Genomic DNA, 55,211 nt, shown 5'->3' with positions numbered 1-55,211 from the left:
GCGCGCGTCGACCGAGAGCACGATGCACTGGGCGCCGAAGCGCTGCGACATCTCGAACAGCACTTCGGGGCGGGCGATGGCGGCGGTGTTCACCGACACCTTGTCCGCGCCGGCGCGCAGCAGCCGGTCGACGTCGTCGACCGTGCGCACGCCGCCGCCGACGGTGAGCGGGATGAAGATCTGTTCGGCGGTGCGGGTCACCACATCGAGCATGGTGCCGCGGTCGCCGGTGGAGGCGGTGACGTCGAGGAAGGTCAGCTCGTCGGCGCCCTGGGCGTCGTAGGTCGCGGCCAGTTCCACCGGGTCGCCCGCGTCGCGCAGGTTCTGGAAGTTGACGCCCTTGACCACCCGACCGGCATCGACGTCAAGGCACGGGATCACGCGGACCGCCAGGGTGCTCGGTCGTTCGTCGGTGCGCGGTGTCATGGGGTTCGCCCTCGTTCTTCTTCTTCTTCGCTGACGGTGCAATTGACTTCCTCCCCGCCCTGAAGGACTGGGATTCTCCACCTCACGGCAGCGGGTTCCTGTTTCATCGACAGTTGCCTCCCCGCGTTAGCCGCGGGACGGTCTCACACCATCTCCGCAGGCGAGCACGGCCAGCCCGGCCGCACGTATGTTCTTGGCAGCGTTGATATCCCGATCGTGGACTGTGCCACACAGGCACGTCCACTCCCGGATAACCAACGCCATCTTGTCCACGATCCGCCCGCACGTCGAACACGACTTGCTGGACGGATAGAACCGGTCGATCGCCACAACCGTGCGCCCGTACCAGTCCGCCTTGTACTCCAGCATCGACCGGAACTCCGACCAGCTGGCATCGGAGATCGCCCGTGCCAACTTCCGATTTCGGACCATGTTCCGCACACTCAAATCCTCGATGGCGATCACTTGGTTTTCGCGCACCAAACGAGTAGAGAGTTTGTGCAGATGGTCGCGGCGACGATCCGCGATCCGAGCATGAATACGAGCCACCTTCAACCGAGTCTTCGCGCGATTCGCGGAGCCCTTCAGCTTCTTCGCCAGCACCCGCTGAGCTTTCGCCAGACGGGCGCGGTCGGCCTTCTCGTGCCGAGGGTTGGAGATCTTCTCCCCAGTCGAGAGCGCGTACAGGGTAGTGATGCCCGCATCGAGCCCGACTGTCGTATCGGTCGGCGGATGCTCGGCGATCGCGTCCTCGACCAGGATCGAAATGTGGTAGCGACCCGCCGCGTCCTTCGAGACGGTTACCTGCGACGGCACCGCACCTTCGGGCAGTGGGCGCGACCAACGGACGTCGAGCGGTTCGGTCTGCTTCGCGAGCTTGATCCGACCGTCCCGGTAGGTGAAACAGTTCGAGAAGTAGGTGGCCGAATCCTTCGACTTGCCACGCTTCTTGAACTTCGGGTATGCCGTCTGCTTGCGCCAGAACTTGTCGAACGCGCCTTGCAGATTCTGCAACGCGACCTGCAACGGCCCCTTCGAGGGATCGGTGAGCCAGTCGGTTTCGGGATCGCGCTTCCAGGCGGTGAGCATCTTGCTCGTGTCGACGTAATTGACGCGCCGCTGCTCCTGGATCCACGCGCGTGAGCGTTCCGCGAGCGCTCGGTTGTAGACGTAGCGGACGCAACCGAAGGTCCGGGCGAGCTGCTGAGCTTGCTCGTCTGTCGGATAGAAGCGGTACTTGAACGCCCGCTTCACCACCTTCGATGCCATGAGTGAGATGATCGCACATTAGTTTTTCACTCATTGATCCGCTATCCCCGCCGTAAACGACGGGGTCTGCGCACTACGTTCCTCGATCATTTCCAGCAGCTCTGCGTGCACGCCCGGCGCGGCGGCCAGCACCGAGCCGGAGGTGATCGTCCACGGCGCGCCCGCGAGGTCGGTGACCACGCCACCCGCGGCGCGCACCAGCGCGACCCCGGCCGCGTTGTCCCACGGATGATGCCCGAAGACCACTGCGCCGCCGAGCACCCCGGACGCGGTGAACGCCAGGTCGATGCCGGTGGCGCCGTGCATACGCACCCGCGAGGACAACCGGCTCAAGGCACCGAGCAGGTCGAATCGGAACTGACCGGGGATGCGGCCTGCCGAGTCCAGGTTGAAGGCGCCGAACCCGATCATGGAGTTGGCTAGTTTGCCCGGTTCCAGCGGCGGCGACGCCACCCCGTCGAGGTAGAGCGGCCCACCGCTCACCGCGGCGTAGCGGCGGCCGAGCATGGGCAGCCAGGTCAGGCCGATCACCGGTTCGCCTTCGTGCACCAGCGCCAGCAGGGTGCCCGACATGGGGTGGCCGGAGGAGTAGTTGAAGGTGCCGTCGATCGGATCGAGCACCCAGGCCGTGCCCGAGGTGAGCGCGGGCCCACCGAATTCCTCACCGTGCACCGCGATGCCGGTGCGCTGCTGGAGCTCGGCGGAGATGGTGCGTTCCAGCTCGAGATCGAGTTCGGTGGCGAAGTCGTTGCGGCCCTTGGTCACCGCGCTCGGCGCGCCGAGACCTTCGACGAAACGCGGGACCACGCCGTCGAGGGTCTGGGTGGCGACGGTCAGCAGGTCGGTCAGTTCGGCGGTGCTCGGCGTGGCGGTCATCGGCGGTGTCAGCGCACCGCGGCCAGGGCTTCGGGCAGTGTGAACCGGCCCGCGTACAACGCCTTGCCGATGATCGCGCCCTCCACACCGTCTTCGGCCAGGCCCGCGATGGCGACGAGGTCGTCGAGCACCGAGATACCGCCGGAGGCGACCACGGGTGCGTCGGCGGCGTTGGCGACCTCGCTCAGCAGCTCGAGGTTGGGTCCGGTCAGCGTGCCGTCCTTGGAGACGTCGGTGACGACATAGCGCGCGCAACCGTCGCGCTCGAGGCGTTCGAGCACCTCCCACAGGTCACCGCCGTCGGTCACCCAGCCCCGGCCGCGCAGCCGCCACTGCCCGTCGATCTGCTTCACGTCGAGCCCGACCGCGATCCGGTCGCCGTACTCACCGAGCACCCGGGCACACCACTGCGGGTTCTCGATCGCCGCGGTGCCGATGTTCACCCGCGCGCACCCGGTCGCCAGCGCCGCCTTCAGCGAATCGTCGTCACGGATACCACCGGACAGTTCGACCTTGACGTCGAGCTCGCCGACGACCTGGGCGATCAGTTCGCGATTGCTCCCCTTGCCGAAGGCCGCGTCCAGATCGACCAGATGCACCCACTCGGCCCCCGCTCGCTGCCACGCCAGCGCGGCGTCCCGAGGCGACCCGTAGCTGGTTTCGCTACCGGCCTCCCCTTGCACAAGGCGCACGGCCTCACCATTGGCGACATCGACAGCGGGCAACAGCACAAGACTCACGCATTCAGACTAGTAGGTCTGTGTCGCCGTTCCCGCAACGGTCCGCGGCGGTGAGGCCCGTGTCACGCGAACCTTGCGTGGTCAGCCTGCCACGGCCTCGAACATGCCGGGCTCGTAGGCACCGCCCTGCTGGCGCAGGATGACACCGAGCCGGTTGGCCGCGTTGATCTGGGCCACCACGGCGACCAGGGCGGCGAGCTGCTCGTCGTCGTAGTGCTCGCGCACCTGGGCCCAGGTCTCGTCGGACACACCATGAGCGGCATCGGCGACGCGGGTACCTTCCTCGGCCACTGCGAGCGCCGCGCGTTCCGCGTCGGTGAACACGGTCGACTCACGCCATGCGGCAACAAGATTGATCCGTGTCGCGGACTCTCCGGCGTGGGCGAGGTCCTTGCTGTGCGCGTCGGTGCAGTAGCCGCAGCCGTTGATCTGGCTGACGCGCAACATCACCAGGTCCTGGGTGGCTTTGGGCAGGGTCGACTGCACCAGCGCCAGGCTGGCATTGCCGAACCGCTTGGCGAACTTGGCGCCGACCTCGGTGTCGAAGAGGTTGAATCGGGATTCCATGACGTGTTCCTCACTGGTAGTGCTGAATCGAACGACCATGAGACGACGGCGACCGGACCTCCGTAACACCTCGTCGACGTGAGCCGTGCCACTGCGCATCGGTGTTACGCAACGGCGCCGGCCGGCGTCTGGTGTGCGACACATCCGAGCGGAAACAGGAGCTACCCATGGCGGCGCAGACCACGCCCGACGGCAGTGCACAAGCAACCGAGGTGTTCGTCGCCCATCGCAATCTGCTGTTCACCGTCGCCTACGAGATGCTCGGCTCGGCCGCCGACGCCGAAGACGTCCTGCAGGAAACATGGCTGCGCTGGGTACGCGTCGACCTCGACACGGTGCTGGATCGGCGCGCCTACCTGGTGAGGATCACGACCCGCCAATCGCTCGACCGGCTGCGCACGCTCGGCCGTCGCAGGGAATCCTACGTCGGTCCCTGGCTACCCGAACCGCTACTGACCACGCCCGACGTGGCCGAGGACATCGAATTGGCCGAGAGCGTCTCGATGGCGATGCTGCTGGTCCTGGAAACGCTCACCCCGATCGAGCGAGCGGTGTTCGTACTCCGCGAAGTGTTCGACCTGGACTACGACGAAATCGCCGACGCCGTCGACAAAACCCCAGCCGCCGTCCGCCAGCTGGCCTACCGTGCCCGTGCCCACGTCGCTGCCCGCCGCCCGCGCGAGATCGTGTCCGCGAACGAGTCCCGTGATGCGCTCGCGGCGTTCCAGCGGGCGATCGAGACCGGCGATCTGCGCAACCTGCTCGACCTGCTCGCGCCGGATGTCGTCTTCCTCGGCGACGGCGGCGGAATCAAACAGGCCGCACTCGCGCCCATCGTGGGAGCCGACCTGGTCGCCGCCTTGCTCACTGCCAGTGTGCCGAGGATCGGCGCCGAGATGACCGTCGAACCAGCCCAGCTCAACGGCCACCCGGCGCTGATCCTTCGGCTCGACGGTGCGATCGACACGGTCTTCGCGGTCCGCATCGATGACGGGCTCATCACCGGCCTCTACTCCGTACGCAATCCCGACAAGCTGTCACGGACGGAGACAGAGACCATACTGCGGCGCTGAATCCTATTGACCGGGAACAGATTACGGACCATGTCGGTGGTTATGGATACAGTTCGAGCCGACGCGCGGGTCCGCGTCGTCTGAACCGATCAAAGGAAGATTTTGTGTCTCGTATAGGCGTACTGAGTGGGTTGCTTGGTTCGATCGCGCTGGCGGCGGTGATCGTCGCACCGAACGCGGTGGCGGGTCCGCCGGATGCGGCCAGACTCGCCGGCTGCGATTTCGGCCGTGAAATCTCGACCTACGACCATGCGCACGACCTCGACGGCTACTTCGAGCGCGTCCTCGACCGCAGCACCGGCGCGTTCCACGCCGAGTTCGCCCAGTCCAGGGACGCGCTGGCAGGAGCCATGCGCCAAGCAGAGGTTCGCTCCACCGCCGAAAACGTCACCTGCGGTGTTGTCAGCGGTGATTTCCTCAACGCCGAGATCTTGGTGACGATGACACAGCTCCGTTCCAACCTGAACAACCCCGAAACCGAGCGCCTCAACATGGCCATCAATGTGAAACTGACCAACGTCTGGGGCCGTTGGCTCGCCCACGAACTCGATTCCCCGCTGCTGAAGTAATCAGCCGTGGCGGCGGCGGAGTTCGGGGAGTCCGCCGCCGGTGAGGTCGTCGAGCGCGACGGTGCGGCCGACCATGGCCAGGGCGATGGCCTCGCCGGGGCCGCGGACTTCCGGGCCGTCGCCCGAGGACCAGTCGACATCGGTGGCGACGAAACGCAGGCCCTTGGTGAATCTGCCGGGGAGGGCGAACGGGTCGGGGTAGCCGAGGACCGCGATGAGGCGGTCGGCGGGGATGGTTCGCGGGCGGGCGAGCGGGCGGCGGATGTCCTGGTGGTGGACCACGAGGTCGGAGAGCATGAGCCGGGGCGAGTACTTCGACAGGCGACCCGACTCCTTGTCGAGCTTGTCCACCAGCTGCGCGGTCGTCAGCTCCGAGAACGACTGTGCGAGTGCGTTATTGGTGCGGCTCACCGAGCCACGACTCTTCACCACGACCGCCGCGTAGCTCAGCGGACTCAACGTGTCCTGCAGCAGATGCCCGACGACATCACGAACCCGCCACCCCGCGCACAGCGACGGCGTCTCCCACTCCTGCTCGCTCAACCCCCGCAGCAGTTCGACCAGTTCGGCCCGTTCGTCGAGCAACATCCCCCGATAACTCATACCGCCACCCTAGTCGCACCGACCGCCGTCCGAAATCATTCCGCGGTCGGATTCTCGTGGGCGAGCAACGATTAGAAATCCGCGATCCACCCAGCCCGGCTGACCTGCTCCGACCCTTCGAAGTCGACCGAACGAGCGTGCCGCCCCGCTGCGACAATGGACGCCGCGCCGCTGCCCACCCCATCGCAGGGCAGCGCCTCCACGAACAGGATCGGCACACCTTGGCCAAGCAGAATCGTCGGCGTCGCACCGGTCGCAAGCCGGCGGCCGCTCCCGGACTTCCGGTCGATGCCGCACTGTCGGGTGACCCGTCGCAGGTCGCCGATGCGATCGCGACCGTCGCCTTCCTCGCCGCGCAGGGCGACAAGAACGCGATCGGGCGGTTCGTCGAACAGGTCGCGGGAGCGGAGTCGGGCGCGGGGGTTCAGCTCGCCGCTGCGCGAATCATCGCCCGTGCCTTCGACTTCGGCTGGTTGCCCAGCGACATCCACGAGGCCGCACGCAGGCGGGTGGACGAATTCGCGATCGGGTATCTGACGGATCTCATCGCCGACCACCGCGTCGGCTTCGCACCCGAGTCCGTCGACGAGATCTGGCAGCGGCAGCTGGACGAACTGAGCGCCACGGTGTGGTGGACATCGGATCGCCCGCACCTCGAGCAGTGGGCCGACCGGGCACTACTCACCGACGCGGAGGCCCTCACCGCGGCCCTCACCGCGCTCGCCCTGCTCATCCAACTCCCGAAACTCGAGCAGATCGTCCCCCTCCCCGGCACCCGCGGACAGACCGTCACCCACCGCCACGTCGACGAGAGAACCCTCGGCCGAGTCCGCGGCCTGCTCGCCAAGGCCGAGTCGACGTCCTTCGCCGAGGAAGCCGAAACCCTGTCCGCCAAGGCGCAGGAACTCATGACCAAGTACGCGATCGACCGCGCCCTGATCGATGCCGAGCGCACCGACCCCGATCTGCCCGCCGCCCGCCGAATCTGGCTCGAAACCCCTTACACCGACGCCAAAGCCCTGCTCATCGACATGGTCACCCGCGCCAACCGCTCTCGCGCGATCTTCGTCGCTGACTGGGGTTTCGTCACGATCGTCGGCGACGACCCCGACCTCGACGCCGTAGAAATCCTGTCCACCTCCCTGCTGGTCCAAGCCACCCGCACCATGATCGACAACGCCACCACCGAGGAATCCCGCTCCCGCCACTACCGCAAGGCCTTCCTTACCGCCTACACCTCGAGGATCGGCGAGCGCCTCGCCGCGGCCGCCGAAGCGACGATCGCCGACTCCCCCGACGCCACCCACCTGCTCCCGGTCCTCGCCGGCCACCGACAACGAGTGGACAAAGCCTTCGACACCTACTTCCCCACCGTCCAGACCCGAGGCATCACCATCCGCTCCGCCGAAGGCTGGACCGCGGGCACCGAAGCCGCCGACCGAGCCGACGTCGACAACCCCTGACCCGAATCGCCCGTTGCCAGGCCGACAACAACCCTCGTACGCTCGGCAGATGCGGCCGATCATGTCCGAACGGGAGCTGGACGTCGGCTGGGACTTGGCGCGCTCGGCCGGACCGGCGATGGCGGGCGTCGCGATGGAGGGGTTTCGCGATCGCGCCTCGACGGGGTGCGATATGCGAATCTTCGCTCGCCCGGCGGTCACCGTCGTGATCCAGTTCGGGGACAGTCCGCTGACGGTGGAGGACCCCGGCGGGCAGTCGGCAGTCGATGGTCTGGTCGCCGGTCTGTACCCGGGGATTCGCCGGGTTCATGCCCCGCGCGTCGAATGTGTGGAAGTGCGGATCTCACCGATCGCCGCGTACCGGCTGCTCGGTGTCGCACCGACCGACCTTGCCGCCACCCTGATCGGACCCGCCGACATCTGGGGTTCGGCGGCACCGCTGCTGCGCGAGCAGCTGGCCGAAACCGCGACGTGGGCAGAGAGATTCGCGGTGACGGCGAAACTCCTCGCCGACCGCGAGTCGACCAGGACGGCGGATCCCGAGGTCGCCGCCTGCTGGCACCGCATCGTCGCGGACAAGGGCGACGTGCGGGTGCGGGAACTTGCCGAGCTCACCGGCTGGAGCCGCAGACGCCTGTGGTCGAGGTTCACCGCGCAGGTCGGCGTGACGCCCAAGCGGGCCGCGATGGTGGTGCGGTTCCGACACGCGTTCGACCTGCTGACGACAGGTCGATCCCCGGCGAATGTCGCTGTGGCATGCGGCTATTCGGACCAGTCACACCTGCACCGCGAGGTATCGGCCTTCGCCGGAATCACACCGGGTGCGCTCTCGGCGCCCTGACCACCGGAACATTCGTTCAAGACGCCGCGCACCACCGCACCCGACAGTGGAGGCATGAGCAATTCCCCAAGCCTGGAACACCGGATCCGCGCGGCCGAACAGCGCGTCGCCGACACCTACGGACTCACGATCTCCGAGCACCTGTTCACGCTGCGCGATCCCTCGGTACAGGTCCGCGTCCTGACCGCCGGATCGGGTGAACCGGTCGTCCACATCAACGGCATCTCGGCACCCGCCATGGGCATGGCACCCCTGATCGCCCAGCTACCCGGCTTCCAGCACATCCTCATCGACCTGCCCGGCCACAGCCTCGCACCCCCGTTCGCCTGGCAGGGACGCACCGTCCGCGAGTTGGCGACAAGCGTGGTCACCGGAACTCTGGACGCGCTCGCCGTGGATCAGGCCGCGTTCGTCGGCAGCTCGCTGGGCGGCTTGTTCACCCTGTGGTCAGCGCTCGACGCGCCGGAGCGGCTGACGCGAGCCGCGATAGTCGCCACACCTGCCACCGCATTGCCCGGAATGCGCGGCATCGCGGAGATGGCGTCGCTGACCTCCCCGCTCCGCGGGCGAATCGACGAAGCGCTGATGCAAATGCGCTCCCCGCGGTTCGTCGCCCGCTTCGCTCTCACCGAGGCACTCGGGGCAGCTGCGACCCGCGCCATGTCCGACGACATGCTCGATCTGCACCGACTACCACTGCGCCTGCCGGGACAGGCCGCGTCCTACCGCGCTCTGCTGCGTCGCCTGATGCAGGGACACACCGCACGCCCGGAGAACGTCCTGACCGACGACGAACTGGCCCGGCTCGAGACGCCACTGCTGTTCGTCTTGGCCGAGCACGACGTTTTCAGCTCGCCTGACCAGGCACGACCCTCGGTGACGAAGATCCCCGGCGCACGCCTGGTCGTCGTCCCCGGCGGTCACGGCCCCTGGTTCGACGACGCGGCCCGCTGCGCGAGTCCGGTCCGCGAGTTCCTGTCATCCGAGCCGATCCGCGCTGGAACCGAACGGAACCGCGACCACGCCTGACCGCCGCGCCGGACTACAGCGAACCGATCCAGTTGCGCAGCAACTGCGCACCCGCGTCGCCGGACTTCTCCGGGTGGAACTGGGTGGCCGACAGCGGCCCGTTCTCGACGGCAGCCAGGAACGGAACACCGTGCTCGGCCCAGGTGAGCTTCGGGGGTGCGATGTGCTCGTTCTCGGGCAGCTCCCACTGCTGGGCCGCGTAGGAGTGGACGAAGTAGAAGCGGGTGTCGGCGTCCATACCGGCGAACAGGGTGCTGTCGGCGGGTGCCTTCACCGTGTTCCAGCCCATGTGGGGCAGGACGGGAGCGTCCAGGCCCGCGACCGTGCCGGGCCATTCGCCGCAGCCTTCGGTCTCGATGCCGAACTCGACCCCGCGGTCGAACATGATCTGCATGCCGACGCAGATGCCGAGCACGGGGCGACCACCTGCGAGGCGCTGCCCGATGATGCGTTCACCGCGCACCTCGCGCAGGCCCGCCATGCATGCCGCGAACGCGCCGACACCGGGGACGACGAGTCCGTCGGCGGCCAGCGCGGCCTCGGGATCGGCGGTGACCTCCACCTGCGCACCGGCCCGCACCAGCGCGCGCTCGGCGGAGTGCAGGTTGCCGGAACCGTAGTCGAGCAGCACAACGGATCTCACAGCACACCCTTCGTGGACGGCACGCCGCTGACCCGCGGGTCGATCTCGACGGCGGCACGCAAAGCCCGTGCGACAGCCTTGAATTCGGCCTCGGTGATGTGATGCTGGTCGCGGCCGTAGAGCACCCGCACGTGCAGGGCGATGCGGGCGTTCTGCGCGATCGACTCGAAGACGTGCTTGTTGAGCACGGTCGAGTACGAAGCGCCGGGACCCGCGCTGGGAATGATGGTGTGCACCAGGTGTTCCGGCTCGCCGGTGAACACGCAGTACGGCCGGCCGGACACGTCGACGGCGGCGTGCGCGAGGGTTTCGTCCATCGGGATGAACGCGTCGCCGAAGCGGCGGATGCCCTTCTTGTCGCCCAGCGCCTGCCCGAGTGCCTGGCCCAGCACGATCGCGGTGTCCTCGACCGTGTGGTGCGCTTCGATCTCGATATCGCCCTCGGCCCGCACGACCAGGTCGAAACCGGCGTGCGCGCCGAGCGCGGTCAGCATGTGGTCGTAGAACGGCACCCCGGTGGAGATCTCGGTCTGCCCGGTGCCGTCGAGGTTCAGTTCCACCAGAATCGAGGACTCTTTGGTGACGCGTTCCACCCGCGCTGTTCTGCTCATGATGTGTTCCTCCACAGGTGGATTCAGTGAGTAAGGTCGGTGCCCGCGATGTCGCGGCTCACGCGCAGGAATTCGTCGTTCTCGGCGGCGAGGCCGATGGTGGCGCGCAGGTAGCCGGGGATGCCGACATCGCGGATCAACACGCCTGCATCGAGGTAGTGCTGCCACGCGGCGCCCGCATCGGGGAACCGGCCGAACAGCACGAAGTTGGCGTCGCTGGGGATCACGTCGAAGCCGAGCGACACCAGCGCGGCGGCGACCCGATCACGCTGGGCCGCCAGTTCCGCGACGCTGCCGAGGGTTTCGTCGGCATGGCGCAGCGCGGCGCGCGCGGCGGCCTGGGTGACGACCGACAGGTGATACGGCAACCGCACCAACAGAATCGCGTCGATCACCGCGGGCGAGGCGGCCAGGTAGCCAAGGCGCCCACCCGCGAAGGCGAACGCCTTGCTCATGGTGCGGGTGACCACGAGCTTGGTCGGGAACCGGTCGATCAAGGTGATCGCACTCGGGGCCGCCGAGAACTCGCCGTAGGCCTCGTCCACGACGACGATGCCGGGCGCGGCATCGAGAATCCGCTCGAGCTCGTCGATCGCAATGCTGTGCCCGGTCGGGTTGTTCGGACTCGTCACGAACACGACATCGGGGCGGCGTTCGGCGATCTGCGCCACCGCGTAGTCGATGTCGAGCGAGAAGTCACCGCTGCGCTTGGCCTCGACCCACTCGGTATCGATGCCCTCCGAGATGATCGGGTGCATCGAGTACGACGGCACGAAACCCAGTGCGCTGCGGCCGGGCCCGCCGAACGCCTGCAACAGCTGCTGCAGAATCTCGTTGGAGCCGTTGGCCGCCCACACATTCGCGGTGTCCACCGCGACGCCGGTCTGGCGGGTGAGGTACTCGGCCAGGTCGTGACGCAGTGCGACGGCATCGCGATCCGGGTACCGGTGCAGGTCCGCGGCGGCGGCCCGCACCGATTCGGCGACGTCGTCGATCAGCGCCTTGCTCGGCGGGTGCGGGTTCTCGTTGGTGTTGAGCTGCACCGGCACCGTCAATTGCGGTGCGCCATAGGGAGATTTGCCCCGCAGGTTGTCGCGCAGGGGAAGCTGGTCCAGCGTCGCCGAGGCGCCGGGCACGGTGGGAGTACTCATGACAGCGCCTCGAAACGCGCCTGCACGGCCTGACCGTGCGCGGGCAGATCCTCCGCATTCGCCAGGGCGACAACGTGTCCGGCGACATCCTTCAACGCAGCCTCGGTGTACTCCACGATGTGGATGCCACGCAGGAACGTCTGCACGCTCAGCCCCGAGGAGTGCCGTGCGCAACCGGCGGTCGGCAGCACGTGATTGGAGCCCGCGCAGTAGTCGCCCAGGCTGACGGGCGCCCACGGCCCGACGAAGATCGCGCCCGCACTGCGCACGCGCGCGGCAACCGCGGCGGCGTCGACGGTCTGGATCTCGAGGTGCTCGGCGGCATAGGCGTCGACGACACGCAGACCCTGCGCGATGTCGTCGACGAGCACGATCCCGGATTGCTTGCCGCTCAACGCTTCCCGCACGCGATCGTTGTGCTTGACCACGGCGAGCTGAGCGTTCACCGCGGCGTCGACCGCGTCGGCCAGCGCGGGAGAATCGGTGACCAGCACACTCGCCGCGAGCACATCGTGCTCGGCCTGGCTGATCAGATCGGCGGCCACATGCACCGGATCGGCAGTGGCGTCGGCCAGCACCGCGATCTCGGTAGGACCGGCCTCGGCATCGATGCCGACCAGCCCACGGCACAGCCGCTTGGCCGCGGTGACGTAGATATTGCCCGGCCCGGTGATCAGGTCGACCGGCTCGAGCGCGCCGCCGTCGGTATCGGTGCCGCCATAGGACAGCAACGCCACCGCCTGCGCGCCACCGACAGCCCACACCTCGTCGACACCGAGCAACGCGGCGGCCGCCATGATCGTCGGGTGCGGCAGCCCGCCGAACTGCGCCTGCGGCGGCGAGGCCACCACCAGCGACTCGACGCCCGCTGCCTGCGCCGGGACCACATTCATCACGACGGAGGACGGATAGACGGCATTGCCACCGGGCACGTACAGCCCGACGCGCTCCACCGGCAGCCATTTCTCGGTCACGGTGCCACCGGGCACGACCTCGGTCACCGTGTCGGTGCGCCGCTGATCGGCGTGCACCTTCCTGGTCCGCTCGATCGCCACCTCGAGCGCGGCGCGCACAGCCGGGTCCAGCTCGGCGAGCGCTTTGGTCAGCTCGGCAACGGGCACCCGCACCACGGCGGGGCGCACACCGTCGAACTTCTCGCTGTAATCCAGCGCCGCCTCGGCACCCCGGTCACGAATGTCCTCGACGACCGGCCGCACATGATGCAGCACCGAGTCCACGTCGACCCCTCCGCGCGGCAGCGCGGTGCGCAGCTCGGCAGCGGAAGGAGTACGACCGCGCAGATCGACGCGGGCGAGCTCGATGCGGGAAGTCATATCGGGGTACGGTCCTGTTCTGTGCTGGGGCTCAGGTCAGCTACCAGCCTAATGGTCGCCCGCCATCACTTTTCCAGCACATCCCACCGACGCGACGGACCCGACCCGCGGATCCGTCGCATTCACCAGCTAGCGGGTGTCACCGTCGATGCGCAGACTGCCGCCCGAGCTCACCACGCGCATGACCATGGCCTTGGTCGAGCCGTTGATGGTGATGCTGGCCAGGCGCATATTCGTGGAACCGTCGGCATTGTTGCCGCTCACCGCGGTGATGCTGGCGAAGGTGTCGACGGTGCGGGCGTTCCAGTATTCGCGGAACGCGGACTCACTGCCGTAGACCTGCTGTGCGGCGGGGGTGAGCAGCGACCACGAGCCGGCCGGGTCGCTGAAGAAGTTCTCCACCAGCAGACCGGCCGATCCGATATCGACGGTGCCGACATTGCTGGCCTGCCCGAGCGGGGGGACCGCCGCGCTCGGCTTGGGGGCCGCCGAGGCCTGCACCGAGGTCTGCGGACCGGCCTGAACCTTCGGCGAGTCCGAGTCGGAGGTGCTCAGCGCGCTGACGGCGACGGCGATCGCCGCGATCACCGCGCCGACACCGGACCCGATCAGCACCGCGCGTCCCTTGCCTGCCTGCTTGCGCGGGGCGGGCATGGGCTGGGCCTGGGTGCGTGGGTGCGCCGCGGTGTCCTGACGGACCTGCTGCGGACGCGGGTTCGAGCGGATCTGGCGGGTGGTGGCCGTGGACGCGCCCGCGTGCGAGGCCCGGCGACCGGACTGCCGGATCACCTGGGTGGTCGCCGCGGAGTTGCGGCGATTGAAAGCCTCACTGGCAGGCACGAATCCGGCGGGGACCGCGTTCTCGTCCTCGGCGAAGGCCGCCAGCGCGTCGCGGGCCTCGGTCATCGTCGGACGGTCGAGGGGGTCCGGGCTGAGCAGGTCGAGCAGGAAGTCGGTGGCCGGGCCCGCGTTGTGGGGCTCGCGCACCTGCCCGTTGGCGGCGGCGTAGAGCACCGCAAGGGGGTTGGCGTTGGCGCCGTAGGGCGGTTCGCCTTCCAGCGCGTGGAAAAGCGTTGCGCCGAGGGCGAATACGTCGGCGGCGGGGGTCGGATCGGAGCCGCGCGCCACCTCGGGTGCCAGGTAGGCGGCGGTACCGCAGATCAGCCCGGTCTCGGTGAGCGTCACGTCGCCTGCCGCGCGGGAGATGCCGAAGTCGGTGATCTTCACCTCACCGTGGTCGCCGAGCAGGATATTGCCCGGTTTCACGTCGCGGTGCACCAGGCCGGCCTGGTGGGCGGCGATCAGGGAGGAGGCCACCTTCTCACCGATGCGGGCGACCTCGAGCAGCGGCAGCGGGCCCTTCTGGCCCAGCTCTCCCGCGAGGCTGACCGACTTGAGGTACTCCATCACCAGGCACGGATCACCGTTGTGCTCGGTGATGTCGAATACCACAATGGCATTGGGATGCTGGAAGCGTGCCGCGTTGCGGGCTTCCCGAATCGCGCGCTGGCGCAACACATCCCGCTCGCCCTCGGGCAAGCTGGGTTTGATGTGGATCTGCTTCACTGCCACGGAGCGTTGGAGGCGTTCGTCGACAGCACGCCATACAACGCCTGTGCCGCCGCTACCAATACGCTCGACCAGGCGGTAATGCTCCGCGATCTTCTGACCGGTATCGATGGCGCCTACTCCGAACCTTCTCGAAATTGTGACATCCCGCGTATTGACCATGGATATGGTCCGCCGCCGAGTGTAGCTGGCTGGGTGATGACCGCGTGCGGCAGCGGGGGGATTGCTCGCCTGCGGGGGGAAAGACGACTCATGGTGTCACACGTAGCATCCGTCCCGCTGCCTCGACCGCCGGTCCGGAGCTTCCGGCGTCCGCGACGAACACCGCGAACGCCAGGTCGTCCTTGATACCGACGAACCAGCCGTGGGCGTGGGTGTCGTCGAGGTACTCGGCGGTGCCGGTCTTGCCGAGCAGGCCGGGGATATCGCGCAGCGCGGTGGCTGTGCCCGCACTCACCGTCTCCCCCATCATGGTCTCTAGCTGCGACGTCACCGTCGCGGGCACCGGCGCCGAGGGCCGATCCGGGGTGCCGGGACGGCCCCGGATGACGCTCGGAGCGGGCGCGGAACCGTGCGCGAGGGAGGCCGCGACGAGCGCCATCCCGAACGGCGAGGCGGTCACCGTGCCCTGTCCGATGCTCGATTCGACCCGTTGCGCGGGATTTTCGGCGCGTGGAACTTTCCCTGTGACAGTCGTCAAGCCGGGTGTCACATAGTCCACTCCGAGACCTAGCTGCTGGGCGGCCGCGGTCAATCCATCGGCGGGCAATTTCACTCCCAACTCGGCCATCGTGGTGTTGCAAGAACGTGCGAACGCGGTGTGCAGGGGCACCATACCCAGGTCGAAGCCGTTGTCGTTGGGAATCGTGCGGCCCTCGATGGTGGCGCGGCCGGGGCAGGGCAGCACGGTGTCGGGAGTGACGCCGCCCGCTTGCAGCGCCGCCGAGACCGTGACGGTCTTGAACGTGGAGCCAGGCGGGTAGAGCCCGGTCAGCGCGATCGGGCCCTGGGCGTCGGCGGGCGCGTTCTGCGCGACGGCCAGCACCTCGCCGGTCGAGGGGCGCAGTGCGACGATGGCGGACGGCGTAGCGATCGGGGTGAGTGCGTCCTCCGCGGCGTGCTGTAGGTCGATGTCGATGGTGCTGGCGATGTCGGCGGTGGGCATCGCGTCGGGTCCGGCGATGCGCTGGGTGCCTTCGGCGGTCTTGGCGCGGATCGCCCAGCCCGCGGCGGCGTCGGCCTGCTCCTGCCAGATCTCGGCAAGTCCCCCGATGGTGGGTCCGGCGAGGGTCTTGTCGACGGTGAGCAGCCGGGTCTGTGGCGCGAGCGTCACCCCGCGCACGCCGGTCAGCGCCTGCTGCACGGGCGCGATGTCGGCATCGCGCAGCGCGAGGGCGGTGATCGGTTTGCCCTGTGCCGCAGCCAGATCCGTCCGCAGGGTGTCCTCGGTGATGCCCTGCGGCGCCAGCAGCGCGGCAACGGCGGGCAGGTCGGCATCGGGGGCGACGTTCACCAGCGTGACCACCTGCTGGGTCATGAGGTCACCACCGGAGGCGTCGAGCACTCGGGCCGGTTTCGCCGGCACCGGGCTGTAGCTGAGCGCGCCGAGGTCGAGGCCGGGCGCGACCGTGGTCGGCTGCCAGGCGATCTTCCACTCGTCGGCGCCGGTGGTGGTCCCGGCACTCGAGTAGGTCCACGCGTTGCGGCCGTCGGGGCCGAATTTCCAGGTGGATTCCAGCGTGAAGGACTTGTCGTCGGTGGACGACACCCGGACCGTGTCGTTCTTGCCGAGGTTGTCGAACAGCGCGGTCAGGACCGGGCGGGCCTGCTCGGGTGCGTCGGTGAGTGCGGCGGCGGCGGACGCGTCTCCGCTGGTCAGCGCGGCGGCGAAGGATTCGGCGACGGTCTGCGGTTGGTCTGGTCCGGACGAGCAGGCGAGCGGTAGCGCAGCGAGCGCGACGAGCAGGACCGATGCCTTCCGTGGTGTGCGCACGGGTCCGAGACTAGCTCGATCCGTGGTGCCGGTGGGGTTGTCATTTCTGCTGTGACGAGCCCGTCCGCTACCACCACCCCGTGACTGCCCCGATCTGGCGGCCGAGTTCGGGAGCGAGCGAGCGGGCGTAACTGGCGGTCAGGTGATGCTCGTCGCGATAGATGAGCACATTGCCCTCGACCACCCGGCAGCGCTGCGGTCGGCAGACGGCGTCGGACAGGTCGAGCGGATGCACATTCGGGTAGCCGGCGGCCGGTTCCTGGGCGGGATCGCGCGGGTCGAGGACGTCGGCGCGATCGAGTCCGCAGCTGTCGGGGTCGCCGCGGTGGGCGAGGCAATCGGTGGCGCGGTAGAGGACACCGTCGCGGCGCAGCCGTGGCGTGTCACGCAGCGCGAGCACATTGAACCCCCGGTCCTGCATCGCCGTCCACACCTCGAGGTATTCGGCGGGCACCTCGTCGCCCTGACCGTTCATGCGGTAGCGGGTGGACAGGGTCAGCACCCAGTTCGGTGGTTCGGCGGAGAGCCGGTCGAGCACCTCGACGGACCATTCGTGGCATTCGGGGAACGGCCACTCCGCGTAGGACGGCTGATCGGCGAGAACGACCGGACACCCTTCCTTGAGATAGGAGACCACCCGGAACCCGTGTTCGACGGCGAGCGGTTCCAGCGCGGGCAGCCAGTGCTCGGAGTGCGAGCCGCCGACCAGCGCGATCGAGCGGGTGGCGGTGGGGTCGCCGTAGGTACAGACGCGCACTTCCCGGTTGGGCGTGATGCAGCCGTCGGTGGTCGGCGGTGGGGTGTCGGCCTGTCCTTCGAAGATCGTGGGACGCATGGGTTCCGGTGAGTATTCGGCACCGGAGAACAGGGCAGCGGCGCCCGGATAGCGGTGGGTGTCCAGCGCCTGCGGCGGTGCGGCCGGGTTCGCCATCAGCACTACCTGCCACCCCAGCGAGGCGATCAGGACCGCGACCGCCGTGGCGGTGACCAGGGCGCCGGTCACCTTGCGGTCTTCCGCTCGCTGCCCGCGCGGCGGCATCCGCAGGGGTGTCTCGATCAGGCGGGTGGTCGCGTAGGCAAGGACCAGCGAGGCGCCGATCACCACCAGCCCGTCGACGACCCCGGCATTCGCGCGCCCGGTCTCGCCCAGATAGAAGATCAGGATCGGCCAGTGCCACAGGTACAGCGGGTAGGCCAGCGCGCCCAGTTCGGTGCAGAACCGTCCGGCCAGCAGCCGGTTCGGCCACGCCGGTGTTGCCACCGCGAACCCCGAGGCGATCACCAGGCAGGCGGCCCCCACCGGCCAGAGCGCCGCGACACCAGGGAACTGATTCGCGCCGTCGAACAGCGGCCCGCACAAGGCCACCATGGCCAGCCCGATCGCGGCCGCGAGCCCACGCAGCCGGTTCGGCATCCGCAACCAGGGTGCCGCGACGGCCAGAATCGCACCCGCCAGCAACTCCCAGCCGCGCGCGAGACTGTCGTAGTAGGTCCACGCCTGGTGCTGCGCGGTGCCCGATGCCGCGTACCAGAACGACAGCGCCGCCAGCCCGGCCAGCACGATCACCAGGGTGCTGCGCTCAGCCGTTCCGCGCCTGCGCAACCAGGCCCACCCCGCCAGGAGCGCGAGGATCACCAGGTAGAACTGCCCCTGCACCGACATCGACCACAGATGCTGCAACGGGCTCACCGACGGATCGGGTGAGAGATAGTCGAGCTCGGCGGTGGCCAGATACCAGTTCTGGCCGTAGAACATCGAGGCCAATGTCTGCGCGGCGGCTTCGCCCAGCTGGGTGTACGGCCGCAACACCACCGTGGCCAGCAGAACCGCCGCCAACACCACGACCAGCGACGGCATCAACCTGCGCACGGTCCGTCGCGCCGTCTCCCTCGCCGACACCCCGCCGCTGCGCTCCACCCCGCGCACCACCGCGCCGGTGAAGAAGAACCCCGACAACACCAGGAAAACGTCGACACCGCCGGACACCCGGCCCGCCCACACGTGGAACGCCACCACCAGCGCGATCGCTACCCCACGCAGCCCGTCCAGATCCCGGCGCCGTTCGACGGTGCCACGGACCGCCGCACCCGGCGATGCGGTCCGGACATTCGGCACCAACGACCCCACAGAATCGGCCCCCACAAAGGAATTGTTTCCCGGCAAGTAACCATCAATTTGCCGTAGCGACATCCAGGAAGCAAACCGCCGTGCCGTGCGGGGCGGGTGCTAGCCCGTTCGCCAGGGGGTGGTCGCGAGGGTGGCGGCGTCGGTTTCGGTGAGGTCGATATCGAACACTTCGGCCAGCACCTTGGTCAGCTCGGTGGGATCGATGTCACGCGAAGTGGCGGTGCCGTCGGGATATTCCGAGGTCAGCGTGAGGTCGTCGAGCACATGGTGGACCTCGGGCAGGAATCGCTGGAGGAACGGGCGGGTGGTGAACGGCGAGCGTGGCGAGGTCGACACGTAGTGGTTGCCGACCGCGTAGTCGATGCGGAACTGCGGGTTCTCGGTGAAGGTGTAGCGGTCGATCCACCCGTCGCGCCCGAACTGGAACAGCACCCAGAGGTCACCGGCGCGGTGCTCCAGCCGGTAGCGCCAGTCGCCGAGCGCGAATTCGCCGCTGCTGTCGGCCAATTCGAACGGCTCGAGTGGTCCGAAACCGAAACCGACATCGCAGATCCAGACGCGATCGTCGTCGGGGGTGGTCACACGCAGCAGGGCGTGGGTCGCGGGCCGCAGCGCGCCGGTGTCGGCCACACCGTAGGTGACCCGGCCGCTGAGTCCGGTGACACCGAACCCGAACCGTTCGAGCGCGGCGGCGAAAACCCCGACGTTCTCGTAGCAGTAACCACCGCGAGGGTGACCGATCATCTTGTCCTGCAAGGAATTCAGGTCCAGCGGGATACCCCGTCCGAGGATGATCTCGAGATTCTCGAAGGGGATCGTGGTGGTGTGGGCGCGCACCAGCGCGCGCAGGGTCTCGACCGACGCGGTGCGCGGCCCGTCATAGCCGATCCGCGCCAGATAGGCGTCCAGATCGAGCTCGCCACCCTGCCAGCCGTGATCGTCGGGCACTACGTCGGTCATCGCATCCTCGTTCCGGTCGGTGTTCCTCGCACAACCGCTGTTCGGCAAACGTTGTTCCCGCGCGTCTCAGGCCGCGCACTTCGCGCCCGCGGGCGCCGGCGGCGCCGTGACCAGGCCGTGCTCGACATCGACGACATAGTCGCTGACCTGCGGTGCGAGCGGCTCGGTCCCCGCGAGCAACCGCAACACCACACATCCGCCCTCGAACAGCGCGGGCCCGACCGAGTGGTCGCCGGGGACGATCGCGCCGGTGAGGTCGCGCCCGCTGACCACGGTGTAGAAGGAGAACGGTTTGCCCGCCGCGGTCAGCGCCGCGCGCAATTCCACGCTGGTGGCGAAGGGCACGATGGCATCGGCGGTGCCGTGGATCAGGAAGGCCCGGCGCATGCTCATCCGGTCGGCGAGCAGCGCGGGCGAACGTTCGATGTAGGCGAGCGGGCAGATCATCGGCGTGCAGCCGCCCGCGTCACGTTCGATCTGCCGCGGCAGTGCCGGATTCACCGACCCACTGGCCGCCCACATGGTGAAATCGTCGGCGGGACCGTAGTTGTCGACCCAGTAGTCGAACAGTCCGGGCGGCCCATGTGCCACCGCGAGCCCGCTGGTGATGCCGCCCTGGCTCCATCCCCACAGCACGGTGGACGCGATACCGGGATGCTCGCCGCGATACCACTGCGTCGCCGCCACCAGGTCGTGCCAGCCCGCCCACAGATTCCAGTCGCCGGTGCGCCACGGCCCGTCGGCGTCGCGCAGGTCCATGAGCAGAATCGGCGACCCGCCCGTCACCGCGAGGGAGGTCATATACGGCGCGAAATCGGCCGACGACCCACCGTGCCCGTGCACCGCGACCACCAACTTCGTCGCCGAGATATCGCCCGGGACACAGCGGTACGGCTCGTACACGCGCCCGGTCGCCCGCTCGCCGTCCACCGTGATCGAGACCTGCCGCAGGTCGGCACCCGGAGTGCACGGGGGTTGCGCACGCGAGGCGGGTCCAGCTTCGGCCGGTACTGCGAACAGCAACGCGCACATCGCAACAACGACCCCGACCCGCTTCATGTCGCGATTGTCCCCTCGCCCATGGGCGGGGTCCAGCACATCCTCGCGCGTTCCATCGACCAGATGACACGGTCCTCGCAACCCCTACCGATCGCAGGGCTTGCGAGGACCGTCGGAACCCACGTGTCGGCGCGGGTCCGTTCGAGGCGTCAGCGCAGCGCGACCTCCGACCCGCGATGCAACTGCACCGGCGCCGTCTTGCTCGCGGTATCGGCATTGATTCCCTTGGCCGCCGGATTCGCCTGTTCCAGCTGCGGTTTGCGATCCAGCAGCGTCTTGGTGAGCACACAAGCCAGATTCGCGTCGAGGTCGTCGCGCACGACGAGCAGGTTGGGCACCACGATGGTCGGCGTGTCGGCGGACAGGCCGTAGGTGGCAGCCGGGATCGAACCCGTCTCGTAGACGGGGTTGATCTCCTTCAGTTTCGGCAGCACCCCGGTGATGTCGAGGAAGCGGATCTTGTCCTTGGCAGTGGTGAACAAGTCGGTGATGCCCGGCGTCGGCAGGCCACCGGACCAGAACATGGCGTCGATGGACCCGTCCTTGAGTCCGTCGACGGTCTTGGTCAGGTCGAGGCGCTGAGCGGCGACGTCGCTGTCGGGGTTGAGGCCCGAGGCTTGCAGCACGCGCTGGGCGATCACCTCGGTGCCCGATTTGGGCGAGCCGGTGGAGACGCGTTTGCCGCGCAGGTCGGCGAGGGAGTTGATGCCCGCGTCGGTGCGCACGATGACCTGGGTGTAGTTGTCGTAGAGCCGGGCCAGTGCGCGAATCGGCTGCGCGCTGGTGAAGCTGCCCTTGCCCGCGACCGCGTCGGCCGCGGAGTCGGCGAGCGAGAAGCCGACCTGATAGGTGCCGCCGACCACCTGCTGGATGTTCTGCACCGAGGCGCCGGTCTCGGCCGCGGTCGCCTTCACAGTGCCACCGGTGGCGGCGGAGATCTGCTCGGCATAGGCGTTGCCCAGCGCGAAGTACACGCCGGTCGCGTTGCCGGTGGCGATGCCGATCCTGTTGTCCTGCTTCACTTCACAGGTCACCTCACCACCCGCGTCGGCCGTCGGGGTGTCCTGCCTGCCACCGCAGCCGGTGAGTAACGCGGCGGCCGCGACCACGGCGACAATTGTTCTGACCATGAGGTCCCCTTCCGTCGACGGCCGGGCCGCCTGCTGATTCCCGCGGATCACGGTGTGTCCGTGGATGTTCTGTACGCCCGTTCGGCCAGGCCCGCCACCGCGGCGACGACCAGCAGTCCGAGCCCGATCCCGGTGGCGACCGGATTCGGGTACAGCAGTGTCAGACCCGCCGCGGCGGCGATCACGCGCGCGACCGGGCCGATCGCGCCGATTCCGAACAACCATCCGCCCGTCGCCGCCGCCAGCGCCGCGACACCGACGCACGCGGCCGCGCTGACCCACAGCACGTCGAGCACCGCACCGCGGCCGAGCAGGTGCTGCCCGGAATCGGTGAGCACGAACATCAGTGGCACCAGGAAGGCGGGCAGCGCGTACCGCAGGGCGTGCCACATCGTCGGCATGGCCTTCGCACCGGTCACCGCGGCCGCACCGACGGCGGCCAGCGCGGTCGGTGGCGTCACCTCCGAGAGCACCGAGAAGTAGAAGACGAACATGGCGGCGGCTGGCGCGGCGACGTCCAGGTCGAGCAGCGCGGGCCCGATGATCACCCAGCCGATGACGAACGACGCCGTCACCGGCACCGCCAGGCCGAGCAGCGACAATGCGATCGCTGCCAGCACCGCAGTGGTCGCCAACACGACGGCGGGATCGTCGGACAGTGCCGATCCGGCCTTGACCAGCAGCGCGGCCAATTGCGCACCGAGGCCGGTCTTGGTGGTCATCGCGGTGATCACGCCCGCGGCGGCACACACCGCCACCACCGGTAGCGCCGAACGCATTCCGTAGGACAGCGAGCGCAATGCCTCGATCACGAACTGCCCCAAGGACTTCGGTGTCCAGACTCGCTCTTCGGAAGTGCTACCCCGCAGCATCCGGTCCGGGATCGCCAGCAGCAGCGCCAGCACCGTCGCGTAGACGACCGCACGGGTGGCGCTCATCCCGACGAGCAGCAGCACCACGATCACGATCAGCGACGAGAAGTGATACCCGAAGCGCCCCAGCAGTTTCCACCACGGCGTCGGCAACGGGCCGTCCGCCAGATCGGCGGGCGCGCGCCCCTCCGCGTGGATGCGGCGCGCGTCGATCTCGACCGACAGCAGGATGCCGAGGTAGTACAGCAATGTCGGGATCAGCACCCACCCGAGCACCGTCACATACGACACGTCGAGATATTCGGCGACGATGAACGCCGCGACACCCAGCGTCGGCGGCGACAGAATCGCACCGACACCCGCGGCGGCGAGCATCCCGCCCGCCTGTTCGGGCCGGTAGCCGGCCTTGCGCAGAATCGGCCAGGTCACCGCGCCGGTACTCACCGCGGTCGCGGTCCCCGACCCCGAGACCGTCCCGAGCAGAAACCCCGACGCCACTGCCGTCCGCCCCGCCGCGCTCTTCGAGCGACGGAACAGCGACACCGACAGATCGACGAAGAACCTTGCCGCACCGGAGAATTCGAGCACCGCACCGTAGAGCGTGAACAACACGATGTAACTGGCGGCCACATCGAGCGGTGTTCCGTAGAAGCCGCTGCCGGAGTTGTACAGCGCGTCGACGATCTGATCGACATCGAGCCCCGCGTGCGCGATCGACCAATCCTGCGGCAGCAGACCGCCGTAGTACCCGTACCCGAGGAACACCAGACACACCACCGGCAAGATCACCCCGGTGGTCCGCCGGCACGCCTCCAGCACGAGCACCAGCAGCAACCCACCCATGACGACATCGAGCGGCGCCAGCATCCCCTGCCGGTCGAGGAACGCGTCGTATCCCCCACCCGCGTCACCGATTCCGATCGGCAGCACCGGATACAGACACACCACCAACGTGATCGCGGCCAGCACCCAGTCGAGCACCGAGGGCCCATCGGCCCGATCGAGTGGACCCCACCACGACCGGTAGCTCAGGTACACCAGCGGTAGCGCGACAGCCAGAAAAATGACCAGGTAGTACTGGCTGCCCTGCGCCAGCGGCCGAAACACCTGCCACACCGACAACAGCGCGAGCCCGAGCGCGACCACACCGACCAGCCGACCGGGGAATCCGGCGAGCACCCGCGCGGGCCGCTCCTCATCGTCGACCCCCAGCTCAGCCGCAGTGACAACCGGTGGCGCTGCGCTCATGAGCGGACGATAGCAACGGGATTCACGCCCGGTGACGGAATCGGCAACCGCACAGTCTGTACAAAATGGACACTATGCGCCGACGGCAGCGACCACTCGGGCGTGGATAATGTCGTGGTGGCGGTGATGCGGCGAATCTCGGTGGTGGGGACTTCGGGCTCCGGCAAGAGCACGCTGGCCCGGCAGATCTCGCACCGGCTCGACATTCCGTACATCGAGTTGGACGCGATCCATCATCAGCCGGACTGGACACCGATGCCTGCGCCCGATTTCCAGGCCGCCGTCGCCGAGCGGATCGCCCGGGATGCCTGGGTCGTCGACGGTAACTACCGAGGCAAACTCGGTGATCTGGTGTGGCAGCGTGCCGATACGGTGGTCTGGTTCGATCTGCCCCGGTCGCTGGTCATGCGCCAGATCGTCCGTCGAACGGTGGGCCGCGCGCTGACCGGGCGCGAGCTGTGGAACGGCAATCGGGAACGCTGGCGCGAGATGATCTCGCTCGACCCGGCGCGGTCGGTGATCGTCTGGGCATGGACGACCCATGCGAAGAACCGGGCGCATTATCTTGCGGCACAATCCGACCCGGCTTTCACGAATCTCACCTTCGTCCGGCTGAGCTCACGTCGCGAGGCCGCCGCCTTCCTCGACGGTCTCGGTCGCGCGACTTCCCCACCGCCGAAGTAACTCGCCCTCGCGGCCCGGTCCGACGCCATCAGTCGCGGGGTTGTCGGTGCCCCCGCATACCATCCGCTCATGCTCTCGATCGATATCGCGCAGCGTCGCGCACGCCTGGCGACCAGGCATCGCCTCGCGCCGTCGGCCCGCTCGAACGACCCCGTCGACATCGCGCGTTCGATGGTGGTGCTGCACGCCACCGATCCGGCGACGGTGTTCCTTTCGGTCGGCGCCCGTGGCATCGATCTCACCCCGGCCGATGTCGAGAAGGCGCTCTACGACGACCGCGCCCTGATCCGCATGCTGGCCATGCGCCGCACGATGTTCGTCGCGCCGACCGAGCTGCTACCGGTTCTCCAGGCGTCCACCTGCGATGCGCTGGCCCACAAGCAACGCCGCACCTACGGCCGCTATATCGAACAGGCAGGCGCGGTCGACGGTGACATCTCGGCTTGGCTCGCCGATGTGGAAGCCGAGACCCACGCGGCGCTGCTGACCCGCGGCGCGGCAACGGGCGTCCAGCTGAGCAAAGATGTGCCGCGCCTGCGCACCCAGATCGACACCGCCCCCGGCAAGTCCTATTCCAAACCGACCAGCATCACCACCTGGGTGCTGGTGGTGCTCGGCGCCGAGGGCCGGATAGTGCGCGGCCGCCCGAACGGCAGCTGGACCAGCAGCCAGTACACCTGGGCCCCTGTGGAAACCTGGCTACCCGAAGGGTTTTCACCGATGCCTGCCGCGCAGGCGCGTGTCGAACTGGTGCGTCAGTGGTTGCGCACCTTCGGCCCGGCGCCGATCACCGACCTGAAATGGTGGACCGGCTGGACACTGGGCGAAGTCCGAAAAGCCTTGGCCGAACTCGACACAGTCGAAGTAGACCTCGACGGCACCCCCGGCGTTGTCCTCACCGACGACCTCGCCCCCGTCCCCACCCCTGAACCCTGGGCAGCCCTCCTCCCAGCCCTCGACCCCACCCCCATGGGCTGGCAATCCCGAGACTGGTTCCTCGGCCCCCACGCCTCCGCCCTCTTCGACACCAACGGCAATATCGGCCCCACCATCTGGGCCGACGGCCGCATAGTGGGCGGCTGGGCCCAACGCCCCGACGGCGAAGTAGTAACCCGCCTGCTGGAAGACGTCGGCACCGACACCGAAAAACTCATCTACGCCGAAACAGCCCGCACCACAACCTGGTTCGGCGAAGTCCGGGCCATCCCCCGCTTCCGCACCCCCTTGCAACGCGAACTCACCAGCTGAGGCACACACCCGACGACATCGCCGCAGCCGATCACATGCAGCAGTTGGGATCCAGCACCGTGCACAGCGCGGACAGCGCGTCGCGCCGGGCGCGGTGGATCGTGTTCATCCCGCGCCGCTCGGACTCGACCAGCCCTGCCTTGCGCAACTGGCCGAGATGGTGAGAGACCGTGGACTCGCTCAGACCGACCGCGGCGGCGAGATCACCGCCGTTCTCCTCGCCGAGTGGACTGGTCAGCAGCAGTGACAGCAATCTGACCCTGGCCGGGTCGGCGATCGCCTTGAGCCGCAACGCCACCTCCAGTGCGGCGGCGTCATCGACGGGCCCCGCCGCGACGGGGGCGCAGCAGACGGGGGCGGACATGTCGATCATGGGTAGCGCCTTGGGCATGAGATCGACCCTACCCGCGGTATTGACATATGTCGAAAAGGTGAGCAGACTCGGCATCACAAGTTCTTCGATATATGTCACACAAGTGGAGGTTCGATCATGTCTCGTATCCAGCTGGCCCTCAACGTCGACGACCTCGACACCGCCGTGCGGTTCTACTCCACCCTGTTCGACACCGAACCGGCCAAGCGCAAGCCCGGCTACGCCAACTTCGCGATCGCCGAGCCCCCGCTCAAGCTCGTACTGATCGAGAACGCGGGCCAGGGCGGGTCCATCAACCACCTCGGGGTCGAGGTCGAATCCTCCGAGCAGGTACACGGCGAGATCGCCCGGCTCTCCGCAGCAGGCCTGTTCACCGAGGAACAGATCGCGACCACGTGTTGCTTCGCCACCCAGGACAAGGTGTGGGTGACCGGACCGGGTGCCGAACGCTGGGAGGTCTATACCGTGCTGGCCGACAGTGAAACTTTCGGTACCGCGCCAGATCTCGGCCTCACCGATAAAGAAGCGGTCGACGTGTGCTGCGGCACCACCGCCGAAGCCGAAGGTGCCTGCTGCGGCACCGAGGCCAAGGAGAAGGCCGTCGCCTCCGGCGCGAGCTGCTGCGGCTGACCCACCCCGCGAGTGAGCGGGTTCACCCGATGTTCGCTTGCCTTCTTGATTCGATATCGATCAATATCGACAGATGTCGAATCAGGATCTGCCGCTGAGTGTGGCCTCACCCTCGTGTGAGGCCACACCCCGCACCCGCGCACCGATGACCGGCGAGACGGCCACCGAGCTGGCCGTGCTGTTCAAGGCGCTCGCCGACCCGGTCCGGTTGCGGCTGCTCTCGGCGATCGCGTCGCGCGCCGGCGGTGAGGCCTGCGTCTGCGACCTGTCGACCGGTATCGATGTCACCCAGCCGACCATCTCCCACCACCTGAAGGTGCTGCGCGAAGCCGGTTTGCTGACCAGCGAACGCCGCGCGTCCTGGGTGTACTACCGGGTGGTCCCGCACGCGCTGCGACGGCTCTCCGATGTGCTCGCGACCGAGGCAGGCGCGGTGACCGTATGAGCACCACGACCGGTCATCCCGCGGTCGTGGGCAAACTGTCGACGCTCGACCGTTTCCTGCCGGTCTGGATCGGCGTCGCGATGGCCGCCGGCCTGCTGCTCGGGCGCACGATTCCCGGCCTCGGCGATGCCTTGTCCGCCGTGGAGATCGACGGCATCTCGCTGCCGATCGCGATCGGGCTGCTGATCATGATGTACCCGGTACTGGCCAAGGTCCGCTACGACCGCCTCGACTCCGTCACCGGCGACCGCAAGCTCCTGATCAGCTCCCTGGTGCTGAACTGGGTGCTCGGACCCGCGCTGATGTTCGCCCTGGCCTGGCTGTTCCTGCCCGATCTGCCCGAATACCGGACCGGCCTGATCATCGTCGGTCTGGCCCGCTGCATCGCCATGGTGATCATCTGGAACGACCTGGCCTGCGGCGACCGCGAAGCCGCCGCGGTACTGGTCGCGCTGAACTCGGTGTTCCAGGTCTTCATGTTCGCCGTGCTCGGCTGGTTCTACCTCTCGGTCCTGCCCGGCTGGCTCGGCCTCGAACAAACCACCATCGACGTCTCACCGTGGCAGATCGCGAAATCGGTCCTGATCTTCCTCGGCATTCCCCTGCTGGCGGGGTTCTTGACCCGTCGCCTCGGCGAACGCGCCAAGGGCCGCGAATGGTTCGAATCGAAGTTCCTGCCGGCGATCGGTCCGTGGGCGCTCTACGGGCTGCTGTTCACCATCGTGATCCTGTTCGCCCTGCAAGGCGACCAGATCACCTCCCACCCACTCGACGTGGTCCGCATCGCGATCCCGCTGCTGGCCTACTTCGCGATCATGTGGGGCGGCGGCTACGCCATGGGAGCGGCCATCGGCCTCGGCTACGAACGCACCACCACCCTCGCCTTCACCGCCGCGGGCAACAACTTCGAACTCGCCATCGCCGTAGCGATCGCCACCTACGGCGCCACCTCCGGCCAGGCCCTCGCCGGTGTCGTCGGCCCCCTCATCGAGGTCCCCGTTCTCGTCGGGCTGGTCTACGTCTCCCTGGCACTGCGCCAACGGTTCCAGACCGCCCCCGCTTCGTCCGCCATCTGAAAGGCATTGCTCCACATGACCACCAAGCCCAGCGTGTTGTTCGTCTGCGTCCACAACGCCGGACGCTCACAAATGGCCGCCGGATTCCTCGCCCACCTCGCAGGCGACGCCATCGAGGTCCGCTCCGCGGGCAGCGCGCCCGCCGAGACGATCAACCCGTCCGCGGTCGCGGCGATGGCCGAACTCGGCATCGATATCTCCGACCAGACCCCGAAGATCCTCACCTACGACGCCGTGGAAACCTCCGACGTCGTCATCACCATGGGCTGCGGCGACACCTGCCCCTTCTTCCCCGGCGTCAGCTACCGCGACTGGGTCCTGGAGGATCCCGCGGGCAAGGGCCTGGAGTCGGTGCGCCCGATCCGCGACGAGATCAAGTCCCGCATCGAATCGCTGGTCGCCGAATTACTGCCTGCCCGAGCCTGAATCCGTGTACCGAGCCTCGCCTCCGGGACCTGCCGGATGCGAGGGCTCGTGCTCAGCTCGGTGGCCGGAGGGCGGCGAATTCGTCGGTGACGCGCAGGCCGGAGTCGGTGAAGCGGTAGAGAGCCGCGGGGCGCCCGCCCGCTCGGCCGGAGGGGGCCGTGGCGCCGGTGGGGGTGATCACTTTGCGGCGGGTCAGGACTCGCTGGAGGTTGGTGGTGTCGACGTCGTAGCCGAGTGCGGCGCAATAGATTTCGCGCAGCGTCGACATGGTGAACATGTCGGGCGCAAGAGCGTAGGCGATGTTGGTGTAGGAGAGCTTGGCGGCCAGGCGGGTGCGGGCGTGGTCGACGACGGTGCGGTGGTCGAAGGACATGTCGGGCAGATTCGAGACCGGGTGCCAGGTGGTGTCGGACGGAAGTTCGGGTTCGGTGGTGAGGGGTACCAGGCCGAGATAGGCCGAGGCGATGCGGCGGGGCGCGGGGACTCGGTCGGGGTTGCTGAACACCGACAGTTGCTCGAGATGGGCCAGTTCCCGCACGTCGACTTTCTCCGCGAGCTGGCGCCGGGCTGAGGTGTCGAGGTCCTCGTCGTCGCGTAGCCGCCCGCCCGGTAGCGACCAGGTGCCTTTCTGCGGATCGAGTGCGCGTTCCCACAGCAGAACCGCCAATTCCGGGTGCTTGGCGCCTCTACCTGCGGAAATGCTCAAGGGGAAGCGGCGAACCTGGAACACCGCGGTGAGCGATTCGTGGATGGTGTTACTATGGGGCACGTTTTCGATTGTAAGTCGAAAACCTGGTTTGGTGCGAATCGCGGCGATGGAGCCGCTCGCACGATGAAGGGAGCCACCATGGCGACGACGACTGCACAGCGGACGCTGATGGATTCGGTCTTCGACGGACCCACGGGCTACGCGGGTGTCGAGGCGACGCCGGAATGGGCGCAGGAGGTGCGCCGCCTGGCGCGCGAACGCAATGCGACCATCCTCGCGCACAACTACCAGCTGCCCGAGATCCAGGACGTTGCCGACCACGTCGGCGACTCGCTGGCGCTCTCGCGCATCGCGGCCGAGGCCGAAGAGGACACCATCGTGTTCTGCGGCGTGCACTTCATGGCCGAGACCGCCAAGATCCTCAGCCCGGCCAAGACCGTGCTCATCCCGGACCAGCGGGCGGGCTGCTCGCTGGCCGATTCGATCTCCGCCGAGGAACTGCGCGCCTGGAAGGCCGAGCACCCCGACGCGATGGTGGTGTCGTATGTGAACACCACCGCCGAGGTGAAGGCGCTCACCGACATCTGCTGCACCTCCTCCAACGCCGTCGACGTGGTCGATTCGATCGATCCCGACCGTGAGGTGCTGTTCCTGCCCGACCAGTTCCTCGGCGCGCACGTCAAGCGCGAGACCGGGCGCGAGAACATGCACATCTGGGCGGGCGAGTGCCACGTGCACGCAGGCATCAACGGCGACGAGCTCACCGAGCAGGCCCGCACCCACCCCGATGCCGAGCTGTTCGTGCACCCGGAGTGCGGTTGCGCCACCTCGGCGCTGTATCTGGCCGGTGAGGGCGCGTTCCCGGCCGAGCGGGTGCACATCCTGTCGACCGGCGGGATGATCGACGCCGCGAAGGCGTCGCACTCCAGCCAGGTACTGGTGGCGACCGAGGTCGGCATGCTGCACCAGCTGCGCAAGGCGGCGCCCGGCATCGACTTCCAGGCCGTCAACGATCGCGCGTCCTGCAAGTACATGAAGATGATCACCCCGGCCGCGCTGCTGCGCTGCCTGGTCGAGGGCGCCGACGAGGTGCATGTCGACCTGGCGATGGCCGAGGCCGGTCGCGCCTCGGTGCAGCGGATGATCGCCATCGGCAACTCCGGCGGTGGCGAATGACCGCCGTCGCGAGGCCGAGCCGGTAACGACCATGACGGTTCCGGTTTCCTGGGAGGCCGAGGTCGACCTGGTCGTCATCGGCGGTGGCGTCGCCGGTCTCACCGCCGCGCGCACGGCTTCGTTGTGTGGGCTGCGGGTGCTCATCCTCAGCAAAGGCGGGCCGACCGATACCTCGACCCAGTACGCGCAAGGCGGCATCGCGGTCGTCGCACCGCTCGGTGATTCGGTGGACTCGCACGTGCGGGACACGGTCGAGGCCGGTGCCGGGCTGTGCGAGGTCGACGCGGTGCGATCGATCGTCGAGGGCGGACAGGACGCGGTCGCCGCGCTGACCGACCTCGGTGCGGTATTCGACCTCGGTCGTGACGGGCAGATCTCGCGGACCCGCGAGGGCGGGCACAGCACGCGTCGGATCATCCACGCCGGTGGCGACGCTACCGGCGCCGAGGTGCAGCGCGCGCTCAACGCGGCGGGGCTGCCGGTGCTGTTCGGTGCCGCCGCGCTACGTGTGGTGACCGGCGCCGATGGTGTGCGGGGCGTTATCGCGGTGTCGGACAACGGGTTCGGTGTCGTGCACACGCCCGCAGTGCTCCTGGCCACCGGCGGGCTCGGGCAGCTCTACGCGCTGAGCACCAATCCGCCAGGGGCGACCGGCGACGGTGTGGCGCTGGCATTGTGGGCCGGGGCGGCGGTGGCCGATCTCGAGTTCGTGCAGTTCCATCCGACCGTGCTCTACACCCCGGGCGGGGTGGGCAGGCGGCCGTTGATCAGCGAAGCGGTTCGCGGAGAAGGCGCGATACTCGTTGATTCCCAGGGGAACTCGGTGACCACCGGCGTGCATCCGCGCGGCGACCTGGCCCCGAGGGACGTGGTGTCGCGGGCGATCGCGGAGCGCATGCGGGCGCTGGGCACCGACCATGTCTTCCTCGATGCGCGTGCCGTCGATGGGTTCGCCCAGCGGTTCCCGACGATCACGGCCTCGTGCCTGGCCGCGGGAATCGACCCTGCGGCGCAACTGATTCCGGTCGCGCCCGCCGCGCATTACCAGTGCGGCGGCGTTCTCACCGATACGCACGGGCGAACCGGTGTCGCGGGGCTCTACGCCGCGGGCGAAGTCGCCAGGACCGGGCTGCACGGCGCGAATCGGTTGGCCTCCAACAGTTTGCTCGAAGGGCTCGTGGTGGGTGAGCGGGCCGGTGCGGCGGCGGTCGAGCGCGCCGGGGTGCGCGCTCGGGTCGATGAGATCTCCTCGTGGACACTCGAATTCGCCGATCGTTCGGTCGTGCAGCAGGCGATGACCGAGCACGCTTCCGTCGTGCGTGACGGCGCCGGACTCGCCGAGGCACTGGAGCGAATCGATGCGGCGACGTCGATGGTGCCGATGCTCGACGCTGTCGAGGATTCGGTGACCGCCGCACCGCACCTCCGGCGCATCGAGGACGCGGCGCTCACCTTGACGGCGCGGGCGCTGCTGCTCACGGCGGCGGCACGTGCGGAGAGTCGCGGCTGCCACACACGCTCGGAGTATCCCGGGACCGTCGACCAGCAGCGGCACAGCACCGCGGTCCGCCTCGACGCGCACGGCGGACTCGAGCTGACCACCGCGGCGGTCGATTTCGAGCCCATCCCGGTAGGGATGCGGTAACGATCGCCACCCGTCACCGGGTGGGTCGGTCTGTTGTTCAAGCAATTCCGGCGGAGCGAAAAACGCCCGCCCGATCGACGCGGCGCACAGTCGCCCGAGAACAGGAGTGCAGTGATGGCTCTGGACGCCACCCTGGACCGCGATGAGCTGCTCACGCTGATCCGTACCGCTCTCGACGAGGACCTGCGCTACGGGCCCGACGTCACCACGGTCGCCACCGTTGCCGAAGACGCCGTGAGCAAGGCCTCGGTGGTGTCGCGCCAGCACGGCACTGTCGCGGGTATCGACGTCGGGCTGCTCGTGCTCGACGAGGTCATCGGCGCGGGCGCCTACGAGATCACCGCGCGTGTCCCCGACGGCACCCGGGTGGAGCCGGGCACGTCGGTGCTGAGCATCGTCGCGCCCACCCGCGGCCTGCTCACCGCCGAACGGACCATGCTCAACCTGGTCTGCCACCTGTCCGGTATCGCCTCCGCGACCGCCGCCTGGGTCGACGCCGTCGCGGGCACCGAGTGCAAGATCCGCGACAGCCGCAAGACGTTGCCCGGCCTGCGCGCCCTGCAGAAGTACGCGGTCCGCGTCGGCGGTGGCGTCAACCATCGGATGGGTCTCGGCGATGCCGCGTTGATCAAGGACAACCACGTGGTGGCCGCGGGTTCGGTCGTCGACGCCCTGCGCGCGGTCCGCGCATTGGCACCGGATATCGCCTGCGAGGTCGAGGTCGACAGCCTCGAACAACTCGACGCCGTTCTCGCCGAGAACGTCGAACTGGTGCTGCTCGACAACTTCCCGCTCTGGCAGACGCAGGCCGCCGTCCAGCGACGCGATGCGGCGGCTCCCGACACGAAACTCGAGTCCTCCGGTGGCCTTTCGCTCGAACAGGCCGCGGACTATGCGAGCACCGGCGTCGACTACCTCGCCATCGGCGCCCTCACCCACTCGGTGCGTGTGCTCGATCTCGGCCTGGACATGTGAGGTCGCCGACCGCCTTGTCGCCCAAAGGCCGTGACGCGGTGCAACTCAGACCGGCTTGACCCCGACGAGGTCATCGAGCCCACGGAAGTCATGAGGAACCGCGACCGGTCGACCGCGCACGCTACGAATGTGTCGGTGGTCGGTGTCACACTGCTCGGCATGGACAACAACGTGGCGAAGGCGAAAGAACCCATCACCTACGACGACCCGGACGCACCGTGGAACCGGGAGTACTCGCCCGACGAGATGGCCGGCTGGAACGATGGGGTGGTTCGGGAATTCCGCGAGAACGGCGGGCAGGTCGGCGGCGACTACGCCGGTGCCACGCTGTTGTTGTTGACGACGACGGGCGCCAAAAGCGGTAAACCGCATGTGGTTCCGCTGGGGGCGCTGTATCGGGGCGACGTGATGTATGTGAGCTCGTTCATCGAGGATCGGTATCCGGCCTGGTATTACAATGCCAAGGCTGATCCGCGGGTGACGATCGAGTTGGGTGGGGAGAAATTCGCGGCGACGGCCGATGTGCTGACCGGCGCGCGGTACGACGAGTTCGCGGCATGGGCGCTGGCGGAGAATTCCCTGCTGGCCGAATATCAGGCCAAGGTCGACAAGCCGTTGCCGCTGGTGGTGCTGACCAGAACGGAACCGGAATAGTCCGGCCCCGTCAGTAATCGTGGCGGCGATCGCGATGCTTCGACGAGCGCCGATAGATGCGCCCGCTGGGTACCGCGGTGGCCGCGGACGAGCTGCGCAGGGCATGGCGGCGGCGCCAGGCGACCAGATCGGGTCGCTCGGCGGGCTGCTCAGCGGCCTGCTCGGCTGCGGCTTTCATGGTCAAGGTCCTCCCCCGAAATGACGATGCTGCCAGGATAAGGAGCGGGTACGACCACATTCCACTGGTTTTCCGGTGAACCGATGCGCGGCGGCCGCTATTCCTTGGCCCCCGCCGTGTCGGCGGGGGCGGACCTGCCCGATTCCCGCTGCGGCGCAGCCTTCTTGTCCATCGGCGCACCGATCAAGACATCCGCCCACCGCGTCGTCGGGTCGATGTCGAGCAGCAGCGCCTTCACCAGCAATGTCAGCGGAATAGCCAGCAGCGCACCGAGCGCACCGAGCACCCACGCCCAGACCACCAGCGACAGGAAGGTGATGGTGACTCCGAGGCCGACGGCATCACCGACGAACTTGGGCTGAATGATCGACTGGATCACGAAGTTGATCACCGAATAGATCACGATCACCCAGAGCATCAGCACCGGCCCGCCGTCGAGCAGGGCCAGCAGCGCGGGTGGGATGACGCCGATGACGAACCCGACGTTCGGGATGTAGTTGGTGATGAACGACAGCAGCGCCCACAGGATCGGCAGCGGCACCCCCATCAACCACAGTGCCCCACCGTCGATCACGGCCACGATGGCGCCGAACACCGTGGACACGATGAGGTATTTGCGTGTCCCGGTGACGAAACTGTCCAGTGCCTGCGCGATCGCAGGCCGCTCACGGGCCACCATCGCCAGCCGGCGATCCATCGTTATCCCGTCGACGGCCATGAACAGCAGCAGTGCCAGCACGAAGAACAGATTCGAGAAGACCCCGAGGACGCCGCCGAGCACCTGCTCGATCCAACCGGCGGCCTTGCCCACATCGATCCCGCTGAGCGCCTTGTGGATCTGATCGGAGCTCACCCCGAGATCCGACAGCCAGCCGCGCACATGATCGAGCAATTCGTTGAGTTTGTCGGCGTAGTCGGGCAGCAGCGAGGCCAGCTGCACCGCAGACAGCGCCAGCGCGCCACCGATTCCGAACAGAATCGCGACCACCGCCACCAGCGCCGCGGCCATGCCCAGCCAAGCGGGCCAGCCTTTGCGCCGCGCCCAACTCTGGATCGGTTGTACCGCGATGGTCAGCATGAGGGCGAGGAACACCGGTCCGACGATGCCGGAGAAAGCCTTCAGACCCGCGATGGTGACCACCGCCGCCCCGAGCGATAGCAGCACGATCAGGCCGCGCGGAATCGACCATTCGGCGGGCGGGGCCGGGGTTGCGGCGTCAGTGCTCGGCTCGGACATGCGCCGAACGATAGCCACGCGAAGGTGCCCCCCACCTCCCCCGTTCCGGGTGAGATCCGGGCTCAGGCCGTCTTCATCTGCGGCTTCGGCGGGGGCGCCGCGGTGCGGCACGTGACCTGCCCCAAGGCCCAGAACCCCAGCTCGACCACCCAGAACACCAGCAGCGCCACAGTCACCACCACCACGGGGACCGCGAGGAACACCAGGGAGGGCACCGCGATCAGCAACCAGCCGAGCACATCGACCGCACGCGCCCCGCGTAATCGGCTGCCGAAGCGAACCGCCGTCCACATCATCCAGCGTCGAGGCACCGATACCCCGGCCTCGTGCAGGCTGCGCCGGAATATCCCGTCGGCATCGGCGGGCCCGACTTCGCCTGTGCGGCAGAGATAGTCGTGCAGGATCGCGGCCCTGGTGTAGGCGCCGTAGCGCGGGATCAGCCACACCAGGGCGCGCGGTACCGAGGCGAAGTCGGTGCGGAATCCGGCAGGCACCGTGAAGGTTTCGACCGCGCCCTGATAGGTGAGCGGTTCGGTGAGCCGCCAGAATTTCGCGTCGAGTTCCTCGACGACCGGACCACCACCGATGAATGCCACGACCGTTCCTCTCGCACCACTACCTGCTGTTATGCAGAAATGGTATCGCGCAGAGGTGGCTCAGCCGCGTGGTTGCGAACTCGGATCGAAATCGCCGCTCGGCCGATACTGTTCGGCACCGTAAGGCAGGCGGTAGCCGTCGAACTCGTCACCGAAATCGGCTGGGCGCAAGTCTCCGAGCAGTCCGGCAGCACCGGAATCGAGATCGACGGCCGGGTGCAGCGCGGCGAGAAACAACAGCACGAGCGCAGCGAGGAACGGCTGGATCAACAGCGCGAGATCGGTCCCGACTTCCGCGGGCAGTGCGACGATCTGGCCGATCACCGGATCCTCGGGACGCGGATGACGCACGCCCGCAACCCATTCCCCGATCCACATCATCAACGCCGCGCCGAGCCCCGAGGCGAACAGCATGCCGACGACGAGGGCGGGCCCGCGCGTGGTCCGAACCCGCCAGGCCCCGACCGCGGTCACTACCGCGACCGCCGCACCGATGCACAGGAACATCCCGACCGCGTCGAACAGGTGCAGACTCTCACCGGTGAGCACGGCGGCGCGGCCGGGCTGGGTCACCCGCAACCGCTCGGTCGGCGCGAGCAGACCCCACACCACCCCGGCCACCGCACTCGCCACCAGCACCACCGCGATGACGACGCCGACGCCGATCACCTCGCGACGCAACACCTCCGGGCGTTCCCCGCGGCCGAGCACTAGCGGCGTTCCAGCTGGGCCGATTCGATGACACCGTGCCGCGAGCACTTGGCCCACCAGCCATCCGGGCTGATCTGCACGATCATCCGGCGACCGCACTGCTCGCAGAATCGCGGCGGTTCGAGACCGAGCGCGGCCGACGCCGGCATCGCGTCGGCGAGCCCGGCCACGATCCGCTTACCCGTGAACGGGTTGTAGCGCTCGCTGTCGACTCCGGGCACGATCGGCTCACGCTGCACCGGGTTGTCGCGCTCGTCCAATGCTGTTACCGCCTCCGTGAAGTGCGACTCGACGGCCGCGACCTGGGTCGATACTCGATCGTACACAGCGTTTCAGAGGGTTTCGTTGAGCGCCTTGATCGGCATGCTCAGCTCACCGAGCAGATCGAGATCGGACTCGGCGGGACGTCCGAGGGTGGTGAGGTAGTTGCCGACGATGACGGCATTGATCCCGCCGAGCATGCCCTGCTTGGCACCGAGGTCGCCGAGCGTGATCTCGCGACCACCGGCGAAACGCAGGATGGTGCGCGGCATCGCGAGCCGGAATGTGGCGATGGCCCGCAGCGCGTCGGCGGCGGGGAGCACCTCCAGGTCACCGAACGGGGTGCCGGGTCGCGGGTTGAGGAAGTTCAGCGGGACCTCGTCGGGGTTGAGCGACGCCAGCTGCGCGGCGAACTCGGCGCGCTGCTCGATGCTCTCGCCCATGCCGAGGATGCCACCGCAGCACACCTCCATGCCCGCTTCGCGCACCATCCGCAGGGTGTCCCAGCGCTCCTCGTAGGAGTGGGTGGTGACGACCTTGGGGAAGTGCGACTTGGCGGTCTCAAGATTGTGGTTGTAGCGGTGCACGCCCATCGCGGCGAGCTGGTCGACCTGTTCCTGGTTGAGCATGCCCAGCGAGCAGGCGACCTGGATGTCCACCTCGTTGCGGATGGCCTCCACCCCGGCGGCGACCTGGGCCATCAGTCGCTCGTCGGGACCGCGCACCGCGGCGACGATGCAGAACTCGGTGGCGCCGGTCTTCGCGGTCTGCTTGGCCGCCTCGACCAGGCTGGGAATGTCGAGCCAGGCCGCGCGCACGGGCGACTGGAACAGGCCCGACTGCGAGCAGAAGTGGCAGTCCTCGGGGCAACCGCCGGTCTTGAGGCTGATGATGCCCTCGACCTCGACCTCGGGGCCGCACCACTTCATCCGTACTTCGTGGGCGAGCTCGAGCAGTGCTTCCAGGCGGTCGTCACCCAGGCGCAGCACCTCGACGGACTGCTGCTCGGTGAGGCCCTCGCCGCGCTCGAGCACCTGCTCACGGGCGATGGCCAGAATATCGGTCTGGACGGGTGCCTGTGTCACGACGTGATGTCCCTTCGACGGGGGTGTGCGCACGAGCCGTGGGTGTGATCCACCCGGCGTGGCCGTGCAACTTGAACGGTGTTCAGGATAGGGTAGCGGCTACGAGTGAGTCACGACACTCGGGTAGCAAAATCGGACGGAAGGACGCGCGTGCAACTGCGGAAGACGGATGTGGTCGATGCCGCCGTCGCGATTCTCGATCAGTACGGGCTCGCCGACCTGACGATGCGCCGGCTCGCGGGCTCGCTCCAGGTGCAGCCGGGGGCGCTGTACTGGCACGTCAAGGACAAGCAGACCCTGCTCGGTGCGGTGGCCGACCGGATCCTCGCCCCGATGGACGAGCCGATCACCGCCACCGAATGGCCCGCGCAGCTCACCGAACTGGCGCATCGACTGCGCGACTGCCTGCTCGCCTATCGCGACGGCGCCGAGCTGGTTTCGGCCACCTACGCCTCCCGCCTGACCACGAGCAAGGCGCGTGAACGCCTGGCAGGCATCGTCATTCGGGCCGGAATGACCAGGGAGGAAGCCGATCTCACGGCCTACACCCTGCTCTACTACGTGCTCGGCCAGACCGTCGACGAGCAGTCGCGCATGCAGATGGACTCCGTCGGCGCGCTGCCCGAGGACAACACACCTTTGCTCGACACTCCCGACCCCACCGCGCGATTCGACTTCGGCTTGCAACTGTTCATCGCGGGCGTGCGCACCATTCTCGGTACCCGCGTGCGCTGATCAGGGCGGATCATTGCGATTGGCTTCCTGATAGCGGCGAACGAACGGCAGTACGTGCGACTCGATGATCGCGTTGTATTCGCGTGGTCGCTGAATGGGATTCGCGTGCTCGATCTCACCGGGCCGCACCACCAGTAGCGTGCCGTCGACGCCACCGGAGTGCTCGATCAGCAGCTCGTGCGAATAGTCCACGTCCACCACAGCATCGCGGGCAGCGTCGCGTGGCCGGATGAAGACGATCGCGGGGTTTCGCTTGTTCGGGTCAGGCCGTCCGAGTGCGCGCAGATCCGCGGTGCCACCACCGGCGACGATCGCCAGGAACTGCGCCTCGATCAACCCGTTGCTGGCGGCATCGCGGGAGAAGATCTTGTCGCGCAACACCTCTGCGGCCACCTTCCGGAACTCTCCGAAGTCGATATCGGGAAACAGACCCCGGCGCTGCTCGAACCGTTCACGCCGAGCCGACATCTCGACCGCGAACCGCAGCAGCCTGCTCTCCCGTGCACCGGGCAGCCAGCCCAGCCACCGCACCAGATCGGCCCCGCGACTGCGACTTTCGGGCCGCACCGCGTTCAGATCCAACGGCGTGCAGTCCAGCACAACCGCGACCAATCGCCGATCACTGCCATGATGAATATGCCGCGCCACCTCGAGCGCGATCACCCCACCCATGCTGTGACCGACCAGCACGATATTGCGCACATTGCCGTACCTGGCGGCTCGCACGATCATCTCGGCGATGACCTTGGTATCGATACCCGCGTTGTCGTAGCGCACGGCCCACACCACCCCGAGGCGACTCAGCGCGGGCAGTGCGGCGGCGGTCGGTACCGCGTTGACTCCCCCGAGCCCGACCATATCGACCACCGCGGTATCCCAATTCCGGGTGTCAGTGGGCAGATGAGCGGGCAGTAGTTCCGGCGCTGTCTGCGCCAGGCGCTCACGCTCGGGGACGACATCGTGGACCCAGTACTGGCCGAACACGATCATCGCGACCGCCAGCACCCCGATGATTCGCAGCACCACCAGCCTTGGCCTGCGCCAGCGACGCCAACCGTGTCCGAGCCGGGTTTCGCGCAACCGTTCCCGCCGCCGCGCATCGTCGAAATCCGCGACGGTAGACGGATGCCGATCAAATGACGACATCACTCCACTGTAGGGGCGCCCGCGCAGTGCCCTGGTCTACACGAACTGAGAAGCGGCGACAGGACGGGTCGCCGGTTACTTCTCGAACGACCCGTACCGCTGCGCGTAACTGGTCGGTGGTTCGCCGAAGATCTTGCGGAAGTCGCGGCTGAGGTGCGCCTGGTCCGCGTAACCGAGGTCGGCGGCGAGTGCCGCCCAGTCGATGTCGACGCCGTCGGCGAGCCGCTCGGTGATCTCGTGCAGGCGGTAGCGGCGGATCACCCACTTCGGCCCGATGCCGACGTACTCGGCGAACAACCGCTGCACTCGACGGACACTCATCCCGCAGCGCGTCGCGAGCGCGTCGACGGTGGTGATACCCGGGTCGTCGGCGATCATGACGACCATCTGCCCTGCGCGCTCGGCCTCCGGGTCTGCCACGGGCAGGTGCACGCGAAGATAGCCCTCGACCGATACGACATCCACCGGATCAGGCAATTCCGGGCCGAAAACTGTTGCCGCATCGACCATCCGATCCCGCAGCCGTGCCACCGGACCGTCCAGGAACGGACGGAACATCCCGGGCCGGAAGGCGACACCGAACACCGAACCCGAGCCGGTGAGCTCGCGGTAGACGTGCGAGGACGAAGGACCGTGCACTTCGGCGTGACCGTCGCGGAAAGTCAGGTGCACGTTCGGCAGCGGCACGACCAACTGCCGATACGGCCGCTCGTAATCCCAGGTGACGACCCAATACCGATCGACGTATCGCGCCAGGTCAGCCGATGGTGCGATGAACCTGTGGCGTTGCGACACCTGCCAGGCACCGCCCAGTTCGCGCGGGTCGCGTTCCACCCGGCGAGTCTATGTCGCGTTTGTTCAAGACAGTGCCGCGTCGCGGTGGTTACCTCGGTACATGTCCGAAACCGAACGCGTAGCTCACGCCGCGACACCGCTGTCGAAGCTCATCCGCACGGTCGACCCCGCTCGACTGTCCGATCCGACTCCCTGCGCCGAGTTCGATATCCGAGCCCTGCTCAACCACCTGCTCTTCTGGGGTCCGTCGCTGGTCGGCGCCGCGCACAAGGAAGCGATCGCACCCCCGGCGACCGCCGAATCCGATGTCGACCTCACCGCGGGCGATTGGGCCGCCGCCCTCGACGCGCACCTCGACGCGCTCACCACCGCCTGGCGTGACCCCGCCGCGTGGCAGGGACTCACCCACATGGGCGGACCGACGGAACTCCCCGCACCGCTGGTCGGCGGGATGGTGGTCGGCGAACTGATCGTCCACGGCTGGGACCTCGCCCGCGCCCTCGGCACCACGCCACACTGGGACGACGACCTGCTGCGCGAGACCTACGACGAGACGGCCGCCACCGCCGAACAGGGACGCCAGATGGGCATCTACGGCCCCGAAGTGCCCGTCGCGGCCACCGCTCCGCTCCTTGACCGCATCCTCGGCCTCACCGGACGCGACCCCGCCTGGTCGTAGGCCCGGTCAGTTGCTGTCCACCGACTCCCGGGGCTCGCGAAGATCCGCGGCCTGCGGTTCGGGCACCGTGACCGGTGCCACCGGGAGCCCGGGGAACCAGCGATACATCGCGGCCGCGCCGCCAAGGCCCGCCACCGCGAGCGCGCCCGCCGCCGCACCGAGCACCGTCACCGCGCTGATCGCGCCGACCGCGATCGGGCCCGCGAACATCCCGATGTCGTGGGTGAGCCGCCACGCGCCGAGGAATTCCGCGCGCTGACCGGGCGGGGCCACATCGGCGCCGACGGTCATGATCACACCGTTGCTCAACCCGTTGGCGAAGCCGAGCAGCACGGCGACCGCGGTCAGCCCGACCACCGACCCCGCGAACGGCAACGCGGCGTACCCCGCGGCGAAGGCGATCATCGCGGGAACGCCGATCGCCCTGCGGCCGTACCGATCCAGCCAGATTCCGGCCGGATACGACATCAGCACATCGACGGCGCCCGCGATACCGAACACGATGCTGGTGGTCGCCGCGTCGGCACCGATGTGCACCGCCCACAACGGCAGCAGCGATTGCCGTGCCGCCCGTGCCGCTCCCATGAGCAGGGCGCCGAGTCCGAGCGTGCTGAGCAGTTTGCGATGTTCGACCACCACCGCGCGAATGGTGTTGTCGCTGACCACCGTCGGCGATCCATCGGTCTCCGGCATGGCGAACACCAGCGCACCCGCGACGAGCATGGCGACGAGCTGGATCCACAGCCCGCCGACCGGGCCGAGCCAGTGCACCGCACCCGCGCCGAGGAAAGGTCCGGCGAAGAACCCGAACCGCATCCACCCGGCCAGCGCCGAAAAGGCCCGTCCCCGATCGACACTCGGCACCACGGCCACGATGTAGGTCTGTCTGGCCAGGCCCCACACCGCACCCGAGGCGCCATTGATCAGTAGCCCGACCGCGAAAACGGCGATATTCGGCGCGAGGATGGCCACGAGCAGGCCGAGTGCGCACGTCAACGAGCCGAGCGCGATCGCCTTGCGCTCGCCGGTGCGCGCCACCAGCCACCCCGCGGGCAGATCGCCGAGAATGAGCCCGAAGCCCATCATGGCGACCACCACACCCGCGGTTCCGACCGACGCGCCGAGTTCGAGCGCGTGCAGCGGCAACATGGGAGCCGCTGCGCCCGAACCGATTCCGTAGACGGCGGAAGGAACGAACACCGCCAGCGCCATGGACCGCAGCTGAGTCACCGGACGGCGAGTGCTGTGCTGACTGTTACAGCCCACCGTCATCCGGCTAGGGCGGCGGTGCGGGCGAACCGGCTCTCCGGGCGCGCGAGCCCGAAGTGGTCGCGCAATGTGGTCCCGGTGTATTCGGTGCGGAACAGCCCGCGCTCCTGCAGGATCGGCACCACCGTTTCGGCGAACACCTCGAGCCCACCTGGGTAGTACGGCGGCATCACGTTGAAGCCGTCCGCCGCACCCTGGGTGAACCACTCCTCGATGGTGTCGGCCACTTGTTCGGGCGTACCCGCGAACACCCGGTGTCCGCGCGCACCCGCCAGCCGGTGCAGCAGCCCACGCAGGGTCGGCCGTTCCCGCTCGACGATCCCCGCCACCACCTGCAATCTGCTGCGCGCGTTGTCGGTGACATCGCCCGCCCCCGCGAACACCTCCACGGGAACCGGCTCGTCGAGCGCGAGGGTGCGCAGCGAGGTGCCGGTGATCGATTCCAGCTGCTTGATCCCGTATTCGGGCACGGTCAGCTCGTTGAACTCGCGCTCCAAACGCAGTGCGGCGGCCTCGGTGTCGGCGATGAACGGGCTGATCCCCGGCAGGATCTTCACCTCGTCGGCGGTCCGGCCGAACTCGGTGGCCTTGGACTTGATATCGGCATAGAAGGACTGCGCGTCCGAAAGTCGTTGGTGGGCGGTGAAGATCGCCTCCGCGTACTTGCCGGCGAAAGCTCGACCCTCGTTCGATGCCCCCGCCTGCACCAGTACCGGACGTCCCTGCGGTGTCCGCGCCGAGTTGAACGGGCCACGCACACTGAGATGTTCGCCGACGAAGTCGATCGGATGGATCTTGTCCGGATTGGCGTAAACCCCGGCGGCGCGGTCGAGCACGATCGCATCGTCTTCCCAGCTGTCCCACAGCCCGACCAGCGCGTCGACGAATTCCCGTGCGCGGGCATAGCGTTCGGCGTGATCCGGGTGCCGCTCCAGCCCGAAGTTGGCCGCGGCGAGGTCGGTTCCGGTGGTGACGATGTTCCAGCCCGCTCGTCCGCCGGAGATGTGGTCGAGCGAGGAGAACAGCCGCGCCAGGTTGTAGGGCTCGTAATAGGTGGTCGACGCGGTCGCGATCAGACCGAGATGTGTTGTCGCCGCGGCGATCGCGGTGAGCAGGGTGATCGGCTCGAGGCCGGGCGCGGCATTGTGACGCACGTCGGTGCGCAGGGCGGGACCGTCGGCGAAGAACACCGCGTCGAGCTTCGCCGCCTCCGCGGTGCGCCCGATCTCCTGGTAGTAGGAGACGTCGTAGATGCGGTCGGGCCTGCTGTCGGGGTGCCGCCAGGCGGCCTCGTGGTGTCCGGACGGGTAGATGAACGCGTTGAGACTCAGTTGACGCGGTGCACTCATGAGGCCTGTTTCACTTTCTCTGATTCTGTTGTGTCGACGCCGAGCCCGGTCAGCAGCGCTTCCCGCAGCCGGACGAACTCCGGGTGCGCGTGCCTGCGCGGGCGCGGGGTCTCGATGCGCTGATCGATCGTGATCCGGCCCTCGTCGAGAACCAGCACCCGATCGGCGAGCAGCACGGCCTCGTCCACATCGTGGGTCACCAGCAGCACGGCGGGCCGGTGCCGCTCGCACAGCGCCTGCAGCAGGGCGTGCATCCGAATCCTGGTCAGCGCGTCGAGCGCGCCGAACGGTTCGTCGGCCAGGAGCAGTTCCGGCTCACGCACCAGCGATCTGGCCAATGCCACCCGCTGCTGCTCGCCGCCGGAAAGCTCACGCGGCCACGCCTTCTCGCGCCCGGCCAACCCGACCTCGGCCAATGCCGATCGTCCCCGCTGGTCCGCGTCGCGACCGGTCAACCCGAGCACCACATTGTCGAGCACCCGCGCCCACGGCAGCAGCCGCGAATCCTGGAACACCACCGCGCGCTGCGTCGGCACCGTGAGCTCACCGGAACCCGGTACCTCGGAATCGAGTTCGGCCAGCGCCCGCAGCAGCGTGCTCTTGCCCGAACCGCTGCGCCCGAGCAGCGCGACGAACTCGCCGCGCCGGATCTCGATATCGATGCCGTTCAACACGATTCGCGTGCCGAAGCCGCGGGTGAGAGCGCGGGTGCGTACGACGACCCGCTCGTCGGAGCTCAGTCGCCCAGTGTCTGTCGCCATGCCAGCACCTTTCGTTCCGTAGCCCGCACGGCGAGGTCGCCGAACAGTCCGAGCAGTCCGTAGATCACCAGACCCACGACGATCACGTCGATCTGGCCGTAGGTGCGCGCCTGCGTCATCAGGTAGCCGATGCCGCTGGTCGCGTTGACCTGTTCGACCACCACCAGCGCCAGCCAGGAAATCGTCACCGCCAGCCGCAACCCGAGGAAGAAGCCCGGTAGCGATCCCGGCAGCGCGATCCGGCGCAGGAAACCCCACCGCGACAGCCCGACCGTCTCGGCCAGTTCCACATAGCGCGCGTCGACGCTGCGCAGGTAGGCATGGGTATTGATGTAGATCGGGATGAGCACGCTGGTGGTGATCACGATCAGCTTCATCTGCTCGCCGATCCCGAACCAGACGATGAACAACGGGATCAGCGCCAGCGTCGGGATCGCCCGCTTGATCTGCACGGGACCGTCGACCACCGCCTCACCGAGCCGACTGAGGCCCGAGACCAGCGCGAGCACCACGCCGATCGCCACACCGAGGACCAGGCCGATCACGGCCCGCTGCAACGAGGTCAGCAGATTGGACTGCAACCGGCCGTCGGCGATCAGCTCGCCCGCGGTCCGGGCGACCGTCCACGGCGCGGGCAGTGTCTCCGGGTCGATGGCGCCGATCGCGGAGCCGACCACCCAGGTGCCGATGAGCAGGGCGGGTCCGAGGGCGAAGCCGAACGGGATGGGCTTGCCGGGTCCCAGCCTGCGCCTGCCCCGGCCACGCGGTGCGAGCGCCTCGACCGGTGCCGTGCTCGCCCTGATCCGGCGCAGCACGCCGACGTCGAGGGTGGCCATCAGCCCGCCGCCGGCGCGAACGCCGCCCCGCTGGCGGTGACGGCCTCGGTGACCGCGGCATCGAAGCGCAGGTCGAAGCCGTCGACGGCCTTGATCTTCTTGGGCAGTTCACCCACGGCGTCGATCGCGTCGATGGTGGTCTGCTGCCGGGCGATCAGCTGCTGGTCCAGGTGCGGGAACGTGAAGGTGCCCAGCGATTCGACGATCCGCTCGGCATCGTCGGCGCTGACCTTCTGGCCCTCGACGTAGTAGCGGGTCGCCCATTCCTCGCGATGGGTGTTGGTCCACTGCCAGGCCCGCACGAACGCGCCGACCAGGGCGCGGGTCGCGGCGGCTTTCGCCGGATCCTGGACCACCGCGCGACGCGCGTACACATAGGCGAGACCGCTGTAGATGCCCGTGGTCTCCGAATCCGGGATCAGCGAGGTGCCCTGGGTGCGCAGGAACCTGGTCACATTGGGTTCGATCAGCGGCGCGACATCGACCTGACCGGTGCGCACCGCGTCCGGGAATTCGGCCAGCTGCAGCCGGACCAGCTCCACATCGGTGGGCTTCAGTCCCGCCTTGGTGAGTGCCTTGAGCACCGACGCCTGCTGGGCGGTGCCCTCGGCGTAGGCGATCTTCTTGCCCTTCAGATCGGTGAGCTTCGAGATCGAACGGCCCGGTGCGACCGCGAGTTTCATCGCCTTCGGATTGGTCTGATAGGAGCCGATGATCGGCACGTCCTGCCCCGCGGCCAGCGCGTGGATCGGCGGCACATCGCCGACCTGACCGACATCGGCCGCGCCCGCCCGGAAGGCCTCGAGGATGGCCGGACCACCGACGAAGTTCGCGAACTCGATCTTGAACGGCAGCTTGTCCAGCTCGCCGGACAGCCGCAGCGCCGATTGCAGCCGTTCCTGCTGATCGGCGACGACGAGCGTGGTCCCGGGCGGAACCTCGGTCGGCAGCGGCGCGTCGGGGGTGCCGACCGGTGCGTCGTTGCCCTGTGCGCAGCCGGTCAGGCCGAGCGTCGCAACGGTTGCCATCGCGAGAAGTGCGGCGGTGGCGCGGCCACGCAGGCCGGGTCGAAAGGTGTTCGGTCGGTACATAGACGGATTCAAGCAATCACGACCACCCCCCGAACACCATTAGCCTTTCCATGATTTGAAGGGCCCGGCTCCTGGTTGGCACGGAGTGCCGCGTTAGAGTCTGGGCGTTATTCCCGGCGGGTGCGGGAATCCGGTGTCACTCCGGAACGGTCGCGCCACTGTGATCGCCTCGCGGCGAAAGTCAGACCTCCCTCGCCGGGACACCCTCTGAAAGGGCCGCGCCTTGCCTGTGGAGAATTCGCGATGATCCGTGCCCGGATCTCGCTCGCGCTGCCCCTGATCGGGGCGCTGTTGCTGGCGGCCATGATCGGTGCCACCGGATTCGGTGCGGAGATCGTGCCCGTGTCCGCGGTGCTCGACACCCTCATCGCCCGGCTCACCGGCGCGACACCCACCGATCTCGGTATCGACACCATCGTCTGGCAGCTCCGGGTGCCACGCACACTGCTGGCCGCGGTGGTGGGCGCCGGATTGGCACTGGCCGGTGCGGCGATGCAGACGCTGGTGCGCAACCCACTGGCCGACCCATTCCTGCTCGGCGTCTCCTCCGGGGCCGGTGTAGGCGCGGCCGCGGTCATCACCTCCGGGTTGTTCGCCGGTGCGGGCATCTGGGCGCTGTCCGGCGGTGCGCTGCTCGGTGCGTTCGGCGCCGCGACCCTGGTGTTCCTGATCGCGTTCGCCCAGGGCGGTCTCACGCCGCTGCGGCTGGTGCTCACCGGCACCGTGCTCGGTTCGGCGTTCGCCGGGTTCAGCAGTTTCCTCGTTTTTCGCAGCACCGATCCCGCGGCGGCGGAGTCGGTGCTGTTCTGGCTGCTCGGCAGTCTCGCCGGTGCCGATTGGACGACCATCGCCCTGCCGCTGACCGTGGTGCTGGCCTGCGGCGCGATCCTCATGGCGAGCGCGGGCTGGCTGGACGCGCTCACGCTCGGCGCGGACACCGCGTCGTCGGTCGGCGTCCCGGTGCGACGGCTGCGCATCGGCCTGTTCGTGCTGCTGGCGGTGCTCGTCGGTGTCCTGGTCGCGGTGTCGGGCGGCATCGGCTTCGTCGGCCTGGTCGTCCCGCACGCCGCCCGGATGATCGTCGGCCCCCGCCACCGCAACCTGCTCCCCACCTGCGCGCTCGGCGGTGCGCTGTTCCTGGTGGTCGCCGACGCCGCCACCCGAATATTGGTGCGCCCCACCGAGATCCCGGTCGGCGTACTCACCGGCCTCATCGGCGCTCCGACTTTCCTTCTGCTGATGGGCAGACGCCGCTACCAGTTCGGCACGTCATGAGCGACTCCACCCAGGTCGAACGCCCATCCAGCGAGGAGGCCTGCCCGGGCAATATTTCAGCGAGCTCAGGCGAAGTGCGAGCGGTCACGCTCACCTGCGCTATCGGGCGACGGAATGTCGTGGTCGGCGCGGACTTTTCGATCGAGCCCGGGGAAATCGTCGGGATCGTCGGGCCCAACGGCAGCGGTAAATCGACGTTGCTGCGGGTGCTGGCGGGAGTCGACAAACCCAGGCAGGGTCGAGTGCTCGTGGATGGGCAGACCCTGCACACGATGCGGCCGCGACAACGGGCCGCGACGGTGGCGTTGGTGGCGCAGGACGAGACCCCGCCCGCCGACATGCTGGCCGGCGAGGTGGTCGCCCTCGGGCTGACGCCCTATCTGCCGCCGTGGGGACTCGGCGCCCCGCGCGAACAGCAGCAGGTGGCACAGGCGCTGGCCGCGGTCGATCTCGCCGGTTTCGCGGGCAGGCAGGTGCACCAGCTGTCCGGCGGCGAACGGCAGCGGGTTCTGCTGGCACGTGCGCTGCTGCAGAACACCCCGGTACTGCTGCTCGACGAACCGACCAACCATCTCGACGTCACCCATCAGCTCGAACTGCTCACCCTGATGCGGAGCCTGAACCGAACCGTCGTCGCCGCCCTGCACGACCTGTCACTGGCCGATCGCTACTGCGATCGAATCATCGTGCTGCACAACGGTTCTGCCCGAGCACCGGCACCACCGGCCCAGGCGCTGACACCCGATGTCGTCGCCGAGGTGTTCGGTGTCGACGCGACGCGCGTCCAGCACCCGCTGACCGGCGAAAACCACCTGTTGATCACCCCGCGAGAGGCGCGACGATGAAGAACCACGGCCGGATCCTGGCCACCACTGCCCTTGCCGCCGTTCTGACGGCCTGCACCGGCACCACCACAGAGTCCGCGACGACGATCCCGATCCGCAACTGCGGCAAGGAATCCCAGTTCCCCGCCCCCGCGCAGCGACTGTTCGTCAACGACGGAAATCTCATCTCGATGGTGCTCGCGCTCGGTGCGCAGGACCAGGTCGTCGCGGTCTCGAGCATCCAGCGCGATGCAGGCACCCTGCGCGCCCATTACGGCGCCGACGTCGTAGACGGCCTGAAATCCGTTGCCCCCGAGTACCCCTCGCGCGAGACCGTGCTCGCCCAGCGCCCGGATGTCATGGTCGCCGGCTGGAGCTACGGCTACGACGAGGCGAGCAACCTCACCCCCGCGTCACTGCGGAAAGACGGCATCGCCGCCTACGTCCTCACCGAGAGCTGTCGCCAACTCGACGGCGCCGCCGCACGCGGCACCGTCGAACCATGGACCGCGTTGCGCACCGATCTGACCGACCTCGGCACGATCACGGGCCACCCCGACCGCGCGCGGGAGGTCACCGCCGATCTCGACCACCGGCTCGCCGCCCTGACCGCGGCCCCGAAACCGGCGCGAACCCCGACGGTGTTCCTGTTCGACAGCGGCACCGACACTATCTACTCCAGCGGGAAATACGGTGCGCCGCAAGCGATCCTAGAAGCCGCGGGCGCCCGCAACATCCTCGACGATGTCGACGACACCTGGACCAAGGTCTCCTGGGAGCGGCTCGCGGCCGCCGACCCGGACGCGATCATGTTCGTCGACTACCCCGGCCAGAGCTACGAGCAGAAGGTCGAACTGCTGCGCTCCAAGCCCGGTATCAACGGTCTGCGCGCGGTCCGCGACAGCCGGTTCTTCAACTTGCCGTACGCGCTGTGGACGAGCGGACCACTCAATATCGATGCGGCCGAACAGATCCGCAAGCAGCTCGAAACGTGGAACCTCGTCCCCGCCTCTGGCATCACACCCCGCGCGGACGACGCCGTACGGTAACCCCGGGCCCGGCTGTGCGCGGACCGCGCTGTCGGTGAACCGTCGCAACGGAGCGGGGCTCAGTCCGTCGTGCCCCGCTCAGCGAGCGCCACCAGTTTCGTCAGCGCCATCTGCCAGCCGACTTCGTTCTCGGCGGGACCGAGCCCTGCCGGAACCCCCTCGTGCAGTACTTCGAGGTAGGTGCCGCCGCCGGCGTCCGTCAGGGTGAAGGTGACGGTCTGCGCCCCGGTCATGTCCGGCTTCTCCGTGACGAATTCCAGCACCTCGACCACTTGCTCATCCGAGGTCAGCGAGCGGAACGTCCCGAAGTAGGCGTCGTGCTGCTGGCGCACCGTTCCCGCATCGTGCTGCCCTGTCTCGCCCACGTCGACGGGCTCGTCATGGGTGAGGGTGATCGAGAACGATCCGCCCTCCACCGGCTCGAACCGATGCACATCGACAGATATCCCGTCGGGCATCATCCAGGCAGCCACCGCGTCGCCGTCGAGCAGCAGACGGTAGACGGTCGAACGAGGCGCGTTGATCTGCGTGCCGATCCTGGTCGTCGTCGCCATGGCTTTCACGATAGCCGCCCTGCCGACGTCAACCGGTCAACCGCCGGAGCTACGCGCCAGTGTCTGCAGTGGGTCGGTCAGCACATCGGCGAACGCCAGTTCAGCGGCCCCGATCAGCGGCGCGTCGTCGGCCAGCGCCGAGGTCCGCAGCCGGACACGTTCGCGGACCGCGAGCAGTCCGTTCACGGCCAGCCTGCTGCGGACCTGGGCGGCCGAGCCGAGGTAGATCTCGCGCAGCACCCCGCCGAACACGACCATCGTCGGGTTGAAGATGTTCACCAGGTTGGCCACCCCGTAGCCGAGCCAGTCGCCGACCTGGTGCAGCGCGTCGCGGGCGGTGGCGTCACCGCGGGCGGCCGCGTCGACGATCGCTTCAACCGCCGCCCGCCCGGTGAGATCGGCACGCCCCGCCACCGCGATCAAGGCCAGCTCCCCCGCCTCCGCCTCGAGACAGCCGCGCGACCCACACCGGCACGCCCGCCCGCCGGGGTTCACGATCATGTGCCCGACCTCACCGCCGTAGCCACCCTCGCCACCGAGCAGTTCGCCGCCCATGATGACGCCACCACCGATGCCGACCTCACCGTGCAGGTAGATCAGGTCCGATACCCCGGCACCGACACCGCGTTCGCGCTCGGCCAGCGCGCCGAGGTTCGCATTGTTGCCGACCACTACCCGAACACCGAGCCGCTCCGACAGCGTCGCACCGACCGGCACATCGACCCAGCCGATATTCGGCCCGTACCGCACCACACCGTCACCCTGACGGACCATGCCACAGAACGCGAGACCGACACCGACGCGAACACTGTCGGGCCCCGCCGCGGCGACCATGGTCTCCGCCATCACCGCCAGCGATTCGATCACCTCATCGGGATCGAATGCCGAACTGTCGCGGGGCGTTTCGCGACGGTCGAGGATCACCCCACCCAGACCGACCCGCGCCACCGCGAGCCGGTCCGCGCCGACATCCAACGCGAGCACGTACACCCGCTCCGACTCCGGCCGCACCACCAGCGACGGCCGCCCTGCCCTGCCGGTCTGGCGAGGCAGTTCCTCACTCACCAGCCCGGCAGCGGCGAGATCGGTGGTCAAAGCCAGAATCGTGCTGCGGTTCAGGCCCATTCGCTCGGCCAGCTCCGCCCGCGATACCGGGCCACTCAGATGGACATGGCGCAGCAGCACGGCGAGATTGCGTGTTCGGATCTCGTCCGGGGCGGGTGCAGCCCTCATCCGGCCCAGCCTTCCCGGTCGATGGTCAACTTCCTGGCAGCGAACGCTTGCGTGAGAGCGCGTCCACCCCCGCCGCGAGCAGCAGGACAAATCCTGTCACAACGAATTTCGTGCCCGCGCTGTAGCCCATCAGCCCCATACCGTTGTTGATCACCGCGACCACCGCGGCGCCCAGCACCGCGTCGAGCATCCGGCCGCGACCACCGAACAGGCTGGTACCACCGATCACCGCAGCACCGACCGCGGTGAGCAGCACATCGGAACCACCGGTGTTCGGATCGACGGAGTTGGCCCGCGACGCCGCGATCAATCCGCCGACAGCAGCCATCGTCGAACAGAGCACGAACGCGCTGATCTTGATCCGATCGACCGGAATACCCGCGCGCCGAGCGGCTTCCACGCTGCCGCCGACCGCGTAGACATGCCTGCCGAACGAGGTGCGATTGAGCACGAAGGTCCACAGCAGCAACAGCGCGATGATGATCGGCACCACGATCGGCATGCCCTGCAGCGAGTTGACCTCCGGATTGCGGCTGCGCTCGTCATTGAGCACCAGCACCGCTATCCCTGCGACGAGCGCGACCGTGGCGATCCGCAGCGCGACCACCGGTGCCGTCTCGCCGGTCAGCCCGAGTGTGTTGCGCGCCCGCAACTTTCGGTACTGCACGAACGAGAACCCGGCAAGCAGCACCAGGTACATGACCCAACCGAGCAAGGGCGGCACATTCTTGTTGGCGATCGCCAGAATCGTCTCGTCGTGGATGGAGATATTGCGGCCGTTGTCCATGATCTTCAGCGCCACACCCTGTAGCGCCAGGAACGCGGCCAGCGTCACCACGAACGACGGGACACCGATCTTCACCACGATCGCACCGATGGTCAGCCCGATCACGACACCGGTGAGCAGCGACACGAGCACCGCCGCGTACCAGGGCCAGCCCTTGTCGGTGAGCAACACCGCGAGCACCGCGGCACACACGCCGCTGGTGAAGCCGGCCGACAGGTCGATCTCCCCGAGCAGCAGCACGAAGATCAGACCCATCGCGATCACCGCGATGGCGGCACCCTGGGTGAGCAGGTTCGCGATATTGCCCTGGGTCATGAACACCGGCCGCGCGATCCAGAAGACGACCGACAGCACGACCAGCGCGATCACCGAGGGCAGCGCACCCATATTGCCGCTGCGAATCCGCGCGATATAGCCGGTGACCAATTCGGTCACCGGTGCGGCAGGCTCGGCGGCCTTGTCCGTCACGACCGCACTCATGCCTGCACTCCGATTCCGAGACTCCCGCTGCGGCCGGAAGTGATGAGCTCGACGACCTGCGAATGGGTCACATCGGCGGTCCGCACCTGTGCGGCCATCCGGCCCAGATACAGCGCCGCGATGCGATCCGAGACCGCGAAGACGTCGTTCATATTGTGCGAGATCAGCACCACCGCAAGACCTTTGTCGGCCAGTCGGCGCACCAGTTCGAGAACTTGCTGAGTCTGGGCGACACCGAGCGCCGCGGTCGGCTCGTCCAGAATCACCACCTTGCTGTTCCACAGCACGGCCTTGGCGATGGCGACGGTCTGGCGTTGCCCGCCGGACAGGCTCGCCACCTTCTGCCGCACGGATTTCACCGTCCGCACCGACAGACCGGCCAGTGTCGCGCCCGCCAGTTCCTCCATGCCGTATTCGTCGAGCACGATGCCGTGCTTCTTCTCGCGGCCGAGGAACATGTTCTGCACGATGTCGAGGTTGTCGCAGAGCGCGAGATCCTGATAGACGATCTCGATACCCAGTTCCGCCGCGTCCCTCGGGTTGCCGATCTGCACCGGCGCACCGTCGAACAGCACCTCACCCGCATCGATCGCATGGGTACCGCCGATGCATTTGACCAGGGTGGACTTGCCCGCGCCGTTGTCACCGACCAGTGCCGTCACCTCACCGCGGTAGGCGGAGAAGTCGATGTCGTGCAGCACGTGAACCGGCCCGAAACTCTTCTCTAATCCGCGCAATTCGATGAGCGGGGTATCGGTCATCAGCGGACGCCGTTATCCGCGCAGAGCTTCGCGAATTCACCGGTGCACAGCTCGGCCTTGTCGACGAAACCGTCCGCGACAACGTCGTTCACGTTGTTCTTGAAGATCGCCTTCGGCTCGAGCAGCACCGCGGGCACCTTCGTCTTCGCCTCTGGATCATCGACGGTGCTCGGCGCCTCGCCCTTCTCACCGTTGGCCAGCGCGATCGCCAGCTTCGCGCCGGCGGCGGCCTCCAGGTTGATCGCCTTGTAGACGGTCATGCACTGGTCACCTGCCAGGACGTTCTGCAGGCCCTGCACCGTGGCGTCCTGACCCGTCACCGGGATCTGACCGTTGAGCTTCTGCTTCTTCAGCACGGCGATGGCGGCGTTGGCCAGCCCGTCGTTGGCCGCGACCGTGCCCCCGAGGTTCGGGGTGCCGGTGAGCATCTGTTCGAAGATGGTGCCCGCCTTGGTGTTATCCCATTCCGGGACGGCCTGATCGGGGCCCTTCACGTACTCGCCCGCGTCGAACTTCGGCTTCAGCGCGCCGTCGTAACCGCTCTTGAACAGGGCGGCGTTGTTGTCCGTCGGACCGCCGTTGAGATAGGCGACCACGGGCTTGGACGCCTGCTTGTCGGCCAGGCACTTCGCGAGGCCGTCGCCCATGAGCTGTCCGACCATCACGTTGTCGAACGACACGTAGTACGGCGCACCGCCGCCGAGAGTGAGGCGGTCGTAGTCGATCACGGTCACACCCTGCGCCTTGGCCTTCTGGATGACCGCCTTGCCGGTGCCGCTGTCGAGGTTGGTGATCATCAGCACCGAGGCGCCGTTGGTGATCATCTGATCCGCGATGGTCTGGAAGGCGTTCTTGTCGCCCTGGGCATTCTGGATGTCGGCCTTGATCCCCGCGGCGTCGAACGCCTGCTGGAGATACTTGCGATCCGCTGTCTCCCACCTCGCCGAGGTCTTGCTGTCGGGCAGGATCACGCCGATCTTGGCGCCGCCTCCCGAGGAGTTCGAAGTGTCGTCGCCGCAGGCGGTGAGCGTAGTGGTGAGAAGTGCGATCGAGACGGCCGCGATGCCGAAGATCCCCTGACGCATGAGCGTGGGCCTTTCGTGGAACCACCGCCTGTGGGCGGTCGAGCTGGAGCGAATGTTGTTCTCGACAACATACTCCAGGGTGACCTGGCCCACTGTGGAAACGCAAAAAGGCCCTCCAACCGAAGTTGGAGGGCCTTTCGCAATGATGTTCCGGCAGTGTCCTACTCTCCCACACCCTGTCGAGTGCAGTACCATCGGCGCAGGTGGCCTTAGCTTCCGGGTTCGGAATGGGACCGGGC

At 68.0% G+C, this 55,211-nt stretch carries 57 protein-coding genes, 1 rRNA gene and 1 riboswitch (1 of these 59 running past the window's edge); of the genes, 20 read left to right on the top strand and 38 right to left on the bottom strand.

Annotated elements, in window-relative coordinates; genetic code table 11:
• The 5 genes from hisF to ACFWPK_RS29975 all read right to left on the bottom strand — a co-directional run.
• Nucleotides 1-426 carry the 5' portion of an imidazole glycerol phosphate synthase subunit HisF gene (gene hisF / locus ACFWPK_RS29995; protein WP_378921460.1) on the bottom strand. The gene continues 375 nt to the left of window position 1, outside the view, so 426 of the gene's 801 nt are visible here — the first part of the coding sequence; it begins with the start codon at nucleotides 424-426; its stop codon lies beyond the left edge, outside the window.
• A gap of 126 nt (nucleotides 427-552) precedes the next feature.
• Nucleotides 553-1,695, bottom strand: a complete 1,143-nt coding sequence (locus tag ACFWPK_RS29990) for an RNA-guided endonuclease InsQ/TnpB family protein (protein ID WP_378921458.1) — start codon at nucleotides 1,693-1,695, stop codon at nucleotides 553-555.
• Between the two features lie 30 nt (nucleotides 1,696-1,725).
• The gene (locus ACFWPK_RS29985; RefSeq protein WP_378921456.1) at nucleotides 1,726-2,571 is read right to left on the bottom strand and encodes an inositol monophosphatase family protein; all 846 of its coding nucleotides are present in this window, start codon (nucleotides 2,569-2,571) and stop codon (nucleotides 1,726-1,728) included.
• Between the two features lie 8 nt (nucleotides 2,572-2,579).
• The gene (priA, locus tag ACFWPK_RS29980) at nucleotides 2,580-3,311 is read right to left on the bottom strand and encodes a bifunctional 1-(5-phosphoribosyl)-5-((5-phosphoribosylamino)methylideneamino)imidazole-4-carboxamide isomerase/phosphoribosylanthranilate isomerase PriA (protein ID WP_378921454.1); all 732 of its coding nucleotides are present in this window, start codon (nucleotides 3,309-3,311) and stop codon (nucleotides 2,580-2,582) included.
• Nucleotides 3,312-3,392: 81 nt separating this feature from the next.
• Nucleotides 3,393-3,878 (bottom strand): carboxymuconolactone decarboxylase family protein, encoded by a 486-nt coding sequence (locus ACFWPK_RS29975; RefSeq protein WP_378921452.1) that lies wholly within the window; start codon nucleotides 3,876-3,878, stop codon nucleotides 3,393-3,395.
• A 167-nt stretch (nucleotides 3,879-4,045) separates the two neighbouring features.
• On the opposite strand from ACFWPK_RS29975, the gene ACFWPK_RS29970 reads away from it, so the two are divergent.
• Both ACFWPK_RS29970 and ACFWPK_RS29965 read left to right on the top strand, forming a co-directional pair.
• A complete protein-coding gene (locus ACFWPK_RS29970) occupies nucleotides 4,046-4,951 on the top strand; it encodes an RNA polymerase sigma-70 factor (protein WP_378921450.1) in 906 nt (301 codons plus the stop codon).
• Nucleotides 4,952-5,055: 104 nt separating this feature from the next.
• The gene (locus ACFWPK_RS29965) at nucleotides 5,056-5,520 is read left to right on the top strand and encodes a hypothetical protein (RefSeq protein WP_378921448.1); all 465 of its coding nucleotides are present in this window, start codon (nucleotides 5,056-5,058) and stop codon (nucleotides 5,518-5,520) included.
• Here ACFWPK_RS29965 and ACFWPK_RS29960 read toward each other — a convergent pair whose 3' ends face one another.
• Entirely contained in the window at nucleotides 5,521-6,123 is a 603-nt protein-coding gene (locus ACFWPK_RS29960) for a maleylpyruvate isomerase family mycothiol-dependent enzyme (RefSeq protein WP_378921446.1), read from the bottom strand.
• 221 nt (nucleotides 6,124-6,344) lie between these two features.
• On the opposite strand from ACFWPK_RS29960, the gene ACFWPK_RS29955 reads away from it, so the two are divergent.
• The 3 genes from ACFWPK_RS29955 to ACFWPK_RS29945 are packed head-to-tail and all read left to right on the top strand — an operon-like array spanning nucleotide 6,345 to nucleotide 9,456.
• Nucleotides 6,345-7,586, top strand: a complete 1,242-nt coding sequence (locus tag ACFWPK_RS29955) for a DUF2786 domain-containing protein (protein WP_378921444.1) — start codon at nucleotides 6,345-6,347, stop codon at nucleotides 7,584-7,586.
• A gap of 49 nt (nucleotides 7,587-7,635) precedes the next feature.
• Nucleotides 7,636-8,427, top strand: coding sequence for a helix-turn-helix domain-containing protein (locus ACFWPK_RS29950; protein WP_378921442.1), 792 nt, complete (start codon nucleotides 7,636-7,638; stop codon nucleotides 8,425-8,427).
• A 54-nt stretch (nucleotides 8,428-8,481) separates the two neighbouring features.
• Nucleotides 8,482-9,456: an alpha/beta fold hydrolase gene (locus tag ACFWPK_RS29945; RefSeq protein ID WP_378921440.1), complete on the top strand. Its 975-nt coding sequence runs from the start codon at nucleotides 8,482-8,484 to the stop codon at nucleotides 9,454-9,456.
• Nucleotides 9,457-9,469: 13 nt separating this feature from the next.
• Here ACFWPK_RS29945 and hisH read toward each other — a convergent pair whose 3' ends face one another.
• The 11 genes from hisH to ACFWPK_RS29890 form a co-directional block, all read right to left on the bottom strand.
• On the bottom strand, nucleotides 9,470-10,099 hold the full coding sequence (gene hisH, locus ACFWPK_RS29940) for an imidazole glycerol phosphate synthase subunit HisH (protein WP_378921438.1): 630 nt from the start codon (nucleotides 10,097-10,099) through the stop codon (nucleotides 9,470-9,472).
• Nucleotides 10,096-10,710 carry an imidazoleglycerol-phosphate dehydratase HisB gene (gene hisB, locus ACFWPK_RS29935; protein WP_056824871.1) on the bottom strand — a complete coding sequence of 205 codons (615 nt, stop codon included), beginning with the start codon at nucleotides 10,708-10,710 and terminating at the stop codon, nucleotides 10,096-10,098. The genes hisH and hisB overlap by 4 nt, the downstream gene beginning before the upstream one ends.
• A 23-nt stretch (nucleotides 10,711-10,733) precedes the next feature.
• Complete coding sequence (locus tag ACFWPK_RS29930) at nucleotides 10,734-11,861, bottom strand: histidinol-phosphate transaminase (RefSeq protein ID WP_378921436.1); 1,128 nt, start codon at nucleotides 11,859-11,861, stop codon at nucleotides 10,734-10,736.
• Complete coding sequence (gene hisD / locus ACFWPK_RS29925) at nucleotides 11,858-13,195, bottom strand: histidinol dehydrogenase (RefSeq protein ID WP_378921435.1); 1,338 nt, start codon at nucleotides 13,193-13,195, stop codon at nucleotides 11,858-11,860. The genes ACFWPK_RS29930 and hisD overlap by 4 nt, the downstream gene beginning before the upstream one ends.
• Nucleotides 13,196-13,324: 129 nt before the next feature.
• The gene (locus tag ACFWPK_RS29920) at nucleotides 13,325-14,827 is read right to left on the bottom strand and encodes a serine/threonine-protein kinase (protein ID WP_378921489.1); all 1,503 of its coding nucleotides are present in this window, start codon (nucleotides 14,825-14,827) and stop codon (nucleotides 13,325-13,327) included.
• Between the two features lie 187 nt (nucleotides 14,828-15,014).
• A complete protein-coding gene (locus tag ACFWPK_RS29915) occupies nucleotides 15,015-16,757 on the bottom strand; it encodes a penicillin-binding transpeptidase domain-containing protein (protein WP_378921433.1) in 1,743 nt (580 codons plus the stop codon).
• A gap of 67 nt (nucleotides 16,758-16,824) precedes the next feature.
• A complete protein-coding gene (locus tag ACFWPK_RS29910; RefSeq protein ID WP_378921431.1) occupies nucleotides 16,825-18,873 on the bottom strand; it encodes an acyltransferase family protein in 2,049 nt (682 codons plus the stop codon).
• A 111-nt stretch (nucleotides 18,874-18,984) separates the two neighbouring features.
• Complete coding sequence (locus ACFWPK_RS29905) at nucleotides 18,985-19,845, bottom strand: arylamine N-acetyltransferase (RefSeq protein WP_378921429.1); 861 nt, start codon at nucleotides 19,843-19,845, stop codon at nucleotides 18,985-18,987.
• A 66-nt stretch (nucleotides 19,846-19,911) separates the two neighbouring features.
• Nucleotides 19,912-20,904 carry an alpha/beta hydrolase family protein gene (locus ACFWPK_RS29900; protein ID WP_378921427.1) on the bottom strand — a complete coding sequence of 331 codons (993 nt, stop codon included), beginning with the start codon at nucleotides 20,902-20,904 and terminating at the stop codon, nucleotides 19,912-19,914.
• 149 nt (nucleotides 20,905-21,053) lie between these two features.
• Nucleotides 21,054-22,034, bottom strand: a complete 981-nt coding sequence (locus tag ACFWPK_RS29895) for a TAXI family TRAP transporter solute-binding subunit (protein ID WP_378921425.1) — start codon at nucleotides 22,032-22,034, stop codon at nucleotides 21,054-21,056.
• A 47-nt stretch (nucleotides 22,035-22,081) separates the two neighbouring features.
• On the bottom strand, nucleotides 22,082-24,154 hold the full coding sequence (locus ACFWPK_RS29890; protein WP_378921424.1) for a TRAP transporter permease: 2,073 nt from the start codon (nucleotides 24,152-24,154) through the stop codon (nucleotides 22,082-22,084).
• Between the two features lie 102 nt (nucleotides 24,155-24,256).
• Here ACFWPK_RS29890 and ACFWPK_RS29885 point away from each other — a divergent pair, with 102 nt between their 5' ends.
• Together ACFWPK_RS29885 and ACFWPK_RS29880 are read left to right on the top strand one after the other, a co-directional pair.
• Nucleotides 24,257-24,838 carry a hypothetical protein gene (locus ACFWPK_RS29885; protein ID WP_378921422.1) on the top strand — a complete coding sequence of 194 codons (582 nt, stop codon included), beginning with the start codon at nucleotides 24,257-24,259 and terminating at the stop codon, nucleotides 24,836-24,838.
• A 69-nt stretch (nucleotides 24,839-24,907) separates the two neighbouring features.
• Nucleotides 24,908-26,086 (top strand): winged helix DNA-binding domain-containing protein, encoded by a 1,179-nt coding sequence (locus ACFWPK_RS29880; RefSeq protein ID WP_378921420.1) that lies wholly within the window; start codon nucleotides 24,908-24,910, stop codon nucleotides 26,084-26,086.
• A 31-nt stretch (nucleotides 26,087-26,117) separates the two neighbouring features.
• Here the strand turns inward: ACFWPK_RS29880 and ACFWPK_RS29875 are convergent, their stop codons facing one another.
• Nucleotides 26,118-26,477, bottom strand: a complete 360-nt coding sequence (locus ACFWPK_RS29875) for an Rv2640c family ArsR-like transcriptional regulator (protein WP_378921418.1) — start codon at nucleotides 26,475-26,477, stop codon at nucleotides 26,118-26,120.
• 99 nt (nucleotides 26,478-26,576) lie between these two features.
• On the opposite strand from ACFWPK_RS29875, the gene ACFWPK_RS29870 reads away from it, so the two are divergent.
• The 4 genes from ACFWPK_RS29870 to ACFWPK_RS29855 all read left to right on the top strand — a co-directional run bounded on the left by ACFWPK_RS29870 (nucleotide 26,577) and on the right by ACFWPK_RS29855 (nucleotide 29,036).
• Nucleotides 26,577-27,089 (top strand): ArsI/CadI family heavy metal resistance metalloenzyme, encoded by a 513-nt coding sequence (locus ACFWPK_RS29870; protein WP_378921416.1) that lies wholly within the window; start codon nucleotides 26,577-26,579, stop codon nucleotides 27,087-27,089.
• Between the two features lie 73 nt (nucleotides 27,090-27,162).
• Nucleotides 27,163-27,534, top strand: a complete 372-nt coding sequence (locus ACFWPK_RS29865) for an ArsR/SmtB family transcription factor (protein ID WP_378921414.1) — start codon at nucleotides 27,163-27,165, stop codon at nucleotides 27,532-27,534.
• Nucleotides 27,531-28,610: an ACR3 family arsenite efflux transporter gene (gene arsB, locus ACFWPK_RS29860; protein WP_378921413.1), complete on the top strand. Its 1,080-nt coding sequence runs from the start codon at nucleotides 27,531-27,533 to the stop codon at nucleotides 28,608-28,610. Before ACFWPK_RS29865 ends, arsB begins: the two co-directional genes overlap by 4 nt.
• A 15-nt stretch (nucleotides 28,611-28,625) precedes the next feature.
• Nucleotides 28,626-29,036 carry an arsenate reductase ArsC gene (locus tag ACFWPK_RS29855; protein WP_378921411.1) on the top strand — a complete coding sequence of 137 codons (411 nt, stop codon included), beginning with the start codon at nucleotides 28,626-28,628 and terminating at the stop codon, nucleotides 29,034-29,036.
• 52 nt (nucleotides 29,037-29,088) lie between these two features.
• Here ACFWPK_RS29855 and ACFWPK_RS29850 read toward each other — a convergent pair whose 3' ends face one another.
• On the bottom strand, nucleotides 29,089-29,805 hold the full coding sequence (locus ACFWPK_RS29850) for an NUDIX domain-containing protein (protein WP_378921409.1): 717 nt from the start codon (nucleotides 29,803-29,805) through the stop codon (nucleotides 29,089-29,091).
• A 78-nt stretch (nucleotides 29,806-29,883) separates the two neighbouring features.
• On the opposite strand from ACFWPK_RS29850, the gene nadA reads away from it, so the two are divergent.
• The 4 genes from nadA to ACFWPK_RS29830 all read left to right on the top strand — a co-directional run bounded on the left by nadA (nucleotide 29,884) and on the right by ACFWPK_RS29830 (nucleotide 34,195).
• Nucleotides 29,884-30,921, top strand: a complete 1,038-nt coding sequence (gene nadA / locus ACFWPK_RS29845) for a quinolinate synthase NadA (protein ID WP_378921407.1) — start codon at nucleotides 29,884-29,886, stop codon at nucleotides 30,919-30,921.
• Between the two features lie 31 nt (nucleotides 30,922-30,952).
• Nucleotides 30,953-32,566 (top strand): L-aspartate oxidase, encoded by a 1,614-nt coding sequence (locus tag ACFWPK_RS29840; protein WP_378921405.1) that lies wholly within the window; start codon nucleotides 30,953-30,955, stop codon nucleotides 32,564-32,566.
• A 114-nt stretch (nucleotides 32,567-32,680) separates the two neighbouring features.
• Nucleotides 32,681-33,541, top strand: coding sequence for a carboxylating nicotinate-nucleotide diphosphorylase (gene nadC, locus ACFWPK_RS29835; protein WP_378921404.1), 861 nt, complete (start codon nucleotides 32,681-32,683; stop codon nucleotides 33,539-33,541).
• A 159-nt stretch (nucleotides 33,542-33,700) separates the two neighbouring features.
• Complete coding sequence (locus ACFWPK_RS29830; protein WP_378921487.1) at nucleotides 33,701-34,195, top strand: nitroreductase/quinone reductase family protein; 495 nt, start codon at nucleotides 33,701-33,703, stop codon at nucleotides 34,193-34,195.
• A gap of 10 nt (nucleotides 34,196-34,205) precedes the next feature.
• Here the strand turns inward: ACFWPK_RS29830 and ACFWPK_RS29825 are convergent, their stop codons facing one another.
• From ACFWPK_RS29825 to bioB, 6 genes are all read right to left on the bottom strand, one after another.
• A complete protein-coding gene (locus tag ACFWPK_RS29825) occupies nucleotides 34,206-34,373 on the bottom strand; it encodes a hypothetical protein (RefSeq protein ID WP_378921402.1) in 168 nt (55 codons plus the stop codon).
• Between the two features lie 97 nt (nucleotides 34,374-34,470).
• Complete coding sequence (locus ACFWPK_RS29820) at nucleotides 34,471-35,610, bottom strand: AI-2E family transporter (protein WP_378921400.1); 1,140 nt, start codon at nucleotides 35,608-35,610, stop codon at nucleotides 34,471-34,473.
• 62 nt (nucleotides 35,611-35,672) lie between these two features.
• Complete coding sequence (locus ACFWPK_RS29815) at nucleotides 35,673-36,206, bottom strand: DUF1353 domain-containing protein (protein WP_378921398.1); 534 nt, start codon at nucleotides 36,204-36,206, stop codon at nucleotides 35,673-35,675.
• A gap of 60 nt (nucleotides 36,207-36,266) precedes the next feature.
• A complete protein-coding gene (locus ACFWPK_RS29810; RefSeq protein ID WP_378921396.1) occupies nucleotides 36,267-36,890 on the bottom strand; it encodes a DUF2567 domain-containing protein in 624 nt (207 codons plus the stop codon).
• Nucleotides 36,891-36,916: 26 nt separating this feature from the next.
• On the bottom strand, nucleotides 36,917-37,141 hold the full coding sequence (locus tag ACFWPK_RS29805; protein ID WP_378921485.1) for a hypothetical protein: 225 nt from the start codon (nucleotides 37,139-37,141) through the stop codon (nucleotides 36,917-36,919).
• Between the two features lie 108 nt (nucleotides 37,142-37,249).
• On the bottom strand, nucleotides 37,250-38,263 hold the full coding sequence (bioB, locus tag ACFWPK_RS29800; protein ID WP_378921394.1) for a biotin synthase BioB: 1,014 nt from the start codon (nucleotides 38,261-38,263) through the stop codon (nucleotides 37,250-37,252).
• A gap of 150 nt (nucleotides 38,264-38,413) precedes the next feature.
• Between bioB and ACFWPK_RS29795 the strand changes: the two genes are divergently transcribed.
• Nucleotides 38,414-38,998 carry a TetR/AcrR family transcriptional regulator C-terminal domain-containing protein gene (locus ACFWPK_RS29795; RefSeq protein ID WP_378921393.1) on the top strand — a complete coding sequence of 195 codons (585 nt, stop codon included), beginning with the start codon at nucleotides 38,414-38,416 and terminating at the stop codon, nucleotides 38,996-38,998.
• Here the strand turns inward: ACFWPK_RS29795 and ACFWPK_RS29790 are convergent, their stop codons facing one another.
• Together ACFWPK_RS29790 and ACFWPK_RS29785 are read right to left on the bottom strand one after the other, a co-directional pair.
• The gene (locus ACFWPK_RS29790) at nucleotides 38,999-40,144 is read right to left on the bottom strand and encodes an alpha/beta fold hydrolase (RefSeq protein ID WP_378921391.1); all 1,146 of its coding nucleotides are present in this window, start codon (nucleotides 40,142-40,144) and stop codon (nucleotides 38,999-39,001) included.
• 75 nt (nucleotides 40,145-40,219) lie between these two features.
• Entirely contained in the window at nucleotides 40,220-40,978 is a 759-nt protein-coding gene (locus ACFWPK_RS29785) for a DUF6597 domain-containing transcriptional factor (RefSeq protein WP_378921390.1), read from the bottom strand.
• Between the two features lie 61 nt (nucleotides 40,979-41,039).
• Here ACFWPK_RS29785 and ACFWPK_RS29780 point away from each other — a divergent pair, with 61 nt between their 5' ends.
• Complete coding sequence (locus tag ACFWPK_RS29780) at nucleotides 41,040-41,618, top strand: TIGR03086 family metal-binding protein (protein WP_378921388.1); 579 nt, start codon at nucleotides 41,040-41,042, stop codon at nucleotides 41,616-41,618.
• Between the two features lie 6 nt (nucleotides 41,619-41,624).
• Here ACFWPK_RS29780 and ACFWPK_RS29775 read toward each other — a convergent pair whose 3' ends face one another.
• From ACFWPK_RS29775 to ACFWPK_RS29755, 5 genes are read right to left on the bottom strand one after another with little or no spacing between them, the layout of a single operon-like run.
• Nucleotides 41,625-42,890 carry an MFS transporter gene (locus ACFWPK_RS29775; RefSeq protein WP_378921386.1) on the bottom strand — a complete coding sequence of 422 codons (1,266 nt, stop codon included), beginning with the start codon at nucleotides 42,888-42,890 and terminating at the stop codon, nucleotides 41,625-41,627.
• Entirely contained in the window at nucleotides 42,887-44,236 is a 1,350-nt protein-coding gene (locus ACFWPK_RS29770) for an LLM class flavin-dependent oxidoreductase (RefSeq protein WP_378921384.1), read from the bottom strand. Before ACFWPK_RS29770 ends, ACFWPK_RS29775 begins: the two co-directional genes overlap by 4 nt.
• On the bottom strand, nucleotides 44,233-44,997 hold the full coding sequence (locus ACFWPK_RS29765; RefSeq protein ID WP_378921382.1) for an ABC transporter ATP-binding protein: 765 nt from the start codon (nucleotides 44,995-44,997) through the stop codon (nucleotides 44,233-44,235). The genes ACFWPK_RS29770 and ACFWPK_RS29765 overlap by 4 nt, the downstream gene beginning before the upstream one ends.
• Complete coding sequence (locus ACFWPK_RS29760; protein ID WP_378921380.1) at nucleotides 44,973-45,833, bottom strand: ABC transporter permease; 861 nt, start codon at nucleotides 45,831-45,833, stop codon at nucleotides 44,973-44,975. Before ACFWPK_RS29760 ends, ACFWPK_RS29765 begins: the two co-directional genes overlap by 25 nt.
• Nucleotides 45,833-46,924: an ABC transporter substrate-binding protein gene (locus ACFWPK_RS29755; RefSeq protein ID WP_378921378.1), complete on the bottom strand. Its 1,092-nt coding sequence runs from the start codon at nucleotides 46,922-46,924 to the stop codon at nucleotides 45,833-45,835. The genes ACFWPK_RS29760 and ACFWPK_RS29755 overlap by 1 nt, the downstream gene beginning before the upstream one ends.
• 98 nt (nucleotides 46,925-47,022) lie before the next feature.
• Nucleotides 47,023-47,162: riboswitch (adenosylcobalamin (AdoCbl) riboswitch) on the top strand.
• A 5-nt stretch (nucleotides 47,163-47,167) separates the two neighbouring features.
• Between ACFWPK_RS29755 and ACFWPK_RS29750 the strand changes: the two genes are divergently transcribed.
• The 3 genes from ACFWPK_RS29750 to ACFWPK_RS29740 are packed head-to-tail and all read left to right on the top strand — an operon-like array spanning nucleotide 47,168 to nucleotide 50,072.
• Nucleotides 47,168-48,199 carry a FecCD family ABC transporter permease gene (locus tag ACFWPK_RS29750; RefSeq protein ID WP_378921376.1) on the top strand — a complete coding sequence of 344 codons (1,032 nt, stop codon included), beginning with the start codon at nucleotides 47,168-47,170 and terminating at the stop codon, nucleotides 48,197-48,199.
• The gene (locus tag ACFWPK_RS29745; protein WP_378921374.1) at nucleotides 48,196-49,044 is read left to right on the top strand and encodes an ABC transporter ATP-binding protein; all 849 of its coding nucleotides are present in this window, start codon (nucleotides 48,196-48,198) and stop codon (nucleotides 49,042-49,044) included. The genes ACFWPK_RS29750 and ACFWPK_RS29745 overlap by 4 nt, the downstream gene beginning before the upstream one ends.
• Nucleotides 49,041-50,072, top strand: coding sequence for an ABC transporter substrate-binding protein (locus ACFWPK_RS29740; RefSeq protein WP_378921372.1), 1,032 nt, complete (start codon nucleotides 49,041-49,043; stop codon nucleotides 50,070-50,072). The genes ACFWPK_RS29745 and ACFWPK_RS29740 overlap by 4 nt, the downstream gene beginning before the upstream one ends.
• Nucleotides 50,073-50,131: 59 nt before the next feature.
• On the opposite strand, the gene ACFWPK_RS29735 is transcribed toward ACFWPK_RS29740, so the two are convergent.
• The 6 genes from ACFWPK_RS29735 to rrf form a co-directional block, all read right to left on the bottom strand.
• Complete coding sequence (locus ACFWPK_RS29735; protein WP_378921370.1) at nucleotides 50,132-50,626, bottom strand: SRPBCC domain-containing protein; 495 nt, start codon at nucleotides 50,624-50,626, stop codon at nucleotides 50,132-50,134.
• 36 nt (nucleotides 50,627-50,662) lie between these two features.
• On the bottom strand, nucleotides 50,663-51,859 hold the full coding sequence (locus tag ACFWPK_RS29730) for an ROK family protein (RefSeq protein ID WP_378921368.1): 1,197 nt from the start codon (nucleotides 51,857-51,859) through the stop codon (nucleotides 50,663-50,665).
• Between the two features lie 25 nt (nucleotides 51,860-51,884).
• The gene (locus ACFWPK_RS29725; RefSeq protein WP_378921366.1) at nucleotides 51,885-53,126 is read right to left on the bottom strand and encodes a sugar ABC transporter permease; all 1,242 of its coding nucleotides are present in this window, start codon (nucleotides 53,124-53,126) and stop codon (nucleotides 51,885-51,887) included.
• Nucleotides 53,123-53,887: an ATP-binding cassette domain-containing protein gene (locus ACFWPK_RS29720; RefSeq protein WP_378921364.1), complete on the bottom strand. Its 765-nt coding sequence runs from the start codon at nucleotides 53,885-53,887 to the stop codon at nucleotides 53,123-53,125. Before ACFWPK_RS29720 ends, ACFWPK_RS29725 begins: the two co-directional genes overlap by 4 nt.
• Nucleotides 53,887-54,972, bottom strand: a complete 1,086-nt coding sequence (locus ACFWPK_RS29715; protein WP_378921362.1) for a sugar ABC transporter substrate-binding protein — start codon at nucleotides 54,970-54,972, stop codon at nucleotides 53,887-53,889. The genes ACFWPK_RS29720 and ACFWPK_RS29715 overlap by 1 nt, the downstream gene beginning before the upstream one ends.
• A 148-nt stretch (nucleotides 54,973-55,120) precedes the next feature.
• Nucleotides 55,121-55,211 (bottom strand): 5S ribosomal RNA (rrf, locus tag ACFWPK_RS29710); the annotation flags it as partial.

Source organism: Nocardia sp. NPDC058519, from assembly GCF_042719755.1.
Taxonomy (GTDB): Bacteria; Actinomycetota; Actinomycetes; order Mycobacteriales; family Mycobacteriaceae; genus Nocardia.
The sequence above is the reverse complement of the archived record's forward strand: the minus strand, read 5'-3'. Positions and strand labels throughout refer to the sequence as shown.

Excerpts from the sequence above, each read along its gene's own strand:
- ACFWPK_RS29740 (WP_378921372.1), top strand. The coding sequence starts at position 49,041 with ATGAAGAACCACGGCCGGATCCTGGCCACCACTGCCCTTGCCGCCGTT.
- ACFWPK_RS29750 (WP_378921376.1), top strand. The coding sequence starts at position 47,168 with ATGATCCGTGCCCGGATCTCGCTCGCGCTGCCCCTGATCGGGGCGCTG.
- ACFWPK_RS29770 (WP_378921384.1), bottom strand. The coding sequence starts at position 44,236 with ATGAGTGCACCGCGTCAACTGAGTCTCAACGCGTTCATCTACCCGTCC.
- hisB (WP_056824871.1), bottom strand. The coding sequence starts at position 10,710 with ATGAGCAGAACAGCGCGGGTGGAACGCGTCACCAAAGAGTCCTCGATT.
- ACFWPK_RS29820 (WP_378921400.1), bottom strand. The coding sequence starts at position 35,610 with ATGTCCGAGCCGAGCACTGACGCCGCAACCCCGGCCCCGCCCGCCGAA.
- ACFWPK_RS29745 (WP_378921374.1), top strand. The coding sequence starts at position 48,196 with ATGAGCGACTCCACCCAGGTCGAACGCCCATCCAGCGAGGAGGCCTGC.
- ACFWPK_RS29875 (WP_378921418.1), bottom strand. The coding sequence starts at position 26,477 with ATGCCCAAGGCGCTACCCATGATCGACATGTCCGCCCCCGTCTGCTGC.
- hisD (WP_378921435.1), bottom strand. The coding sequence starts at position 13,195 with ATGACTTCCCGCATCGAGCTCGCCCGCGTCGATCTGCGCGGTCGTACT.
- ACFWPK_RS29825 (WP_378921402.1), bottom strand. The coding sequence starts at position 34,373 with ATGAAAGCCGCAGCCGAGCAGGCCGCTGAGCAGCCCGCCGAGCGACCC.
- ACFWPK_RS29990 (WP_378921458.1), bottom strand. The coding sequence starts at position 1,695 with ATGGCATCGAAGGTGGTGAAGCGGGCGTTCAAGTACCGCTTCTATCCG.
- ACFWPK_RS29930 (WP_378921436.1), bottom strand. The coding sequence starts at position 11,861 with ATGAGTACTCCCACCGTGCCCGGCGCCTCGGCGACGCTGGACCAGCTT.
- ACFWPK_RS29900 (WP_378921427.1), bottom strand. The coding sequence starts at position 20,904 with ATGAAGCGGGTCGGGGTCGTTGTTGCGATGTGCGCGTTGCTGTTCGCA.
- ACFWPK_RS29715 (WP_378921362.1), bottom strand. The coding sequence starts at position 54,972 with ATGCGTCAGGGGATCTTCGGCATCGCGGCCGTCTCGATCGCACTTCTC.
- ACFWPK_RS29855 (WP_378921411.1), top strand. The coding sequence starts at position 28,626 with ATGACCACCAAGCCCAGCGTGTTGTTCGTCTGCGTCCACAACGCCGGA.
- ACFWPK_RS29970 (WP_378921450.1), top strand. The coding sequence starts at position 4,046 with ATGGCGGCGCAGACCACGCCCGACGGCAGTGCACAAGCAACCGAGGTG.
- ACFWPK_RS29975 (WP_378921452.1), bottom strand. The coding sequence starts at position 3,878 with ATGGAATCCCGATTCAACCTCTTCGACACCGAGGTCGGCGCCAAGTTC.
- ACFWPK_RS29735 (WP_378921370.1), bottom strand. The coding sequence starts at position 50,626 with ATGGCGACGACGACCAGGATCGGCACGCAGATCAACGCGCCTCGTTCG.
- ACFWPK_RS29870 (WP_378921416.1), top strand. The coding sequence starts at position 26,577 with ATGTCTCGTATCCAGCTGGCCCTCAACGTCGACGACCTCGACACCGCC.
- ACFWPK_RS29760 (WP_378921380.1), bottom strand. The coding sequence starts at position 45,833 with ATGGCCACCCTCGACGTCGGCGTGCTGCGCCGGATCAGGGCGAGCACG.
- ACFWPK_RS29725 (WP_378921366.1), bottom strand. The coding sequence starts at position 53,126 with ATGAGTGCGGTCGTGACGGACAAGGCCGCCGAGCCTGCCGCACCGGTG.
- ACFWPK_RS29865 (WP_378921414.1), top strand. The coding sequence starts at position 27,163 with ATGTCGAATCAGGATCTGCCGCTGAGTGTGGCCTCACCCTCGTGTGAG.
- ACFWPK_RS29985 (WP_378921456.1), bottom strand. The coding sequence starts at position 2,571 with ATGACCGCCACGCCGAGCACCGCCGAACTGACCGACCTGCTGACCGTC.
- ACFWPK_RS29890 (WP_378921424.1), bottom strand. The coding sequence starts at position 24,154 with ATGAGCGCAGCGCCACCGGTTGTCACTGCGGCTGAGCTGGGGGTCGAC.
- ACFWPK_RS29895 (WP_378921425.1), bottom strand. The coding sequence starts at position 22,034 with ATGGTCAGAACAATTGTCGCCGTGGTCGCGGCCGCCGCGTTACTCACC.
- ACFWPK_RS29880 (WP_378921420.1), top strand. The coding sequence starts at position 24,908 with ATGCTCTCGATCGATATCGCGCAGCGTCGCGCACGCCTGGCGACCAGG.
- ACFWPK_RS29755 (WP_378921378.1), bottom strand. The coding sequence starts at position 46,924 with ATGTACCGACCGAACACCTTTCGACCCGGCCTGCGTGGCCGCGCCACC.
- ACFWPK_RS29780 (WP_378921388.1), top strand. The coding sequence starts at position 41,040 with ATGTCCGAAACCGAACGCGTAGCTCACGCCGCGACACCGCTGTCGAAG.
- nadA (WP_378921407.1), top strand. The coding sequence starts at position 29,884 with ATGGCGACGACGACTGCACAGCGGACGCTGATGGATTCGGTCTTCGAC.
- ACFWPK_RS29775 (WP_378921386.1), bottom strand. The coding sequence starts at position 42,890 with ATGACGGTGGGCTGTAACAGTCAGCACAGCACTCGCCGTCCGGTGACT.
- ACFWPK_RS29720 (WP_378921364.1), bottom strand. The coding sequence starts at position 53,887 with ATGACCGATACCCCGCTCATCGAATTGCGCGGATTAGAGAAGAGTTTC.
- ACFWPK_RS29790 (WP_378921391.1), bottom strand. The coding sequence starts at position 40,144 with ATGTCGTCATTTGATCGGCATCCGTCTACCGTCGCGGATTTCGACGAT.
- ACFWPK_RS29950 (WP_378921442.1), top strand. The coding sequence starts at position 7,636 with ATGCGGCCGATCATGTCCGAACGGGAGCTGGACGTCGGCTGGGACTTG.
- ACFWPK_RS29840 (WP_378921405.1), top strand. The coding sequence starts at position 30,953 with ATGACGGTTCCGGTTTCCTGGGAGGCCGAGGTCGACCTGGTCGTCATC.
- ACFWPK_RS29765 (WP_378921382.1), bottom strand. The coding sequence starts at position 44,997 with ATGGCGACAGACACTGGGCGACTGAGCTCCGACGAGCGGGTCGTCGTA.
- ACFWPK_RS29905 (WP_378921429.1), bottom strand. The coding sequence starts at position 19,845 with ATGACCGACGTAGTGCCCGACGATCACGGCTGGCAGGGTGGCGAGCTC.
- nadC (WP_378921404.1), top strand. The coding sequence starts at position 32,681 with ATGGCTCTGGACGCCACCCTGGACCGCGATGAGCTGCTCACGCTGATC.
- ACFWPK_RS29730 (WP_378921368.1), bottom strand. The coding sequence starts at position 51,859 with ATGAGGGCTGCACCCGCCCCGGACGAGATCCGAACACGCAATCTCGCC.
- ACFWPK_RS29945 (WP_378921440.1), top strand. The coding sequence starts at position 8,482 with ATGAGCAATTCCCCAAGCCTGGAACACCGGATCCGCGCGGCCGAACAG.
- ACFWPK_RS29960 (WP_378921446.1), bottom strand. The coding sequence starts at position 6,123 with ATGAGTTATCGGGGGATGTTGCTCGACGAACGGGCCGAACTGGTCGAA.
- arsB (WP_378921413.1), top strand. The coding sequence starts at position 27,531 with ATGAGCACCACGACCGGTCATCCCGCGGTCGTGGGCAAACTGTCGACG.
- ACFWPK_RS29830 (WP_378921487.1), top strand. The coding sequence starts at position 33,701 with ATGGACAACAACGTGGCGAAGGCGAAAGAACCCATCACCTACGACGAC.